This window comes from Enterococcus malodoratus ATCC 43197 (genome assembly GCF_000407185.1).
In the GTDB taxonomy this organism is placed as follows: domain Bacteria; phylum Bacillota; class Bacilli; order Lactobacillales; family Enterococcaceae; genus Enterococcus_A; species Enterococcus_A malodoratus.
Genome location: NZ_KE136484.1, coordinates 1 through 57,671, shown reverse-complemented (window position 1 = coordinate 57,671; position 57,671 = coordinate 1). Strand labels below are relative to the sequence as shown.

Sequence of the window (57,671 nt, the reverse complement as noted above, 5' to 3'; positions counted from 1 at the left end):
CAACGGTGAAAAAGGCCGCAGCATGCGGAATTTCTTTTATATTTTTTATCCCGTACACATCGCGATTTTTGCTGTGATCAGCTTTTTGCTTCAACGCTGAACTTGACCTTGTTCGTAAAAAGCTTTACAATGCTTTTTGTGAATAAATCGTACAGATAACACGCAATGCGTGTCGAGAGAGAGGCGGTTTCTATTAATTTAGAAACCTTCCTCTCTCTTTTTTTGCCAATTCCACTTTTCTCAGTTTATAGCATTAGCAATCGGTACAAAAATTTTTTATCGGTTTAGGTACCGAGCGTTTTGGTGAAATGGCATGCATGACGAAGATAAAGCTATTTGTCTGTTTTTTTGAAAAACAGCTGTAGGTTCTATTCCTTAATCTACTGATTTGGTGCGAATCGATCTTCTAAAATAAAGTTATCTGTGGAAATAAAGTGAGGTTATATTATATGAAAGAAAAGAAAATCCATTTGTTGTTAGCTGTTCTTGCCACTGGGATTATGTCCTTCGCCGGTGTTCTGATTGAAACTGCGATGAACGTAACCTTCCCTACTTTGATCAATCAATTCGGAATATCCACCGGTATGGTGCAATGGGTCACGACCATTTATCTCTTAGTGATCTCCATTATGGTGCCCTTCTCCAATTATTTATTGAAAAATTTTTCGATTCGTAAATTATTTATCGTCGCAAATCTCTTTTTCATCGCAGGTTTAGTGATTGATTTATGGTCGCCCTCCTTCAGCATCTTATTATTTGGCCGTTTATTGCAAGGAGTCAGCACAGGGATCGCTTTGCCGCTGATGTTTCATATTATTCTAAATTTCACACCTATGCACAAACGCGGCACAATGATGGGAGTCGGCACTTTAACGACTTCGATCGCCCCGGCAATTGGACCGACTTACGGCGGAATTATGACCGCTAGTCTCTCTTGGCATGCAATCTTTCTATTCTTATTGCCAGTATTAGCCATTTCATTAGTGATCGGCCTCTATGCCATTCCGGAAATGCCGGTTAAAAAAACCGGCGCTTTGGATATCGTAAGCTTACTCGGCGTTGCGTTGCTCTTCAGCGGATTGTTACTTTTCTTAAATCAAATAGGCAGTTTATTAGGGCTGCTTTCATTAGCTGTCGGCATTGTTGGCTTCCTGATTTTTTATCGTCAAGCCACTCGCGGAAAAAATCCTTTGGTACGAATTGCAGTTTTGAAAAATAAAGTCTTTGTTTTATTCTTGTGCGGCTTTTTAGTTTGTCAGTTTTTACTTTTAGGTATTTCTTTTGTCTTGCCTAACTTTATTCAAATCGTTTTAGGAAAAGACGCGTTTATTGCTGGTCTTGTAATGATGCCCGGAGCAGCTGTCGGCGCAATCCTAGCTCCCATTTCTGGCCGCGTCTTAGATACATTCGGTTCAAAAAAACCGATTCTGCTTGGATTAAGCTTCGCAACCATTGGCTGGATTGCCTTAACCTTGTTATTACGCTCACCGATTTTGCTTGGATTTGTCGCTGGACATGTCTTTTATATGATCGGCATCGGCTTTGCCTACAGCAATTTAATGACTACTGGTATGAACTTGCTTTCAGAGGAGGAATACGGTGACGGCAACACCCTGTTCAATACTCTACAACAATTCTCTGGCGCAATTGCCACAGCGATCGTTGCTACGATCATCAACTTGGCACAGCAATCGCAGTCTGATTTTATCGCGGCTACTGTTACCGGCTCACAGATTTCGCTGCTTGTTCTACTGGCTCTACTTGTAGCAGTATTTATCGCTAGTCTGATTCATTTCCGCAAAGAGCCTAAATTGGGTTAATGTTAAGAAAAAGGGCAAAAATTCATAGCTTCGTCGCTGGTTTTCACAGCCCATCCTGAAAACTGAAACTATAGTAAGTTTGGAGGTAGCGAGAATGTCATTAGGAACTAACTTTTTCAATGCTCGAAAGAAACAAGGCCTATCGCAAGAAGATGTGGCGGAAAAACTTGGTGTAAGCAGACAGACTATTTCAAAATGGGAACTCGACGAAACACTGCCCGATATCAACCAGTCAAAAAGGTTGGCGGCCCTGTACAAAATATCTTTAGATGATCTGATCGAATTTGATCCCGACCTAAACGATATAAAGGAAGTTATCGCGAAGACTAGTGAAGAAAAACAGCAGGAAATCGATTGGACCTCGGTCTGGTCAGAAAAATATCCGGTTTTAGCAACTTATCAAAAAGTGGTGCGTATCGATGATTATGTCCCAAAAATAACCGACATGCTGCTGCGTTAAAAAAAAGACTATGGATACAACGATCAAGATGCTTTTCTAGTTTTTAAAGATATCCTTGCCAAGACGTATAAATAAAGTAAAAAGCCGTGATTTTTGTGGTCACGGCTTTTGCTTGTCTAAATTTTTCTATTTTTCACATTCAGCAACATCATTCAATGAAATAGTTGCTTCACTTTTCTTCACTTGCATGACTAAGACGATCGCCAATAAAACGATTACTGCACCAAAAATTGGTGTGTAGGCAATCCCCATTTTTCCAGTTACTTGTGCGCCAACAGTTGATCCTAAAGTAATACCAATATTAAATGCTGCAATATTAAGTGCAGAGGCCAACGTAATATCTTGCGGCACATATTTTTCCGCCAATTGTACGACATACAATTGCAGCCCAGGTACATTCATGAAGGCGAACAACCCTAAGAGCATTGCCGCTATCAATCCCAAAATAGTATTTCCAATCAGAATCGTCGCAAATAAGAACACGAGCGCTGCCATCAATAGACCAAACATTTTAATCAACGAAGCCAATGGTTTTTCATTAGCGAAATGCCCTCCAACAGTATTACCAATGGCCACCATCACACCGTAAACGATCAAAATAATCACAACTGCGCTGGCTGAAAAACCAAAGCCCTCTAAAATCGGGGATAGATAAGTGTAAGCCGCGAATGTTCCGCCATACCCAAAAGCAGTGATCAAGAAAGACATCACTAATGGCTTATTGGTAAATATCCGAGCAAAACCCTTCAAGTCAACCTTACCAGGAATTGGCAAATGACGAGGAACCAAGAAACTGCTGGCAATCAGACCTAGTAATCCAACGACAGCGATAAAAATGAAGGACATGTTCCAAGATGTTTGCTGACCAATAAATGTTCCCAGCGGCACACCCGTTACTGTCGCTACAGTTAAACCAGTAAACATGATGGCGATCGCACTTGCACGTCGTGAAGGTTCTACGACATCAGCTGCGATAACCGTTGATACCGACATAAAGATTCCATGAGCCAACGCTGCTAAAATACGACCCAGCAATAAAATCATAAAGGTTGGCGCAAAAGCTGCCAGCAAATTTCCACCAATGAACAATGCCATGATACCAAGCATCAAATTTCGACGATTCCATTTTCCTGTTAAAACAGTCAGCAATGGCGCGCCGATCGTAACTCCTAACGCATATAAAGAAACAGTCAAGCCCGCTTGAGCCAATGTAACGTTGAAGCTTTTGACGATCATCGGTAAAAGTCCAACGCTGATAAATTCAGTCGACCCAATCGCAAAGGCGTTGATTGCGAGAGCCAGTAAAGTTAAGTTTGGTGATATTTTCTTTTCCATGTTGTTCCTCCAAAAAAAGTATTTGTAACCTACGAGAAGATACTATATACTGTTGATGACCTTTTGATAAGTACCCACTTTTTTGTACTATAGGTACCTTTTAGTAACTTTTGGATCATATCAATGTTTTTAGGAGGAATTTTTTTTGGAGAATCGTGCATATATGATTGGTGTCGAAGCAACAATGGATGTTATCGGCGGAAAATGGAAACCCATTATTCTTTGTAACCTTCGTCATGGACCAATGCGTCCCAGTGATTTGAAACGCGGAATTACAGGGATCAGCCAAAAAATGCTGACACAACAGCTGCGGGAATTAGAAGACGACAATATCATTGATCGCAAAGTCTATCAGCAAGTCCCACCGAAAGTCGAATATTCATTAAGCGACTACGGCCGCAGTCTTTCAGATATTTTAGATAGTCTATGCAGTTGGGGCGAGCAGCATGTCTCCCACTTACAAGAACAGGGACAAGATATTTGTTTGAAAGCAAACTAAAAAGAAGTTGAGACATTGAAGTGCGAATAGTTAGATTTTTGATCTAACTATTCGCACTCGCTTTACATGCCCAACTTCTTTTTTATTTGATCACGATATCATCTGTCATTTTTGCCCAATGATTAGTTGGTCCATGTCCATGACCGACGAAAATTGGTTGACTGATCGCTGCTTGGATAAATTTCTTTCCAATAATGATCGCCTCTTTTAATTCCACCCCTTTGGCTAATTCAGCCGCTATGCACGCCGAAAAAGTATCCCCCGTTCCATGTGTATTAGTTGTAACAACTCTTGGAGCACTCATCCAAAAACTTTCTCCCGATGCCAATAAGACAAAGTCCGCTGCCTCTTCGTTTTGGCTATGTCCGCCTTTAACGACGACATTTTTTGTTCCTAAGTCTTGTAATTTTTTGGCTGCATCAATCATTTCCTGGTCTGTAACGATCCGCTGTCCAATGATCACTTCTGCCTCTGGCAAATTAGGTGTAACGATCGTGGCTAACGGCAACAATTGTTCATTGATGGTTTTCACGGCATCACTTTGCAGCAAGTGATGGCCGCCCTTTGCCACCATTACTGGGTCAACAACTAACGGGCCAAAGTCGACTTCTTTTAGCTTCTTAACCACTGTTTCTACCCGTTCCACGTCTGCCAGCATCCCAGTCTTTGCAGCTCCAATCGCAAAATCCGCTGCTAATGAATCAAGCTGTTCTTCAATAAAGGCACTTGGAATCGCCATGCTATCTTGCACACCATAGGTATTTTGCGACGTCAGTGCCACGATAATACTCATGCCAAAAGCTTTTCGAGCTTGGAAGGTTTTTAAATCTGCTTGGATTCCTGCTCCGCCACCGGAATCAGAGCCGGCGATCGTTACGACTTGAGGTGTTGCATTGATCATTTTTGTTCCTCCAATACTTCTTCGATTTTTTGTTTTAAATGGCGAACCTTTTCCCCGACATCCTTCGCCCGCATGATCTCACTAACGATCGAAACACCTGCGATGCCCGTTCCGCAAAAATCGATCAAATTGTCTTCTTTAATCCCGCCGATCGCAACACTTGGAATCCTTACAGCCTCATTGATAGCTTTCAAGGTTTCAATCGAAGTCAATGCAGTATCCTTGGTTTTCGTTGGAAAAATTGCTCCGATACCCAAATAATCTGCACCCGCTTCTTCGGCTTCCAATCCTCGTTCCACGGTCTTTGCTGAAACGCCCAATATTTTTTCTGGGCCGATCATAGCTCGGACGATCTCTACCGGCAGTTCATCATCTCCGATATGGACACCTGCCGCATCAACTGCCAAACAAATATCCACTCGGTCATTGATGATCAATGGTATATGATACCGATCCGTGATTGCTTTTACCTGTAAAGCCAAATCATAAAATTTTCCTGTCACTAATTCTTTTTCTCGTAATTGAACAAGTGTCACACCATTTTTACAAGCCGCATCAATCACCGATAAAAATTCTGCCTCGTTAAAATCATAGCGTCCAGTCACAAGATATAACGTTAAGTCCATTGTTTTTCCCATCCCTTCAACGCAGTCCACCAATTTTTTTCCATCAGAATCGACAGTTGGTTCAACGTTTCCTGACGGAATGCGGCCAAGCCAATCAGGTCTCCTGCTTGCTCTCCGCAAAGATTAAAATAGCTGACCGCCGTAACAGCTGCATCTGCCGCACTCACTCCACTCCCTAACAGAGCCGCGATCAATGCTCCAACGATATCGCCTGTTCCAGTAAAACGATCTAATGCGGGCACCCCGTTCTTCAAACACCAAATACGCTTTTGATCAACGATAATATCTTGACTGCCAGTGGCTAAAAAAATCGTATTTGGATAGGTCGTTGTTAATTTCTGCATTGCTTCCGATAGCTCTTCTATAGCTGTCTCACTTTGATCTAATACACTGCCGTCTACTCCTCGAGCATAGCTCGGCAATCCGCAAAAATTCCGCAACTCAGAAATATTTCCCTTCACCACAGTTGGTCGTTCTGCGACCAGCCAGCGCCCAACCTGATCGCGTACCTGGCTAACACCGTATCCAACGAGATCAATAACTGTAGGCTTTTGTAGTTTTTTGGCTAGTTTACTAGCGGCTACCAAACTTTTTTGCCGTTCTTCCGACAAATGACCAAGATTCAACAGCAAACTATCTGTCTGCTGAAACAACTCTTTGAACTCTCTTGTATCTGAGGCCATGATCGGCTTTGCGCCAACATACAGCAGGGCATTCGCCAGTGTTTCGCAAGTCACCTCATTCGTTATACAATGAACCAATGGCGCATTCTCTAACGGAAATACTTTTGAAAAATTCGTTTTGATCATCCAAACATCCTCTCACTCAAAAATAAGCGCTGCCAACGTTTAAAAATCGTCGTCTCCTGCAGCTTCACCAACACAACAAAGGCAATTGCCGAACCGATCAAAGCCGCACCGATAAATCTTGGGGTGTAAATCAACCAATACAAATCACTTTGACTCCCGGTGAACCAGACCATCACAGGATACGACAGCAGTGAGCCGATAATTCCTGTGCCCACAATTTCACCTATCATCGACCAGACCAGCCTTTTTCCCAAACGATAAAATAGGCCCGCAAAAAATGCCCCAAATACTGCACCGGTTAAAGCTAACGGCGGAATGCCTAACATCGTCATCCGAATCAAAGCACAAACGAATGCCATCGCAGTTCCATAGATTGGCCCCAACAATACTCCAGCGATAATATTCATGACACTGGACATCGGTGCCATCCCTTCGATTCGCATTAGTGGTGACAGAACAACATCCAACGCAATCATTAAAGCCAGTAATGTTAATTTGTGGATTTTATTTTTCTCCACGACAAATATCCTCCCTTTATTAGAGAAATGCGCAACAGACATCCAAAATTAGTTAACGTAAATTTGAATGATCTTTATCCGCATACCTTTTCACTAATCCATGCTGCAAAAATAAATCACTTCGCCATAACCTGATTAAAATGAAATCGGCAAAAAAGAGTGTCTGAAAAGACAGAAAAACCCAACCAAAATAAACTGGTCGGGTACGATTAGTTAACTAGCTACATTTCCCTGCGACAGTCTTAACTGCATCAGGTTCAATGGGTATAATCTCAGCTAAACAGCACCCCAAATGTTTCTCTTCAATTGCTTGGAGTATAACATACTTTTTTTAATTCAACTAGCGTATACGGAGAAAACAAACACGGATTATTTTGCTGGATCACTTCTTTGTGTTAGAAAATTTTCAAACATCCTTTATACTTAGAGAAAATAGAGAGGATGTTTTTATGTCTAAACCAGATTTTTCAGCGATCCATCATGTCGCAATCATTGTTTCTGACTATCAAAAAGCGAAGCACTTCTATGTTACTGTACTCGGTTTGCCGATCATTCGCGAAAATTTCCGTCCGGAACGTCAAGACTACAAACTAGATTTACAGTTAAACGATGCGGAACTAGAAATCTTTGCTGTACAAAATCCGCCAAAGCGTCCCAGTTTTCCTGAAGCAGCCGGTTTGCGCCACTTGGCATTTAAAACAGAGGATATCGAAGCCACCATCGCTTATTTAAACAGCCACGGAATCGACTGCGAGCCTTTGAGAACCGATGATTTCACAGGCGAGAGGATGACTTTTTTCTTTGATCCGGATGGTCTTCCGCTAGAATTGCATGAATAATAGCAAAAACATCCCTTTCTAGAGCAAAATCATCTACTCTAGAAAGGGACATTTAACTACTACTGAAATTTTTATACTTCTTCCACAGGATATTTAATCGCATTTTTCTTTAATTTTTCACTAATGATCTCATCAATATCAAAATCCAAATTATCCGCCATCATATAAGAATAGATCAGTACATCGGCCAATTCTTCTTTTAAACGTTCCGTTTGCATGCGCGCTTCTTCAGAATCCTTCCACTGGAAAAGTTCTAACAGCTCTGCTGATTCCAAACAAATCGATAAAGCAAGATCTTTTTCGTTATGAAACGGACGCCAGTTTCGTTCATCACGAAATTGATTGATTTTTTCCATGCTATTCATACATCAACCTTCTTTCGCTACTATTCTACCATAGAAACAAAGTTGCGATTTTTTTCAAGCTCATTGATCATTTCTTGAATCCAACGTGTACTTTGTCTTGTCAGAAAAGGATCGATTACAACTACTGGATAGTCCGCCGGCAGTCCTTCTGCGGACCCCGTCGTAATCAAGCAGTCATAATGCCTCAACTCATTATGTAATTGGAAAGTGCCGCCAGATAATTTTTCAAAATTGACGATCATTAAATTCCCATAGATCGTATCAGAAATTTGCTTTGCTAAAAAGCTTTCTTCTGTTGGTGTTAAATCAGATAACAGCAGAATCTTCAGCAAAGGTTCCTGGCTAGCCAACCATCTCATACTCTGTTCTTCTGTCGTGATCAATAAGTAAGTATAGTTTCGTACAAAGTCTTCTTCCTGATACATTTCGTATTTATCAACAAACCTCTGTACCAAAGCCTTCACTTTTTCCAGCCCGCAGTTATAAACTTTTGAAACCTCGGACAAAAAAACAGTTCGATTACGCCGCAACAAGCACACGTAACTCCCTTGTGGATTGTAAAGGTAGAAATCATTTGATAGGACAGTTGCCAAATTGATTTTACTTTGTCTATCCAAATGATAACCCAGCATTTCATTATATTTTTCCACTAGTTCATAATGGCGGGTAAATAGTTGCTGGTATTTTTCATTGTCTTTCATTGCAAGTTCCCGATGGGGCGTACTGAATACGGTAGAATCAGAAAAGATCAACCATAGACCATCACGTACTATTTCCGGCGTTAAAACAAGGTCTGTCGCCTCTCTGACAGCCTGCTTCAATGCCTTAAAAGATAATTCCATCGGCAATCGAAATCCTACCGTTCGTAATTCCTGTTTAGGATACTTATGCCCATTTTTAATTCGCCAAATACTAATATAAAAATTGTAGACTAAACGTTTTTGAAAGATATATTTTTCATGAATCTGATTGATTTTAACCAAATCCTGCACATATCGTTCAATGATGTGATAATGCTTGGCGGGCAATTTAGGCAAGGTACTTTCAAAGGCATTTTGCCGTTCGCTATAAAAGCGAAAATAAAAATTGCGAATCTCTCCCTCGTCACCTTCCACCCGCAACGGGCGGTAGCACAACTCCATCCCTGCTTGAGTCAATGTCTTTTCGATTTTCTTTAAATAGCGTTGCGTATTTGATGAACTGAGATACAGCTTTTTAGCCAATGCCGTGATGTTTTCGCATTCCTCATACAATAGTTCTTCAATGATTTGAAATTCAGGATTGGTAGTTAAAATATTGGCATACAGATTTCCCAGACTGACTTTTTTATCAATAACTAAACGATAGAGACCTTTTGTCTTCTTAATTTGAAATTTCGTATGGCCTTCATTAATCAATTCGATATCATTCAATAAAATTGGTAATGAGCAATTCAGTTTGCTCATTAATTGATCGCTCGACCAACCATCACGACGATAATATAGTTGTTCTAATAGCGCTAATCGTCGTTTGTTGCTTGTCCCTAAAACTGCACGAAAGTCCATGACCATTCCCCTCTCAAAAGAACGCCTTCGCTTAAAACTATCTACTCTTTCCCCTTTAACCGACGACACATCCGAAAACAAGTTTTGGTATTATATTAAAGAACGCTGGATCAATGATTAATAACCTCATTCTGTGCTATTTCCTCAACATTAATTCAATTTTTAATTATAAGAAATGCCAAACACTTGTAATCTTTTTTTGTTGTTAACAAATAATAATATAAAAAAATGATAATGGCAATTTTTGTTAAAAACATTCAAAATACACAATTCTAAAATTACTTTTTTTTAATTTAAGGAAAAAAAACGGAAAAAGCTCTTTAAAATCGCAAAAAAGAACAGAATTAAGCGATCTTTTGGCGTATATCCAAAGGAATAGGCCCACCCTTTAACAGAATTTATCAAAAATTTGTTTTCACCATTTTCCCAAATTTTTTCAAAAAATGAAAAAACAAGAACTAAATCAGTTCTTGCTTTTCATTTTCTAATTAATTTTCTGTTTGTTGTATATGACCACACTTAATGAATATACCTGTGATGGCAAGATACCGCCTTTTGAACTATTGGGTTGTTAATCTCTCGCTCACACCAAAGAGAGCTTTAGCCGCCTCAAATTCTTTATCTTCATCAATGACTGAAAAACGTTGGGTGCTTCAAATAAAAACACTCATTATCTTAAATGAGTGTTCGTTATTCTTTCTATTTCGAAAGGAGTCTAATTGACTAGACTCAAATAATAGTCTTGCCAAAATTTTTCAGTCACAACTTTTTCACCATCTTCAATGGTGAATTCCCCCGTCTCTGGTTCAATGATTCGGTCATCCGGCACATGATACAAACGTCGTTGCCCCTTAATGGGGAATGGCTTGATACAGCGAACATTCGCAAAAACCCATGCATACGAACCTTCGTCCAATTGTTTTACATCCACAAGATCTACAATACAGACAGCATGCCCTGATATACAGTCTGGCGTTTTAATAGCGGTCGAACAAATCAGTAATGGACCGCGATAGTGTGTAGACCACGAACGATACTCTTCTGTTTTTTTTCCTGAAAGAATTTCCATAACTGGCGCTGGATGGATTGAGATAGCTTTCAAAGCATTCGCCTCACTTTTGCATATTTACTATTATCTTATCACTTTATCTACGATCTAATAGAATTAAATTAACCGTTTACATATATTATCTTAAATTTTTTTTTGCAGAATTTTATCAAAGAGCGGCAGCCAAAATTCTTCATAAACGATTACATAGGTTGTAACCGCATGATTTTCAGCTCTAGAAGCTACCTTATAAAGAACATAAGCTGCGGTTTCTTTTGGGTAGCCGTAAATTCCTGCACTTAACACTGGAATTGCGAGGGTAGACAGCTCGTATTCACGAGCCAGTTGAAAGACTGCTTCATATGCAGAATACAGCAGCTCCTCTTCATTATGCTTGCCATCAATATAACGTGGTCCTACCGCATGGATCACATAAGTCGCTGACAGCTCGAATGCTGGAGTGATCACTGCCGTGCCTGTTGGTGTTCCACCAATCGCCGCCATTGCCTGCTTTAATTTAGGACCTGCGGCTTGGTTAAGAGCCCCATCCACACCTCCACCAGGAATCAGCGCCGAGTTCGCTGCATTGACGATTGCATCCACTTGAAAATCTAAACGGGAAATATCTCCTAGTGTTACTTTGATCATTGTTCTCCGCTCCTTTAACTAGTTTTATCTATTATAACAATAATCATATAGATCCTTCCTTGACCACTCTACCAGATACTGCTGACCTTCGTCAGTTTAGTAAAAAAAATTCAGCCGCAGCGACACTTCTAAGCGGCTGATTAAAAAAATAACCTATCGTTTTACAGATCTTCGCTATAATCTGAAAATTGGTTTATTCTTGAAAGAAGGACTTTAGTATGAAATTAATTATCTACGGATTATTGCTATTTTTAGCTTTTCGCTTATCCTTACACGCATTTTAATTCGAAAAGATCTCACGTTTAAAACTACTGAGCATCCCTGTTTATTCGATCCTCATGTTTTTCGCTACCATGAGGTGGACTTCGGAAAATTTCTTTACAGCGTTTATTTTGATTCTTGCTGCGGGCTTTATCGGCTGGTTTCAAACCATTAAATCAGAAATCAAGGTAACTGACGAACTCGATCGACACCAGCGTCCAGTGATACTCATCAAAAAAGGATTTCCTTATATTTTGGGCTGGATTGCGATCTTTATATTGGGGATCATGATGCATTTCTTTCACCATGCCTCTATTGCGATCGACGATATTTTCTCCGAATTCGCCCACGAGTTGTTGAAGGATATTGCTGTCTTCACTCGCTTCAGCAGTAAGGACAGCTGGTATGTTTGGGCTTTATCCGGTGTCTCCAGTATGACGTTTACTTTCTTTCTCGAGAAAAAAGAGGCTCGTCTGAAAGATATTTTACACCAAGGAACTAAAAATCAGCGGAAAAGAGCACATCCTGATAATCGCTAACACAAAAAAGGAGAGGGGACACTTCTGTAAGAAAGTGTCTCTTCTCCTTTTTTGCATCAATTTTTAACTAGGCAATTTCTTCATGTGCCCGTTTAAAATCATCCAATATCGCTCGAACCTCTGCTGTTGATTTCGTATTCATCAAACTTACTCGCAGATCATTTGCTCCGGGAAATCCTTTGACATAGATTTTGAAAAAACGATGCAGGCCGACAATCGAACGCGGAACTTGCTCCGCATATTTATCTTGCAGATCAAGCTGTAACCGTAATAGATCAATCAGTTCTTTAGGTGAATGTTCTTGCGGTTTCTTCTCAAAGGCATAAGGATTTTTAAAGATTCCGCGCCCGATCATTAACCCATCCACACCATATTTTTCTGCCAAATCTAAGCCCATCTGACGATCCAAGATATCCCCATTGATCGTTATCAACGTTTCTGGCGCGATTTCATCTCGCATTTTTACGATTTTTGGGATCAATTCCCAATGTGCCTCGACCTTACTCATTTCTTTTCGTGTGCGCATATGAACTGAAAGATTCGCGATGTTTTGCTTTAATAGATGGCTGATCCAGCCTTCCATCTCGTCCATCTCAGTAAAACCGATTCTAGTTTTCACACTGACAGGCAATCCGCCGGCTTTGGCCGCTTCGATCAGTTCCGCCGCTACCTCTGGACGTAAAATCAAGCCACTGCCTTTCCCCCGCTCTGCAACATTCGGTACAGGACAACCCATATTCAGATCGATTCCTTTGAAACCCATGTCTGCTAGCGCAATACTCATCTCGCGGAAAAATTCTGGCTTGTCGCCCCAGATATGTGCCACCATCGGCTGCTCATCCTCCGTGAACGCCAAACGCCCTCGAACACTCTCAATTCCCTCTGGATGACAAAAACTATCCGAATTCGTAAACTCCGTAAAGAAAACATCTGGTGCGCCAGCCTCTTTCACAACGTGACGAAATACCACATCTGTTACATCTTCCATTGGCGCCAGTATAAAAAAGGGCTTTGGCAGTTCTGCCCAAAAATTATTTATCATTATGTATATGTCCTCCCATCGCACGCTGCACGATCTCCGTTATCATTTCAAAACAACGTTATTATACTAAGGTTTGAGAGAAGAAGCAAAAAGCTAGTTTGAAGCATACCAGCAAATCAAAAATAAAAGCAAGGCCTCATTTAAACGAACAAAAAATGACGGCCTTGCTACTAATAGCTATTTCAAAATATCGATCAATTCTTTTTTCGCGGCGGCTGAAGCGGGTAAATAGCTAAAGCATACACCAATCAAAACGGAGGTACCAATCGAAATCAACACAGTCATCAGATCTGGTCGAACAGAAAACGGCAACGCAAAAGACGCTCCATAGGCGATCAAAATTCCTAAAATATAGCCAATTATGCCGCCGCTAATGGTCAAAACGATCCCTTCAAATAAAAATTGCAGTTTGATAGATCTCGCATTCGCGCCCAGTGCTCGACGAATCCCGATTTCTTTTGTTCGCTCAGAGACTGAAATATACATCATATTCATCACACCCACACCTGCGATAAATAATGAAATGGCCGCTACAGCACTAATGAACAGCGTTAGATTATCCAACATTGAACCTAGCTGCTTAATTTCTGAAGTTGGATCATAATTTTGATACTCTCCCTGCAGACGACTCTCACCATTCAGGTTGAGTTGTTTCACCACTTTGTTCATTGCTGCAGCGTCATTATTTTTAGCATTGAACGTGATCGCTAACACCGAATGATCTTCTTTCTTGCCTAAATAATGGGTATAGGTCTTTTTAGGAAAAAAGGCTAACGGTTCATAATTTTGAGGACTGATCGCTCCTGAAGTGTTCGCTGATACACCGACCACAGTAAAAACCTGCCCCTTTAAATCAAACCCCTGATTCAATGCCGCCTCTTTCGATCCAAAAATCTGTTTTGCTACTACTTCGTCAAGAACAACTACCTTATTAAGTCCATCATTATCAGCAGAATTAAGCTGACGCCCATTCAACAGAGATAAATCCGTTTTTTTCGTTGGTTGAACCGTCATAGTTAGTTTTGTATTTTTATCATAGAAATCAATCGATGGATTACTGTCTTTTTTCATCGCTTTATAATAAGATACAGTTTTAACTTCCGGCAGGTTAGCAACCATGTTTTTATCTGTTTGCGAGATACCGCTATCGTCTTTGACTAAATTGTCAAAATCATTGTATTTGATGTTGATGTATTTGGTTTGGCCAGATTCATCTGCTCCAGTCGTTTCTGACAAAATATTTCGCTTAAAGCCATTTCCTAAAGCAACGATCGTTATGACGGCGGCAATCCCAATAATAATGCCGACCATGGTTAAAAAACTACGCCGCTTATTCTTAAAAATCGAACGAAAGGCTGTTCGCCAGAGAATGTATTTTCTCATGACTGCAACACCTCCTCGATCATTTTTCCATCCCGAATTTTTAATAAACGATCACAGTAAACTACCGTTTCCGGATCATGCGTGACTAGTATGATCGTGACGCCCTCATCATTCAATTGTTTAAATAATTGCATAATTTCCTCGGTCGTATGCGTATCTAATGCTCCGGTAGGTTCATCAGCGATGATAAAACTCGGTTGATTGATCAATGCTCGAGCAATGGCCACTCGCTGCTGCTGTCCACCAGATAATTGTTTAGGTAATTGGTTCAACTTATCAGCTAAGCCCACCCTTGCCAAAGCTTCCGCTACTTTCTTTTGTGTCTCATTGTGTTTGGCACCATTATATAAAAGCGGCAGCTCGACATTTTCAGCCACGGTTAAAATTTCAATCAAACTAAAATTTTGAAAAACGAAGCCCACGGATCGGTTACGAATCACGGATAATTCTTCATCCTCAAAATTCGCTATTTCATGTCCGTTGAAAAGATAATCCCCTTCAAAATTACGATCAATGAATCCCAAGAGATTAATCAAAGTCGACTTTCCTGAACCGGAGGGGCCCATGATCGCCACGAACTCACCGGCATCAATGGAAAAACTAATATCGTCCAAAACATTTAACCGTGTTCCTCCAGTATCATAGTATTTATAAATATGCTCCAATTTAATCATTGGTATTCACCTGAATTTCCGCCCCGTCTTTTAAAGCATCATCGGGATTTTCGATAATTTTATCATTGTCCTTTAGTCCTTCTTGGACAACCTTGCGTCCATTGATATCCATCGTTTGAATTTTAGTCTTCTTCACTTTGCCATTTATATATTTAAAGACATATTGTTCCTTCGCCGTTTTCTTAACGGCAGAATCTGGAAGCAAGAGCTGTTTTTGCTGCAAAGTAATCAGTGTTGATAAATCATCGGTCCAAGGGAAATTTCCTTCTACTGTAAATTCATAAGAAGCAACATTACTGCTATCTCCGCTAGTTGGAAGCGCACTGGCAGCGATATCTTTGACCGTCCCTTCTACTTTTTTATTATTCCCAACCGTTGCTACTTGAACAGTCTGGCCAGACACGAGTTTGTCTAGATCATATTCTGTTACCACACCTTTGATCTGCTTGTTCTTACTAGAAACAGTGACTACCGGCACTTCCGGGGAACCTTTCCCTTTTTCATCCACGGAGGCAACCCCCTCAATTTCTGAACTTACCGTCATCGAAGCCTGCTTTTGCTGTCCGGCCAAAACATCCTTGGCTGATTGAACATCCTCGTACGCACCTTGCACTGCAAAACGAGATTGGCGCAGCTGATCATTGGCTGATTGCAGTTCCGTCTGCTGCTGCTTCAATTGTTCATTGAGTGCCGCTTTTTCCTCCTCTTCTTGTGCTCGTGCGATTTTCTGCTGTGTTTCATTGATCTGTTTCGTGACTGTTTGTACTTGGTTTTCTCCCGCCGTCACGGCAGCCTCAGCTTGAGTGGCGTCCAAAGAGCTTTTATTCACAGCATGCTGCTGTGTAATCGTCTCATTTTGTGCCGTGTCATTCTGATACTCGATCAATGGAGTCCCTACCGCAACTTCCGCGCCATTGCTTACGGGAATGCTTTTTATAGCTCCTTTACTCGTATCTAAAAAATAAAGTTGTCTCTTAATTGGTTCTACTTTCCCTTTCAACTGCAATGGATCTGCTGTTTTGACCGTATAAACATGATAAGGTGATTCTTCATTCTTGGAACTCAATATAAAAAATCCACAACCGGCTATAACTAAACCGGCGATTCCAGCAATCACAAACTTTGTCTTTTTCTTCATAATCTTCCCCCACATAAACTTTCTAGGCCTAGTCTACAAGGAAGATAAATTCTGAAACATCGAATCAGCTTAATTTAAACTAACAAAAAAGTAATACAAGAAAAAACGCTTCCAACTAAATAGCGAAACACGTAAACTTTCGTTATAAACCTAGAGTGATTTATGTTGAGATAAGTCGTTGAAAATGATTCGTTTACTAGACGTTTGAATAATCTTTCATGCTTATTTTATTAATCAGAATGACTAATAATCGATTAGTTTATAGCATCGCCTTTATAAATAATGGCAAATAATCGATTATTCTTACAATTTTAAATGTATTTTGTTTTAAAATTTAATTTCCGAATTAAAAAAGTTAAAAAAAAGGAAAAAATAATCGATCTTTTTTTGATAATGTATTTTTAAGATGATACCAAATAAAAATACGAAGAATTAGTTATCATTTATTGGATTAGTCGCTATATAGTACTTTTCTTACATGAGCTAATTTATTATTGGGAGCGATTATTATGACAAAGGTATTGATTATAACAAAGAATTTATTAGCGGAACAAGATTTACAAGCTGTTCTGCAACGTTCAAATGCAGAAGTATATTGCTCATATGATTTGATGTTGGATGCACAGCACTTTCCACAAGTGATCAGCTATTTCTCGGTGGTCATTTTTAGTGATACAATTTCCACTTTAGAGGTTTCAAAATATTATTCTACCTTCAAGCAAAATGGTCTTTTCATTTTAAGAAAGGGAAATCCTGAACATTTGAAACAGACAGAACTTTCCTATCTATTTGATGAAATCGATGATTGGATTGATCCGGTAACTTCAAATTTGGGAATCATTGAAAAAATCGCTAAATTGACGAGTAAACAATCGATATATCCTTCTAGTGAAAAAAGGACTAATTCAAAAATTGACATAAATTCAGAGACCTTCTTTTTTAGTCTCTCTTCTAATGAAAAGAAGTTACTCTACCATTTGTATCAATTTCAAAAAGATGGCGCGATCCTTTCCCGAGAAAAACTCTGTTCATTACTCTGGGAAACGCAAGTAACAAAATCAAACTTGTGTCAGCTTTCCAATTTAACGAATCGTATTAGAAAGAAACTTTCCACTTATAACTTTCCTGAGGGTGAATTGATCACCTCTTGGAATAAGGGATATTTTTTAGGCGATCTGTTATTTAATGAAGTGAAAAATTATCTCGATTAAACAGCGGTCGCTTTCATTCCAAACGAAAAACGGAAGCTGCTACTCTTTAATTACCAACAGCTTTAATTGTTGCACCTAAGTAATACAAAGAAAGACGACTTGCTCATTCTTTATTGACATTTTCCTGGATTTAATAGCGTAAGGAGACAATCAATTGATAGACAACTTTATAGAAAAAGATATTATACGTAGAGTTAAAATTACATATGTATTGTATGAATGCAGGCCGGTCAAGATTGGTGAGCTTGCAGAAAATATGAATGCTAGTTTTAATACTATTAAGAAAGATTGTCAAAAAATAGCTTCAAAATTGGAAGATGATATCGTTTCCTATTCAATTTCTCGATCTGAGTTGTCTTTTCATTTCAAACAAGACACAAGTTGTTATGAGTTGGTACGTAAGCTCTATGCGGACTCTCCTTTCTTAAAAGTTTGCTATCGATATCTTTTAGGAAAAAATAACTATACTGCCATTTCTGAAGAAGAATTTATTTCAGTGACAAAAGTATTTAATTTAAAAAAAAAGGCCGAAAGGTATTTTATACAAAGTTTAGGAACCAACTCCAAAGGCAAAGTAAACTTTGAGAATCATTTAAAATTACGCTATCTGTTTTTGACCATCTGGATGAGAGGAATCGGTACTAGCGAGTTAAATAATCAGCCGCTATTTTTAAAATCCGAACAAATAGCCCATGATCTGGGAGAACTTTTAAAAAACAGATTCAGCAAAAAAAGCCTGCTTTATTTACAATATGCCATTTTCTTGAGTATCAATAAAAAAGAGACTCTTGCGATAGATGATGAAACTATTATGTTTTTAAAAACAGGTATTATTTTTAATAGTATTAAAACTTGTTTCCTACAACATGATTTGGACATAGACGATGGAAATATTGCCTTCATTTCTTTAATCTATAAAAATTTGCCTTATAATCCAGATAGTTATCGGTTAATCGAAGTTGATTATCAATACTATAGAAACAGATTACTGAAAAGTTATCCTTCTGTTGTCCAACTAATCAGAAATTTTGAAGCGGCTTTTGAAATGAATCTATTAGGTGAAATTGAGTTTGAAAAACCATTAATGGATCTAGTTTATACGACCTCCTTAGGAATTAATGAATTTTTACTTAATCAATACTACTTTACAAACTGTAGCGATCGGTACATAAAAGAAAAAGTTAGCCAGACAATCAGGTTATGGTTGAAAGACAATTTTTTGTCCAATATAACGATGTCGGAATCCATCATTTTACAGTTCTGCCATTTAGTCATGCCCATCCTAAAAAAAGGTGAAAAAAAGAAAACGCCGATAATTCTTGTTGCTAAAGACGAATACTCTCATATGCTGTTTCGGAATAATATAAACAAGATCATTTCTGAGAATTATTTTTTTATCAATGACGAAATCTATTACTCCATTGACGAAATTCCAGAATTGTTTTTCAATATAAATTGCTTTATCGTCTGTGAACGCTGCCTTTTAGATCAAGAAAAAAAGTTCATCCTACCAATTTCTATCAACAATCTAACCAATGATCTAAAAGATATCTCTAACTATATTTTTTCCTGCGTATTAACAAAACAGTAAATATAGAGTTCTTAAAAGATGTATCCACTTCTATTTACTTTAGTTAGTGATCTTTCTTTCACTAGATACCTGATAAATTCGCAATACTTTTCCTTAAAATTTATAATTACGGATAAAAAAATAGAAAAAATGAACAAAAATAAGGCCTCAATCTCAAAAAATCGACATTGAGGCCTTATTAGCTGACAGTTGAGATTAACTTATGTAAAACAACTAAAACGATTGACAATGATGAATGACCGGCCTTGTTAATCTTCCTTATTAGAAATAGTTAGGTCTGTTGGTTTTTCAACATATTCTTTCAAGTTAGCAAATAACTGTTTTAATAATGGATTCTCATTGTGTCTGTTAATTGCCTCTTGGTTTTCCCAGTTCTCCACCATCACAAATTGATTTTTCTCTTCAATCGATTCGTACAGGTGATACTTTAGGCAGCCCTCTTCTAGTCTTGCAGATTGAATCAAGGGCAGTACATCCTTTAAGAAATCTTCTCTTTTTTCATTTTTAATATAAAAAGTTGCTTGAATAATTTTCATCATATTCTCCAATTTCTATTTGAAATCAGTAATTTTTTCTGCTGGTAGTCGAACAGATGTATACCCTGCTTCTGTTGCTTTTCCTACTGAAAGAATCATTACTGGAACATAGCGTTCTTTGTCTAACCCAAATGCTTCGGCCAATAAATCTTCTTCAAATCCACCAATTGGATTTGTTTCATAGCCATGCGCACGAGCAATTAACATAAACTGCATCGCTGCTAAACTAGAATCGATTTTTACCACATCATTCATTTGTTCTTTAGTAAAACTCTTGTAATAAGGAATAATCGCTTCCAATTGTTGATCTCTTACTTCTGGCGGCATTTTCCCTTCTGCTACTGCTTGATCATAAATTTCTTCTCCAAACTCATAGCACAGCATATCACCGAAAATCAATACCATTGCCGAGGATGTAGCATTCTGACGTGTATTAAAACGAATCAGCGGTTTTAATTTTGCTTTTTGTTCTTCACTTTCAACCACGACAAAACGCCAAGGCTGCATATTAACTGATGATGGAGCGGTCGTTGCTTCTTGAATCATTTCAAGCATTTCTTCATGAGAAATTTTAAAGGTTTCATCGTACTCACGGACAGATTTTCTGCCGAATGTAATTTCTGAAAAATCATTAGTTACAAATTCTTTTGACATGTTTTTTCCTCTTTTACTTTACTAATTTTGTTAACAATTCAAGCAATGTTTCCTCTTCTGTTTCACTTAGCGGCAACATTTCTTGTTTATCCAACTGACTATGTTCTTTTTCGCATTGCTCTAATTCTTTTGCTGCTTGATTCGTTATCCGCACAAAGACTTCTCGATTATTCTCTTTATTTCTTTCGCGAATCACATAATTTTTTTCTTCTAATATCTTTAGATGTCTAGTAACTGCAGCGCTATCTATCTTTAGTTCGTTTTGTAATATTGTTTGAGAACAGGGGCCGTTCTCCTTTAAGAACATCATTAATTCATATCGAGTAATACTAAAACCGGTTCTTTTTTCAAATTTCCTTGTCAGTTCCTGGTTGGCAAGTTTCAATTGATAAAAAAGCTTACTTATTTGTCTTAGATTCATTACATGCTCCTCTCTATATTTGACTGATCAACAGTTGACTAGTCAAATATAGAATATTTTTCTTTTTTTGGAAAGTGTTTTGCTCTGATTCAGCCTATAAAAAAGAAATTTCTTTTTTCGATTTTATTTTCTTTGGATTTTTAATGGCACATGAGTCAATTGCTCATTCAGTAAAAAATATGAAAAAAATTTTCTTTCGAAGTTATTTCCAAAAAAATTGCAACTCAGCTCCTCCAAAATGCAACAAAGGAAAATTCGGTGGAAAACCATTTTCCAGTCACATATGATGACTTTAAAGATAAAAAGAACGTTACGGAGGAGAAGAAAATGAAACAATCAATCAAAAAGAAAATCATCATCGGTGTAAGTATTTTATTAGGGATTATTTTAATCGCTGGAATTGGGGCCAGCTACTATTTTGGGAAGATGGTAACAGAAGGCTTGTTTTACCAAAACAAAGGAAATGATACAAAGAAAAATAGTTTAGTGCAGTTGAAGGAATGGGGCTATGATTTAGAGCAATTTAATGCAAAATACTCAGGAGAGACTTTTCACTTGGAGGCTGAAGATGGTAATACTTTTCCAGTAACCTCTTTCAGCACGGATGGCGATAAGGCTAAAGATACTGCAATTTTGATTCATGGCGCAGGTGGAGATAACATTTTTCTTTCCCCTTTAGCAGAAATTTACTTGGAAAATGGCTGGAACGTGTTGACCTTTGATATGCGCGGACATGGTGATAATGAAGATCCTTTGGTCACTTTTGGCTACTTAGAACGAATGGACGTACATGCGATCGTAGATTATGCAGAAAAAATAAATTTGGATAAACAAATTGTCGTTCACGGTCAGTCAATGGGCGGCGCAACTGCTGGGATGTATGCAGCGACTGAACATGCGGCGAAGCATGTGGATGCTGTAATTATGGATTCGCCAGTTTATAGTATGGAGGAAATGTTTGCCGGAGTTTGGCAAGGCATGGAAGATACTGAAGATATCCCATTCCCTTATGTTGTTGCTTGTGGGAACTTCTATATGAAGCTAAACTACGGCTTTACCTTTAAAGATGTTGAAATCACCGAACAACAAAAATATAATGAAATTAAAACACTTGTTATCAAAAGTGAGCAAGATGACGTATGCCTTCCTGAAAAGGTTACTTCTTTATATGAGAATGTTGCAGCAGAGGATAAGGAACTCGTTTCCATCAACGCTGAGCACATTAAAGGCATGCTCGACCAAAAAGAAGAGTACACAGCTGCTGTTATGCAATTTTTACAAAATAACTGATTGAATTGGAGCTGAACTATGCGGATCAAATTATTTCAAGAGGACGCTCTTGAAGAAGACCGAACAGAAATTTACTATCGTGAAATGACCGAGCAAATTGAGAAAGTCCGCCAATTGCTGGAGGATTCCGTCCCCCAGCTTTTTGGGTTAGAGGATGGTGAACAGGTACTTCTGTCACTAGAGGAAATCTTTTATATTGATACTGTCGATAAAAAGACCTTTGCGTACTTAAGGAAACAAGTTTACCAAATCCAAGGAAGCCTAACCTTTCTTGAATCCGCTTTGTCCAAACATGGTTTTTGCCGCATTAGTAAAGCCAATATCGTCAACATTCAGCAAATAGAAAGAGTGAAATCAGAAGCCAATATGCGGCTGAAAGTGGTTTTGAATAACCAGGAAGAACTTGTCATCAGTCGTTATTATCGCAAAATTTTTCAAAACTACTTAAAGAAAGTACGAGGTATTTTACATGACTAAAAATCGTTTAAAAGAAATGCTGACAGTGATTTGCGTCAGCTATACGATTATTTCCTTAGGAACGACCCTCTATGATCGCCTGTTTTACGATGGTCGTGATGATTTCTCCAGCCTACTGTTCAAATTTATCTGCACCACTATTGCAGTGAGCATCTTGTACACGCATCCGTTGTTGGAACGCTTGTCACCGTTGTCGATGATTGTTTTGCAATATGTTGGAGCGATGCTGCTGGTATTTTTGACTATTTGGATTAGCAGCTTTTTTGAAGAATTACACGAGAACAGCTACTTCGGTGCTTTCTCTTCCTTTACAATTATCTACATCATTGGCGCAATCGCTTATTATGTCGGACTGCATATTGATGTTCGTAAACAGAATCGATTACTGGAAGAAATTCAGACGAGCCAGAATAATTCGATACGATGAAATAAATTAAAACAAAAAAATATTTCAACTAGAGAAGCTGCGTATCCACTTAATTTTTTATTTAAGTGAATATGCAGCTTTTTTTTAGATTTCCCCCTGCTGACTTTGCCTTTAAGCCACTTATCAGAATCAATAGTGGGGAATTGGTGGGAATTTCCGAAAAAAAAAGACACTCCCAAAAATTGGAAAGTGTCTTGAATGTCGATATATAAAATATATTAACGTTTTGAGAACTGTGAAGCTTTACGGGCTTTTTTAAGACCTGGTTTTTTACGTTCAACCATACGTGAATCACGAGTAAGTAATCCAGCGCGTTTTAATGGTGCACGGAAATCAGGATCTACTTCTAATAAAGCGCGTGAGATACCATGACGGATAGCGCCGGCTTGACCTGCGTAACCTCCGCCATCAACGTTTACAAATACATCATATGAACCTGTTGTTTCAGTAACGCCAAATGGTTGGTTGATTACTAAACGTAAGTCAGCATGTGGGATGTATTCTGCAACGTCTTTTTTATTTACAGTAATTTTACCAGTTCCTGGTACTAAACGTACGCGAGCAACTGCATTTTTACGACGGCCTGTGCCGCTATATTGAACTTGTGCCAATGAATTTCCCTCCTATTTAAATTAAGTTTGTGATGTCTAAAACTTCTGGTTGCTGTGCTGCATGTGGATGTTCTGCTCCACCGTAAACGTGAAGTTTCATGCCTTGAGCGCGACCTAAAGTGTTTTTAGGAAGCATACCTTTAACAGAAGTTTCGATCAAACGGCGAGAATTTTTAGCACGCAATTCGCCTGCTGAGACTGATTTCAATCCACCAGGGAAGTTTGAGTGACGGTAATAAATCTTGTCAGCTGCTTTGTTACCTGTTAATTTGATTTGATCCGCATTGATTACAATTACAAAATCACCAGTATCTACATGTGGTGTGAATGTTGGTTTATTTTTACCGCGTAGTACAGATGCAACTACAGTTGAAAGACGTCCTAAAGGAACATCAGTCGCGTCTACTACGTACCATTTACGTTCTACTTCGTTTGGCTTAGCCATATATGTTGTACGCACGTTTTTTTTCCTCCAATTTCAATTTCGAATGTTTGACAAACACTTGAGTTTCCGGGGCTCTCATGGGGCAAACAATACCATTTACCATAATACTTGCAAAGCCTTGCCATGTCAATGTTTTTCTCTTTGAAAACGCAAAATATTTTCATTTCTCTTTGTTCCTTCTACTATTCATAATAGTTTGTCTTATACATCTTAAAATGAATAAAGACACGTAAATTCAAAATTATTTTGCATAAATATTTAAAAAGTGCTTGCTTTTTGTATTTTACGGTGCTAATATGACTTCAACACATTAATTAGAATTTAATGAAAAAGCGATAAGGGAGCAATCAGGATGAAAGAAAAAGTGATTTTAGCATACTCAGGTGGATTAGATACTTCAGTCTCAATTAAATGGCTTGTCGATGAAGGCTACGACGTGATTGCATGTTGTTTAGATATCGGAGAAGGTCGCGACACCGAATTTATTAAAAATAAAGCATTACAAGTTGGCGCATCAGAATCTTATGCTATCGACGCTCGTGAAGAGTTCTCACAAGATTTCGTATTGGTCGCATTGCAAGGCAATACCTACTATGAAAATTCTTACCCATTGGTTTCTGCTTTGTCTCGCCCACTTATCTCGAAGAAACTGGTTGAGCTCGCTCACAAAACTGGAGCGACTACGATCGCCCACGGATGTACCGGAAAAGGAAATGACCAAGTTCGGTTTGAAGTTTCCATCGCTGCCCTTGATCCGAATTTGAAGATCATTGCGCCAGTCCGTGAATGGAAATGGTCGCGTGAAGAAGAAATCAATTATGCGGCTGAAAAAGGGGTGCCGATCCCGGCGGACTTAGACAATCCCTATTCGATTGACCAAAACTTATGGGGCCGTGCTTGTGAATGCGGCGTATTAGAAGATCCTTGGGCTACTCCGCCTGCTGGAGCCTACGCTATTACCGCAGAATTAGAAGAAACACCAGATAAGCCAACCATCGTTGAAATTACCTTTGAAAAAGGTGTACCAACTGCATTAGATGGTGAAGAATTATCTTTAGCTACTTTAATCATGAAACTGAATACGATCGCCGGCGTACACGGTATCGGCAGAATCGATCACATTGAAAATCGTCTAGTTGGTATCAAGTCGCGTGAAGTTTATGAATGTCCAGGTGCGGAAGTCTTGATGAAAGCACATAAAGAATTAGAAGATTTGACCTTTGTTCGTGAGATGGCTCATTTCAAACCAGTCATTGAACAACAATTATGCCAAATGATCTATGACGGTCTATGGTTCAATCCGACGATGGATGCTTTGATCGCTTTCTTGAAGCAATCACAAGAAGTCGTAAACGGCGTATTGCGTGTGAAATTATTCAAGGGCAATGTGATCGTAGAAGGACGTAAATCTGACAACAGCTTATACAACGAAAACTTGGCGACTTATACGTCTGCCGATACATTCGATCAAGATGCAGCGATCGGCTTCATCAAACTTTGGGGCTTGCCAACGAAGGTAAACGCTGAGGTCCAAGCTGAGAAGAAACAACCAAGCATTTAATGAAAGTGCAAGAGAAACCAGATGTGAGGCGGCTTTTACTTGCCGGTAAATAAGGCCGTCCGGTTTCACATCTTGCCATTGCTCTAGGTGAGTTTCTTTTCCTGTCAGGAAATAAGGAAACCAGCAATGTTTTCATCCTGAGGTATCTGAAAAGATGCCTCCTCCCTAAAATCAAAGCTGCGCAGGCTCGTTCAGCTCTCGAAAATTCTCATAAAGAGTTAGTCTGCATGCTAGAGAAAAAGAAAGACTATGATTATCCGTTATAGTCAAGAAAAGACCGTTGCGACGGTCTTTTTTGTTAAAAATCTATAGATAAAAGCGAGGATAAAACGATGGCAAAATTATGGGGCGGACGTTTTGATGGAAAAAATGAAGCATGGATTGATGCATTCGGTGCCTCGATTCCCTTTGATCAGCAACTAGCTGTACAAGATATCACCGGCAGTTTAGCACATGTCAAAATGCTTGGTGAAACAGGCATTATCACAAAAGAAGAAGCGCAGCAGATCACTGTTGGTCTAAATATATTGGCTGAAAAGGCTGCGAAGGATGAATTAACCTTTACTATTGAAAATGAAGACATTCATTTGAACTTAGAAAAAATGCTTCACGACGAGATCGGACCCGTCGCCGGAAAACTCCATACTGCCCGCAGCCGAAATGATCAAGTCGCTACCGATATGCATTTATATTTGAAGGAACATTTAAATGAAATTATTGAGAAGGTTCAGCATTTTCGCGCGGTCTTAGTCAATAAGGCCGAAGAACATGTTGAAACAATCATGCCCGGCTATACGCACCTGCAGCATGCGCAGCCAATTTCTTTTGGGCATCACTTGATGGCCTATTACGGCATGCTGACGCGTGATCAGTCTCGCCTTGAGGAAAGTATGAAGCGCGTGGACATTTCACCGCTAGGCTGTGCTGCTTTGGCGGGTACGACTTTCCCGATTGATCGTCAGATGACCGCGGACAAGCTGGGTTTTGCGGATCTTTATATGAACAGTCTCGATGGAGTCAGCGACCGCGATTTCATTCTTGAATTTTTAAGCAACAGTTCGATCTTGATGATGCATCTTTCCCGTTTTTGCGAAGAGATCATTCTCTGGTGCAGCCATGAATTCAAATTTGTCGAGCTGACAGATACTTTTTCGACGGGCAGCTCGATCATGCCGCAAAAGAAAAATCCTGACATGGCGGAATTGATCCGTGGTAAATCAGGACGTGTCTTTGGTGACTTAGTTGGCCTTCTAACGGTCATAAAGGGGCTGCCGCTGGCTTATAACAAAGACCTGCAAGAAGACAAAGAGGGAATGTTTGATACCGTCCACACTGTCGCTACGAGCTTAGACATCATGGCCGGCATGATTGATACTATGAAGGTGCACACACAGACGATGCATGATGCGACTGAAAAAGACTTTTCAAATGCAACTGAGTTGGCCGACTATTTGGCCGCAAAAGGGATTCCTTTCCGTCAAGCACACGAAATTGTCGGAAAGCTGGTATTGGCCTGCACTCAAAAAGGTATTTATTTGCAAGACGTCCCACTAGAAGAATATCAAGCGATCAATTCAATCATCGAAGAAGATATCTATGATACATTGGCCTCCAAAACAGCGGTAATTCGCCGGCACTCATTAGGCGGTACCGGTTTCGACCAAGTCAAAAAGCAAATTCAATTGGCGAAGACAGCTTTATAAGACGAAAAAAACGACTACCCATCGCGGGTAGTCGTTTTCTTATACATTGGTATAAACAGAAGTCGCAGTTTCTTTTAATACTGCATTCAATTCTTCGATATTCCGCTTTCCTTGATCGGATAACCAGTCGATCGCTGATGCTTCGCCCTCTTTCACAAACGACTCCACACCGTTTGCCCAAGTTGCCCGGCCGCATAAGACTCCGTTAAAGCTAGAGCCTGATTGCTTCGCAAAGCGTAGGGTTTCTTGGAATAGTTCAGCACTAACACCTGCACTTAAGAAAATGAATGGCAAATCCGTTGCTTCGGACTGTTCTTTGAAGTAGGCCGCTGCCTCTGATTGACTGTAGCCGATCTCTTGACCATATCCTTCAACAAAGTTCATATTTACTGGCACTTCTACTTTTAAAACATCGACTTGGTAACGTTCCTTTGAAAATTCCCGCATCGCTTCAATCACTTTTCGTGGTTTCACCTTTGCATAATCCAATGAAGTCGTATCCGTAATTTCCGCATCATAGGAAACAATCTCTAAGAAGAACGGAATATCTTCCGCCGTACATTCTGATCCGATGCGTTCCATATACGCTCGTTTTTGCTCATTGATTTCATCAGGCTCATCGACATCATAATATAGTAGAAACTTGCAGGCGTCGGCTCCAGATTCTTTCAACCGTTTAACTGACCAAACATTCAGTACATCTGGCAAACGACCAGGTGTTGTTGCATCATAACCCGTTTTTTCGTAAGCCAGCAACAGACCGCAATCGTTGTCGCGAACCTCTGCGGCTGGAAGACCATATTCCGGATCTAACAAGATTGCGGAGGCATATGGCGTCAACTGCTGAGAGACCAATTCTTTGAACTTGATTACATCCTCTGTGGTTGCTTCCTTGTATTTGCCGATCATTTTTTTCAACGCACCACGTTGATCAATAGCTAAAGCACCAATAATCCCCTCGTCATTCGTCATTTGTTTTAAATAAGCCTTTTTCCCTGCACTGATTGTCTTCATTCATTCTCACCTATTTTTTCATTTAGTAGTGTTGCGATTTCCGTTTTTGTTTGGGCTGTCTTTAATTTTTCCGTTACTTCATTTCTCATCAACAACCGTGCGACCGCTGATAGTAATTTCAAGTGTGTTGTGCCCGCCTCTGAATCCGGGATAAACAGCGCAATCACAAAATTGATTGATTGACCGTCCAAGCTGTTCCATTCAATCCCTTCAGCCAGCGTTACAATGATGATACTCGGTTCACTGATTGACTGATCCTTTGCATGAGGAATCGCAAAGCCATCCATCATGCCGGTGGTCCCTTCATTTTCTCGTTCAACAAGTTTTTGATAGACCTGCTGTTCATCCTCTGAGATCGCTAAACCTTTTGCTTGCCTAGCTAAAAATTCAAAGACTTCTTCTTGCGTGGTCATTGTTTGATTTAAAAAGATTTTTTCTTCTTGAATAATTCCCATTCTTGATCCCTCGCTATTCTGTGATTACCGATTTATCTGCTTGTTCGGCGTTCGCTTTCTTTTCTTTCGCAGCAACACTGCTCTTTTGGATAAAGCCTAAAATTACGCCGCCGACGATCGAACCAATCAGAATCGAAAACACCCATTGGAGTTTACCAGTCACGACTGGCAGCACTAGGAATCCGCCATGAGGAGCAGGTACTTGTACACCAAACATATATGTTAAGACCGCTGCGATCGACGAACCTAGCATCATTGTTGGCAGTACGCGAATTGGATCTTTTGCTGCGAATGGAATCGCACCTTCAGTAATATGTGTCGAGCCCAAAATAAAGTTAACCAATCCAGCATTGCGGTCATTCGTATCGAAATATTTTCCAAAGAACAATGTCGCAAACCCTGTAATCAACGGCGGCGCGATACACGCTGCTGAAACACCGGCCATGAAGGTTGTATTGCCTTGCGCCAATAACGCCGTGCCCGTTACATAAGCTGCCTTATTGATTGGTCCGCCCATGTCAAAGGCACACATACATCCCACTACTACACCAAGAATCAACGGATTCGAATTTTCAAATCCCGCTAAGAAGCTCATCATTCCTTCGTTAACTGCTTTCATTGGCCCCGCCAATAAAGACATAACGATCCCAATAACCGCTACACCAATGACTGGATATAAGAAGATTGCCTTCAAGCCATCCAGCTGTTTTGGTAAAACATCTAAGATTTTTTGCAAGAATAAAATGAAGTATCCAGCTAAGAATCCGGCTAAAATTCCGCCTAAGAATCCAGTACCGCCATTCATCGCGACAATCCCGCCGACAAAACCAACGACTAATCCCGGCCGTTTTGCGATTCCTTCAGCAATGTATGCGGCCAACACGGGAACCATCATGCCCATTGCTGCATCACCGACTGCTTTTAGCATTGCGGCTGTAGCGTTATACTGCGCATTATCGGGATCAAATGAATAAATCCCCCAAACGGCAAAGGAAATGGCAATCAACACCCCGCCTGCAACTACAAAAGGCAGCATGTGCGAAACGCCGTTCATCAGATTTTTATAAATACTGCGACCAAAACTAGTATTACTCCCTGTTTCCTGTTCTAAAGCATCCACGGCATCATTCTCTGCTGCAATCGAACCTTTTCCAGCCAATGCATCATCAATCAAGCGCTCCGCATCCTTGATCCCCGTACTAACGGAAACATCGATAATTCGTTTTCCCGCGAAGCGTTCCGGATGAACATCTTTATCTGCGGCAATAATCACGGCATCTGCATTTTTGATCTCTTCCGCTGTTAACTCATTCTCAACACCGATTTGCCCATGCGTTTCGACTTTGATCGTGACCCCTTTTTTCTTAGCCGCCTGTTCCAGAGCCTCTTGAGCCATGTATGTGTGTGCAATTCCTGTCGGACAGCCTGTTGCTGCTATTAATTGATAATTCCCCATGTTTTTACCCTCTCTTCTTTGATTTCAATTTCTTTGCTTAACTCATCCACATCCGAAAAATCAGTCAGTCCTTTGCGAAAAGCCGTTGAGCTTCCTGCCGCTAAACTCTTTCGCAACGTATCTTCCAGCGGCTGATCTGTCAAATACCCCGCTAGAAATGTTCCCAACAACGTGTCTCCGGCACAAGCTGTGTTGACTACTTTCCCTTTTGGCGAATTTCCTCGAATAATTTTATTTTGTGTGAAAAAAATGGCTCCTTCTCCACCAAGAGATAACAACACATTTTGCGCGCCTGCTGCTAATAACTGCTGCCCATAAAATAAATAGGCTTCTTCTGTATCGATCACTTGTCCAAACCAAGACTCCAATTCCTCTTCATTCGGCTTTAGCAAAAACGGTTGATAAGGCAAACAATCCATCACTTCCTGATAACTGCTGTCAATGATCAAGTGAACATCTCGCTCATGGCAGATGCGGCTGATTTCAACAAGTATCTTTGGCTCCACTCCTCTTGGCAAACTCCCTGAGATACAGAGATGATCCCCCGCTTGCAACCCCTTAATCTGTTCTAAAAAGGCTTGAACCTTTTCCATCGGTATTTCCGGTCCTTGATTGACTAGCTTGTATTCCTCCTGTGTCTGATTAACTTGCGTGAATACATTGATACGAGTCATCCCTGGAACCTCAATAAAATCTGTAGAAATCACTTTTTCGTGCAAGTAATCCTCGATATAATTTCCTGTAAAACCCGCCCGAAATCCTAATGCTGTGGTGGCGACGCCCAGCATCTTTAATATGAGTGAGACATTCACTCCTTTTCCATTTGCTTGGATATCATCATCCTTCGTTCGATTTACAGTAAAAGGATTCATTGTGTCGGTTTCAATAAATAGATCAATCGCTAAATTCATAGTGCATGTATAGATAGACATGAGTGATGACCTCCTTGTCTTTATTATGGGGCATGACTCACCGAAAAGGTTTTCACATTCCGGTCAATTTCCTGAAAAGCTTTACATCTTTTTACGAAACGTGATACTTTTTAACTAGTGATATGTTGAAAGAAGGTTATTGAGACCATGGAACATAAGTTAAGCGACACTGAACAATACCTCTGGGATTTTATTGAAAGCCATATTCTTGAGATTCCTAATTACTCCATCGTCAAACTTAGCGAGCAAGCCAATGTTTCGACAGCAACGATCGTCCGCACGATGAAAAAGAAGGGGTACGAAGGATTCACCGCCTTTAAGCACCATTTAAAGGAGCAAGAGAATAAAAATATTAATTTTTCTTCATTAGATAAGGTCGATAAAGGAATTCGGCGAGCGATTCTAAAAAATGAACAAGAGGTCGTTCGTACGATCAACATGATGGAGATCGGCAATATTGAAGATGCGATCCAAAAGATCAAGTTCGCGGAACGAGTGATTATTTTTGCGCGGGGTTTTTCAGAGATGATCGGACAGGAAATGATGGTGAAGTTTCAATTGACTGGTAAAAACTGTCAGATGCATACCGATCCAGAGATCATTAAAAATATCAGTCGTAAGCTCAATAAGCGCGACATCGTGATCTTTATTTCTCTAAACGGCGAAACCAAAGAACTCGTCGTCGCAGCTAAAAATTGCTACGACGCGGAAATCGGTTCAATTTTGCTGACGGCAAATAACTCTTCCAGCTTGATGAATTATTGTGAGATCGCTTTGGTTGGTTTCAAATCCGAAGGTTCTTACTTTCCTGATTATGAGGTTCGTTCGCGATTGCCGTTGCAGATCATTGCACGAATTTTACTTGATTCCTATGCTTTACGGGTCACTGATAATTGAAAATAGCTTATTCACTAAAGAGGAAATATGACTTTTAGGTACAAACAGTCTGTATAGACAACCTTCCTCCAGATAGAAAAGAAAAAGGAGTGAATCGATGAATCAAAAACTAAAAGAAAATATTTCAGAGTCTTTGTCGGCCGTTCTGCCGATCACAATTACCGTTCTAGCCGTTAGTGTTTTTTTGGTCCCTATGGAAATAGGAACCTTCGCGATGTTTTTAATGGGAGCTGTTATGCTGATCATTGGCATGGGGTTCTTCCAATTAGGTGCAGAGATGTCCATGACACCCCTTGGTGAAGGAATGGGTATTCAGCTTTCAAAAAGTAAAAAAATAGGTATACTGGCCTTCAGTGTTTTCATTATCGGAGCTGTTATTACTATTGCAGAGCCTGATCTGCAAGTATTGGCAGATCAAATGCCTGCTATTCCCAGTAATTTATTGGTTTGGACTGTAGCCGTTGGGGTCGGTATTTGTTTAACGATCGCCGTTTTACGAATCTTGTTCAAAATCAATCTATCCCTCATACTGACGGTGCTATACTCTGTTGTCATCTTACTCTCCTTTCTAACACCCAATGATTTCGTGCCTGTAGCTTTCGACTCAGGAGGGGCTACTACTGGACCAATTACTGTGCCGTTCATCCTGGCTTTAGGGGTCGGGCTTGCATCCGTTCGTAGCGATAAGCACGCCTCCGACGACAGCTTTGGTTTAGTAGCGATTTCCAGTATCGGCCCTATTTTAGCGGTGTTGCTGTTAGGTATTTTCTTTCAGCCCACAGATGCTGCTTATACGCCGACAGAATTTCTTAATGTAAGCACCACCCAAGATGTCATGCGTGAGTTCATGCTGGAACTGCCTCATTTTGCTAAAGAGGTTTTCATCTCTATGCTGCCGATCGCGTTCTTATTTTTTGTTTTTCAGCTTATCAGTCGTCGTTACCATCACAGACAATACATCCGAATGATCGTCGGCCTTATTTATACCTATATTGGACTCGTACTCTTTCTAACTGGTGTAAGTATCGGATTTGCGCCGGTCGGAAGCCTGCTTGGCGGAGAACTGGCCGCAAGTAAATATAAGTGGCTGTTGATTCCAATTGGGATGTTGATCGGCTATTTTATCGTAAAAGCCGAACCGGCTATTCAAGTGTTGAATCATCAAGTCGAAAACGTCACTGGCGGATCGATTTCAGCCTCTGCCATGAACTTGTGTCTTTCCATTGGAGTCGCAGTCAGTGTTGGGCTTGCTATGATGCGTTCTATTACTGGCGTTAGTATTTATTGGATCATAATCCCTGGCTATCTTATCGCGCTGCTCCTTTCCAGATTCGTTCCTAAAATATTTATCGGGATCGCCTTTGACTCCGGCGGTGTTGCTAGCGGACCGATGACCAGCACGTTTCTGCTTCCTCTTTGTATCGGAGTCAGTGAAGCGTTAGATGGAAATATCATGGCCGATGCTTTCGGTGTAGTCGCGCTTGTTGCATTGACGCCGTTGATTGCTATTCAGATCATGGGGATCGTTTATAAGTGGCAAGAAAATAAGGCTGCTCAAGAAGCTGATTTGGCTATAGAAGAACTTAATGAAATTGAAGAATGGGAGGACACTGAAGAGGATGCATAATAAACCGGCAGTTCGAATGTTGATATTGATTATAGACCACAAAGATAAGAAAAAAGCCCATGCCATTTTTGATGCTCAAAATACACCGGTCCAATATTTGTGTATGGGCGAAGGGACCGCTACCAATGAAGTCATGGACTATTTAGGTTTAGGCTCCTCAGAAAAAGCGATCTTTGTCTGTCCTGTATTAAAGAAATGTGTACCAGATTTATTCGCGGCCTTGGGCGAAGGCTTAGGCCTTCATAAACCAAACAGAGGGTGTGCTTTTACTTTCCCCATTTCTGGAGCGAGCACCTATGTCATGAAACTTTTAGATTCAGAAATGCATGAAAAAATCCAAAAACACATGGAGAGAGAGGAAAAGCAGATGATCCAAGATGCTAAATACAGTTTACTAATGGTGACGATCAACCAAGGGTTCAGTGAAGAAGTCATGATTGCTGCCACTGCTGCTGGCGCGGCTGGCGGTACTGTTGTCCACGCGCGTCGCCTAGACTCGCAAGAAACCATGAAAAAATGGGGCATCAGTATTCAGCCTGAAAAAGAAATGGTTTATATTTTAGTAGAACAAGACAAAAAAATGGCAATCATGAAAGCCATTGGCGAACAATGCGGTCTGCTTAGTGAAGCACAAGGGATTTTGATTTCCATTCCGGTCGATGGCGTCATTGGTTTAAGTACTGATATTCCTCAATAACAAGAAAAAAGAGGCACACATCATTAAAGATGTGCGCCTCTTTTCAATTGAATTAAGCATCAATTTCTGGAGCTTTTCCTAGGTGTGCTTGGATCATCCAAATGCGTTTTTCAGTCGCTGTTTTGAATTCGATGAAGATATCTTGTGTTGGATCATCGCCTTCTTCACCAGTTACGTCGATTCCTTTTTGGTAAAGGTCTGCTAAATAGCGGTAGCCTTCAACAAGCGTAGCTAAGCGTTCTTCCATTGTACGATCCCAACGTCCGATTTCGTCTGGGATTTTTGTTTGGTCAGCCATTTCACGTAATGTTGAGTAAGGTGAACCGTCTAAAGTAATTAAGCGTTCTGAAATTTCGTCCAATTGATCGTTCACGTCATCCATGAAATCATCCATCATTGGGTGTAATGTCAAGAAACCAGGGCCGCGCATATACCAATGTGTTTGGTGAATGACCATGGACATTTGACTCAAGTCTGCAACTAGTTGGTTCAATACTTCTTTTGTTTTTTCGAATTTCATTCCTACATACCTCCTAATTTATACTCCATTAAAAGCATAATACAATTATGGCAAAAGCACAAAGAAAATGCTGGGAAATTGCCTCTTTTTCGTATCTTATTGAAAAAGGGAGGTGAACACGATCATACATTTCATTTTTGGCACAGTCATCGGATCTTTCTTGGCTGTCGTTTGCACCCGTATACCTTGAAACGAATCTATACTTTATCCACCTTCTCATTGTGATCATTGCAAGCATAAGCTCCGCCCTATCGAAATGATTCCATTATTTTCAGCATTACGTCAAAATTTTCATTGCACTTACTGTCGGCAAAAATTCTCTACACGGAGTTTCTGGTTGGAGCTGTTTTGCGGTCTGCTCTTTTTAATCTTTTTACAGAATTTTACTTGGATCAAGCTTTGGCAGTTATTTTGGGTGTTGAGTTCATTGGTTTTAGCCATAATCGATTGGGATTTTTTAATTGTAGAAATGTCTATCTTTTGGTCAACCGGAATTATTTTATTGATTAGCGGAACTTTTCTATTCCAACTCTCTTGGACTCAACCGCTGATTATATGTGCTTTGTTCTACCTTAGCCAAAAAATACTCCCAAACAGCTTAGGTTTGGGAGATCTTTGGATAATTGGATTATGGAGTTTCTTTTTATCTAGTTACGAACTTTTACAAGTCTTATTTATTGCCTCGTTCAGTGGTCTGACTTTTTTCGGCTGTCAGGCCTTGCGCAAAAAGATACCCGAGCAGCTACCTTTTGTACCTTTTTTATTTGTTGGGCTTTTATTTATACTTTTAAAAGATCGTTAGGCATTCCAATGTTGACGAATAAAGCCTTTACGTCCGGATCCTTCGCTATACGCGTTGTAATGGTCCGGATTTTTTCGATAAAAATCTTGGTGGTAATCTTCTGCAGGATAAAAGGCTTGTGCTGGTTCAATCGTAGTAACGATCGGATCTTTGAAACGACCACTATTTTGCAAACGTTCCTTCGATGCTTCCGCCGTTTCTTTTTGTTCTGGAGAAGAATAAAAAATCACTGGACGATACGAATCCCCACGATCGGCAAATTGTCCAAAAGCATCGGTAGGATCTGTTTGCTGCCAATAAATCTCAACTAACTGCTGATATGAGATAACCATCGGGTCAAAAGTAATTTCTACAGCTTCCGTATGACCTGTTGTACCGCTGCCGACCTCTTCATAAGTTGGATTGGGTACATGTCCGCCAGTGTACCCGGAAACAACGCTTTTAATACCAGGCATTTGATCAAAGGGTTTCACCATACACCAGAAACATCCGCCGGCAAATATTGCTTTTTCTTCTGTCATCTTATACTCCCCCTTGTGCTTTCATCATAACCATTTTTTGAAAAATTGAAACGATTCTGCTCAACTCCTTCCTAAAAAAAAAGAAAGCGGACCATTTCAGGTCGCGCTCTCTTGCCATTCATTATTCCTAATAATTATCGGGATCAATTGGATAAATAATTTTTCCATACCCAGTATAATCATAATGTGTGCCTGCACTGATCTTATCTACATCACTATCATCAAAGAAGAGTTGATTGTCATCCTCCTCATCCAGATTCGGCAATTTCTTTTTCGTAGGCAACTCCAGTTGTTTCTTCAAGATGTTCTGTTCTTCCAATAGATTTTTTAAGCCTAATACTTGGAAGTAAATATCATTGATCATCTCACCTTGGCCTTCAACTTGCGTCTGTTTGATATTTTCTGCAGCCGGTGTGTAATCTTTTGCCACTGTCAGCATTTCGCTCCAGCTCAAGTCTGTCCGCACGTAATCTTCTACTGCATGCAAATATTTTTTATACTTCGTCACTGAATTAACCGAAAGCATTTTATGAACAATTTTTGATAAAATTTCTCGCTGCCGCGCCTGCCGCCCCACGTCACCTTTTGGATCCTCGTGACGCATTCGAACGTATTCCAAGGCATGTCTGCCATCTAAGACCTGTTTGCCCTTCTTCACATGTACACCATCTAAAGTAAAATCGATTTTATTGTCTACCTCGATTCCGCCAACAGCATCAACTAAGGTTTTTAACCCTTTCATATTGATCTCAACATAATGATCAATGGGAATATCCATCATTTTTTGAACAGTCTCAATCGCCATCTTAGTACCGCCTAACGAATACGCGGCGTTTAATTTATCATAATAAGTATCACCTTTTGCGACATAATTATCATCATCACCCTTATAACCGACAATCTGTGTATAGATATCTCGGTCTAGACTAGTCATCAATGTCTGTTTCTTCTTAGGATTGATGGTCACAACCATCATGGAATCTGAACGACCTTGGTACGTTCTCCCCTTGTCCCCCGTGTCTGTGCCCATTAATAAAATTGAGAAAGGTTCTTCACTTTTCAAATCAACTGCATCTGAACGGCTGCTTTTATAGTTGACCTTTTTGGTCATTTTACTGATTGCCTGATCAACATCATTATTTACTTTTAATAAGTAGGCGGTTGCACCACCGACAAGTATCACGATTATTCCCACGACAATCAAGATGATTTTCTTTGTTCTGCTCATGTAGCACCTCAAAAATTTTACATAGCTGTATGGTTTCCGTCATTTTCTCATAAATCGTCTCATTACAATAGTATTTGTTTATTGCTCTAAACGAAATTTAATATCTGATCAAAGTGATCGCTGTCATTTTGTCAGATACCTTCTTATAATAGCGCGAAAATAAAAAGACCACAAGATTCTTTTGAATCTTGTGGTCTTTCTAATGAGCTTTACAAAGCCTTCAAATCTAGTTTAATGGATTGTTCAAAGCATCTTCGGCAGCCATTTGCGCTTCAATATCAGAGATACTGTACACATTTTCGCTTGCCACAACGACTTCTTTAGGTTCCATATTGCGGTAAGTTGCCATACCTGTACCAGCAGGGATGATCTTACCGATGATAACATTTTCTTTCAATCCAAGTAGCGGATCTTTCTTACCGCGAATTGCAGCATCCGTCAAGACACGAGTTGTTTCTTGGAATGATGCAGCAGATAAGAAGCTGTTTGTTTCCAATGAAGCTTTGGTAATACCAAGCAAGACTGGACGAGATGTCGCAGGCGTACCGCCGGCAACCAGCGTATTGTAGTTTTGATCTTTAAAGTCAGCAATATCCAGCAATGTACCTGGCAAGATATCTGTATCGCCTGGGTCCATAACGCGGACTTTACGCAACATTTGACGAACCATTACTTCAATATGTTTATCGCCGATTTCAACCCCTTGCATCCGGTAAACGCGTTGTACTTCACGTAGCAAGTAAGTTTCAACTGAAATCACATCACGCACTTGCAACAAGTGTTTAGGATCGATTGAACCTTCTGTCAAGCGTTCGCCACGGTGAATCAAATCACCTTCAGCGACTTTCATACGGGCAGTATAAGGAACTGTATAGGTACGAGTATCTGTTTCACCCTTAACAGTAACTTCTTTCGAACGAGTCGCAGCGTCTTCAGCGATTTCTACAACTTCACCAGTAACCTCAGTGATAACAGCCAAACCTTTAGGATTACGTGCTTCGAAGATTTCTTGGACACGAGGAAGACCTTGTGTGATATCATCTCCGGCAACCCCACCGGTATGGAATGTACGCATGGTTAACTGAGTACCTGGTTCACCGATTGATTGAGCAGCGATAGTACCAACTGCCTCACCAACTTCAACATCATCGCCAGTTGCCAAGTTACGGCCGTAACAATGTTTACATACACCATGTTTGGTATTACATGTAAAGACTGAGCGAATCGTTAATTTTTCTACGCCGGCGTCAATAAGACGTTTTGCATCAGCTTCACTGATCAGCGCATCAGCAGGTAAAAGAACTTCGCCTGTTTCAGGATGTTTAACAGCTTTTTGTGTATAACGTCCAACTAGACGTTCTTCTAATGATTCGATGATTTCATTGCCTTCACGGATCGCAGAAATTTCCAACCCGCGATCAGTTCCACAATCTTCTTCACGAACGATAACATCTTGGGCAACGTCAACCAAACGACGAGTCAAGTAACCTGAATCGGCTGTCTTCAAGGCGGTATCGGTCATCCCTTTACGAGCCCCGTGAGTCGAGATAAACATTTCCAAGACAGATAGACCTTCACGGAAGTTTGAGATGATCGGCAATTCCATGATTTGTCCATTCGGAGCGGCCATCAGTCCACGCATACCAGCAAGCTGAGTAAAGTTGGAGATGTTACCACGGGCTCCAGAATCAGACATCATGAAGATTGGGTTCTTAGCATCCAATGATTCCATTAGTCGTTGTTGGATTTCATCTTTTGCTGCATTCCAAACGGCGATAACTCGTTCATAACGTTCATCATCAGTGATCAAACCACGACGGAATTGTTTCGTGATCGTGCCGACTTGTTTGTGGGCATTGTCGATGATTTCTTGTTTTTCTGCCAGTGCCATGATATCCGCGATACCAACGGTCATACCAGCCATTGTTGAATGTTTGTATCCTAAGTCTTTCATACGGTCAAGCATCATTGATGTATCAGTGACTTTGAAACGTTTGAAGACTTCAGCGATAATGTTCCCAAGATTTTTCTTCTTGAATGGCAAGATAATTTCTTGTTCTTTGATCGCTGCAGGAATATCGACACCTTTTTCAACAAAATATTTATCAGGTGTGTATTGCGTTAAGTTGAAATCAGTTGGTTCGTTCAAATAAGGGAATTCTTGCGGCATGATCTCGTTGAAAATAATTTTCCCAACAGTCGTGATCAGCATACGCTCTTTTTGTTCTTCAGTGAATGGTTTGTCGCCTAACGTATTAGGGTCAACAGCCACACGTGAATGCAAATGGACATACCCATTGCGCCATGCTAACACAGCTTCATTCATGTCACGGAAGATCATTCCTTCGCCTTCACGGCCTTCTTCTTCCATAGTCAGGTAATAGTTACCTAAGACCATATCTTGAGAAGGCGTAACAACTGGTTTACCATCTTTAGGGTTCAAGATATGTGTTGCGGCAAGCATCAACATACGAGCTTCAGCTTGTGCTTCTTCTCCTAATGGTAAATGGACAGCCATTTGGTCTCCATCGAAATCGGCATTATAGGCTTCACATACTAGTGGATGAAGACGGATTGCACGACCTTCAACTAAGATTGGCTCGAATGCTTGGATACCTAATCTATGCAATGTAGGTGCCCGGTTAAGTAAAACAGGATGTTCTCTGATGACTTCTTCTAAGACATCCCAAACAACGTCTTCTTGACGTTCGATTTTACGTTTTGCATTTTTGATATTTGAAGCAATTTCGCGTTGAACCAATTCTTTCATTACGAAAGGTTTGAATAATTCGATCGCCATTTCTTTCGGCAGACCACATTGATACATCTTCAAGAAAGGTCCAACAACGATAACTGAACGAGCAGAGTAATCGACACGTTTACCCAGCAAGTTTTGACGGAAACGACCTTGTTTCCCTTTCAACATGTGAGATAGAGATTTCAATGGGCGGTTACCTGGTCCGGTTACTGGACGGCCGCGACGACCATTATCAATCAAAGCATCAACTGCTTCTTGCAGCATCCGTTTCTCATTTTGAACAATAATATTTGGTGCATTCAAGTCTAACAAACGTTTCAAGCGGTTGTTACGATTGATTACGCGACGATATAGGTCATTCAAGTCGGAAGTCGCAAAACGACCACCTTCTAGTTGAACCATTGGACGTAGATCTGGCGGGATGACAGGGATAACATCCATGACCATCCAACCTGGAAGATTTCCAGATGAACGGAATGCTTCCAGAACATCTAAACGACGAATCGCACGTGTCCGTTTTTGACCTTGAGCTGTTTTCAACTCTTCTTTTAATTCTGCTGACTCACCATCTAGATCGACTTTATCTAGTAATTGTTTGATCGCTTCAGCACCCATTGCTGCATGAAATTCTTGACCATATTGATCACGTTTTTCACGGTATTCACGTTCAGTCAATAATTGTTTTTTCTCTAGGCTTGTATTACCTGGATCGATTACGACATAAGATGCAAAGTAGATGATTTCTTCTAACGCACGAGGACTCATATCTAATACAAGACCCATCCGAGAAGGAATTCCTTTGAAATACCAGATATGTGTTACAGGCGCTGCTAATTCGATGTGACCCATCCGTTCACGACGAACTTTCGAACGGGTAACTTCAACACCACAACGGTCGCAGACAATTCCTTTATAACGAATCCGTTTGTATTTTCCACAGGCACATTCCCAGTCTTTGGTTGGCCCAAAAATTCTTTCATCGAATAACCCTTCACGTTCAGGTTTCAATGTACGATAGTTAATGGTTTCCGGTTTTTTTACTTCACCGTAAGACCAGCTTCTGATTTTTTCAGGAGAAGCCAAACCTATTTGCATACTTTCGAATTTATTTACATCGATCAAAAGGGTTTCCCTCCATTTCATTTTATCGTAAGTCAGCTAGGAGTTAGCTGACTTACATATGGCAAGTGTGACTCTTATAAGTCTTCGGCAGTTTCGATTTCTTGGATCAAATCAGATTTTTGCTCAGCTTTTTCAGCAGCTGCTTGTTCTTCAACTTGTTTTGCAGATTGTTGTTGTTCTGCATATTTCGTCAAAGCGTCAACTGTGATCAAGTCATCATCGTCATCGTCCATGTCTCGCAACTCGATTTCTTTGTCATTAATATCTAAGACTTGCATATCTAAACCAAGAGCTTGTAATTCTTTCACTAATACGCGGAAAGACTCAGGCACACCTGGTTTTGGAATAGGTTCACCTTTGACGATGGCTTCGTAAGTTTTCACACGACCAACCACATCATCTGATTTGTAAGTCAAGATTTCTTGTAAAGTATAAGCTGCACCATACGCTTCTAGTGCCCAAACTTCCATTTCCCCGAAACGTTGTCCACCAAATTGAGCTTTACCACCCAATGGTTGCTGCGTAACAAGAGAGTAAGGTCCGATTGAACGAGCATGCAATTTATCATCGACCATGTGGGCCAATTTAATCATGTACATAACACCAACAGAAATACGATTATCAAATGGTTCCCCTGTACGTCCGTCGTAAAGAACAGTCTTAGCGTCTGCCGCCATACGAGCTTCACGAACAGTTTCCCAAACATCGCTATCTTGCGCGCCATCAAAAACTGGTGTTGCAACATGGATACCTAGTTGCCGAGCTGCCATACCTAAGTGTAATTCCAATACTTGCCCAATGTTCATCCGAGATGGTACCCCTAGTGGATTCAACATGATATCAACTGGTGTGCCGTCTGGTAAGAATGGCATATCTTCTTCCGGCATAATCCGAGAAACGACCCCTTTGTTTCCGTGACGGCCGGCCATTTTGTCTCCTTCATGAATCTTACGTTTTTGCACGATATATACGCGCACTAACATATTCACACCTGGAGATAATTCGTCGCCTGCTTCACGAGTAAAGATCTTCACATCATGAACGATTCCGCCGCCACCGTGAGGAACACGTAAAGACGTATCGCGAACTTCGCGGGCTTTTTCTCCGAAGATTGCGTGTAACAAGCGTTCTTCAGCAGATAGTTCAGTTACCCCTTTAGGAGTGACTTTACCAACTAATAAATCCCCGTCATGAACTTCGGCACCAATGCGGATAATTCCCATTTCGTCTAAGTTCTTCAATGCGTCTTCCCCAACGTTAGGGATCTCGCGAGTGATTTCTTCAGGTCCTAATTTCGTATCACGTGCTTCTGATTCGTATTCTTCAATATGAATCGAAGTGTAGACATCATCTTTCACCAAGCGACGGCTCATGATGATGGCATCTTCATAGTTATACCCTTCCCAAGTCATGAAGGCCACGACAACGTTTTGACCTAAAGCCAATTCGCCGTTTTCCATTGAAGGTCCGTCAGCTAAGATATCGCCAACATCTACTTTTTCACCTAATCCAACTAATGGACGTTGATTGTAGCTTGTTCCTGAGTTTGAACGGCGGAACTTAGTGATATCGTATTTATCTAATGCGCCATTGTCGCGACGTACACGTACTTCGTGAGCATCAACGAATTCAACAACACCTTCGTTTTTACATAGCAAAGCGGCACCTGAGTCATGCGCTGCTTTGTATTCCATACCAGTACCAACCCATGGAGAACGTGGTTGAATCAACGGTACTGCTTGACGCTGCATGTTGGCACCCATCAAGGCACGGTTGGAGTCATCATTTTCCAAGAAAGGAATACAAGCTGTCGCAACTGCAACTACTTGCTTAGGTGATACGTCCATGTAATCAACTTTATCGATCGTTACTTCCAAGTTTTCAGAAGTGGCACGAGCCATAACGACTTCTTCAACGAATGTTCCGTCATCATTTAACTTACTGTTCGCTTGGGCAACAACGTAATGGTCTTCAATATCTGCTGTTAAGTAATCAATTTTATCTGTTACACGGCCAGTTGAACGATCGACCCGGCGGTAAGGTGTTTCAATGAAGCCAAACTTATTGACTTTCGCATAAGAAGCCAAACTGTTGATCAGCCCGATATTGGGACCTTCGGGTGTTTCAATCGGACACATACGGCCATAGTGAGAATAGTGAACGTCTCGAACTTCATAACCTGCACGGTCACGAGTCAAACCACCAGGCCCTAAGGCAGATAGACGACGTTTGTGCGTCAATTCCCCTAGTGGATTGGTTTGGTCCATGAACTGTGACAACTGAGAAGAACCGAAGAATTCTTTGATACTGGCAACAACTGGACGAATGTTGATCAATTGTTGCGGCGTCAATGTTTCTTGGTCTTGAATTGACATACGTTCGCGAACAACACGTTCCATACGAGCTAACCCGATACGGAATTGATTTTGTAATAATTCACCGACTGAACGGATACGGCGATTTCCTAAATGGTCGATGTCATCGACATTGCCGATACCTTCCATCAAGTTCAAGAAATAGCTCATTGAGGCAATAATATCGCCTGGTCGAACTGTCCGTACAGAAGAATCAGGATAAGCATTCCCGATTACAGTTACTTCACGTTCTGGATCTTTTGGTGAAAATACTTTAATTACTTGAACCGTCATTGGATCCGTCACAACAGCATCTTCAGATGGATAGTAAGTGACCGAGTTCAAACCATTTTCCAAGTGAGAGCCAAGTGTCTCTTCCATCACTTGATGAGTAAGAACGGTTCCTTTTTCGACGATGATTTCACCTGTTTCAGGATCGATCAACGTTTCAGCTAAGGTCAAGTTCAATAGACGTGTTTTAAGGTCCAATTTTTTATTTACTTTGTAACGACCAACATTTGCTAAGTCGTAACGTTTTGGATCGAAGAAACGGGCGGTTAACAAACTACGAGAGCTGTCTGCCGTTTTTGGTTCGCCGGGACGTAAACGTTCGTATACATCTTTCAAACCTTCTTCAGTACGAGAGTCACTTGGGTTTTTGTGCAAGTCTTTCTCGATCGTGTTGCGTAATGATTCGCTTTCTCCAAAGATTTCAAAAATCGTATCATCAGAGCCAAATCCTAATGCACGAACTAACGTGGTCAAAGGAATTTTACGTGTACGGTCGATACGTACATAAGAAATGTCTTTCGCATCTGTTTCCATTTCTAACCATGCGCCACGGTTAGGGATGACTGTTGAGCCAAATCCTTCTTTTCCGTTTTTATCCACTTTTCCGTGGAAATAAACGCCTGGAGAACGAACTAATTGGGAAACGATAACCCGTTCAGCTCCATTAATGATGAACGTTCCTTGTTCTGTCATTAATGGGAAATCGCCAAAGAATACTTCTTGGGATTTGATTTCGCCGGTTTCGCGATTTACTAGACGTAATACAACATGTAATGGTGCAGAATAGTTTGCATCGTGTGAACGAGCCTCTGCTACCGTGTATTTAGGTTCTTTCAATTCATAGTCAACAAATTCAAGTGACAAGTTTCCATTAAAATCTTCAATTGGCAAAATGTCTTCAAACATTTCTCGTAAGCCCTCATCTAAGAACCATTGATAAGAATCTGTTTGAATTTCGATCAAATTCGGTAATTCCAACACTTCACTGATTTGTGCGAAGCTTCTACGTTCTCGGTGTTTTCCGTATTTCACTACGTGTCCAGCCAAGTTCTTCACCCCTCTTAAAAGTTTGAAAACCGATCCGAAGATAAATTACATTTATATTACAGAGATTAAATTACTGTAACACCCGACATTTTTTGCGGCTTTTAGGCAAAAAAAAACCAAAAATAGAACGTTCTCTTGAAAATATTCGCGAGCTTCTACTTTTGTTTCCCTATTTAAAAGCCGGAACGGACAATATTTCGTTCCTGCCTTTTATCAGTTCAGATAGTTTTAGCAACTTATTATGATACACGACGATCATATAAAAGTCAATAGCCTTCTTGCTTAAAACCGCACTCCGCAAACTTTTCTTAAAACTTTCAGTAAGAATCAATTAAGTCAATTCTTTTTACATTTTTGAATATTCAGAATATTCTTCGTTTTATTATTGACATCTCATTTTTCTTAACGTATACTAATCTACATCTTAACAAGTTGGAGGTTGTTCTCATGCTGAACAAACAAAACTCACAACTGAATAACCGCTATTACTTTAGCTATTTTAGATAGGTTTGTATTCATCACGATGGATACAAACAACTTAAGTGTTTTTTGTATCTATGATGGCTAGAGCATTTCGACGTACCAACGGCCGCATAGAGAAATCTAAGTGGCTGAAGAATCATACTATTTTTGTATTCGTATCACCCACTTAGAGTTTCGTCAATTCTAAGCGGGTGATTTTTTTATGAAAAAGGGAGAGAAAATTATGAAAAAAACAGTATTAGCAGGAATTGGTTTGGTAAGTTTATTGATGTTAGGTGCTTGCGGCAGCAAAGAAGCTGACAGCAGCGATGACACAAAAAAAGTAGGTGTCCTACAGTTAGTTGAACATCCCTCTTTGGATAATGCTTATGAAGGTTTCAAAGAAGGTTTAGCGGAGGGCGGCTATAAAGAAGACGATAACCTGAAAATCGACTATCAAAATGCGCAAAACAATCAAGACAATCTTAAAAGTATGAGTGAAAAACTAGTGAAGGATGAGCCTGATCTATTGCTAGGAGTTGCTACCCCAGCCGCTCAATCTTTATTAAATGTAACGACTGAAATACCTATCACGGTTACTGCCGTTACTGATTTAGAAGAAGCAAAATTAGTTAAAAGCGACAAAAAACCTGGTGGAAATGTCACAGGGACAACCGATATGGTACCGATTGATAAACAAATCGATCTATTATTATCGATCGTTCCTGATGCTAAATCAATCGGAATCATGTATAACGCCGGTGAAGCCAACTCAAAAATCCAAGCCGATCTTGCTGAAAAGGCGTTGAAAAAAGCCGGTGTTGAAGTTAAAACGAAAACTGCTAACACAACGAACGATGTTCAACAAGTCACAGAATCACTAGCTAATGAAACGGACGGAATCTACGTCCCGACAGATAATACTTTCGCCAGTGCAGCAGCCGTAATCGGCGATGTAGTAAAAGAAAAGAAAATCCCATTGGTCGCAGGTTCAACAGAACAAATAGATGGTGGTGGATTGGCAACTGTGGGGATCGACTACAAATCACTTGGTAAACAAACAGGTAAAATGGCTGCCAAAATTTTGGATGGTGATGCAAAACCTGAAGATACACCTGTTGAATCAGCTGACACACTAAAATTAGTTGTTAATAAAGATATGGCGGAGGCCTTAGGAATTGATCCAGATAGTATTAAAGAACCAAAATAAAGAAATTATTTAGAACAGCACCACAGAGAAAGAAGGAAGAATCATGAATGTTATCACTCTGTTATTATCAGCGACGTCACAAGGTATGCTCTGGTCATTATTGGCCATTGGAGTTTACATGACTTTTCGAATTTTAGATATTGCCGATCTGACCGCCGAGGGAAGCTTTCCTTTGGGCGGCGGGATCGCGGCGATTGGCATCGTTAATGGTATACATCCAGTCCTCGCGACTTTGTTAGCCTTTGGCGGGGGAATGTTAGCTGGTCTCGTTACCGGTATCCTGAATACAAAATTTAAAATTCCTGCACTGCTTGCTGGGATCATTACCATGACCGGTCTATACTCCATTACTTCTCGGGTAATGGGGGCACCTAATATTGCTTTACTAGGAGAAAGCACTATTTTCACAGCTGCACAAGACATGGGATTAACTAAGAATAATGCCGTTATTCTAGTTGGTCTATTGATTGTCCTGCTGGTTATCTTACTGCTAGTTCTATTTTTCAGAACTGAGATCGGATTAGCCGTTCGAGCAACCGGTGACAACCCAGATATGAGTGAGGCAAATGGGATCAAAACAGAAAATATGAAATTAGTAGGTTATATGATCTCGAATGGCAGCATCGCACTTTCAGGCGCTCTATTAGCACAAAATAACGGCTTTGCCGATTTGAACGCAGGTGTGGGGACGATTGTTATTGGGTTGGCCTCGATTATCATCGCAGAAGTTCTGCTTCATAATAAGCCGATCCTTATCCGTTTGATTACGATTGTGGCCGGAGCAATTATTTACCGCTTCATTCTGGCCTTGGTATTCGAAATGAATGTCGAGCCGACCGATTCTAAATTGGCTTCAGCAATTGTCTTAGTTATTTGTTTATCCTTACCGCAAATTCGTTCAAAATTCACCTTAAAAACAAAAAAGAAAGGGGCAGATACAGATGCAACCAGTCTTAAGAATCAATAATCTTCATCAATATTTTGAGCGCGGAACAGTTAATGAAAATCATGTATTGCGCGGAATCAACCTAAGTCTTGCCCCAGGAGAATTTGTTACAATCATCGGTGGAAATGGTGCAGGTAAATCGACCTTATTGAATAGTGTCGCCGGTACTTTGCCGATCGAAGAAGGTAAAATGTTTTTGAATGAAGAAGACATTACAAAACAATCTGTTACACGTCGTTCAAAAAAAATCAGCCGTGTCTTCCAAGATCCTAAGATGGGGACCGCTGTCCGTTTATCTGTAGAAGAAAATTTGGCACTAGCGATGAAGCGTGGACACAAGCGTGGTTTCTCCCTAGGTGTAAAAAGTAAAGATCGTAGTTTCTTCCAAGAACAATTAGCAATGCTGAATCTGAATTTGGAAAATCGATTAGATGCGGAAATTGGTTTGCTTTCTGGTGGACAACGTCAAGCGATCACATTACTAATGGCGACATTGCAACGCCCAGATCTAATTTTACTTGATGAACATACAGCAGCACTCGATCCGAAGACTTCGCTAACGGTTATGGAGTTGACCGAACGCTTGATCCGCGAACAAGAACTGACAGCATTCATGGTCACACATAATATGGAAGATGCCATTCGTTACGGCAATCGCATCATTATGTTGCACCAGGGACAAATTGCATTAGATCTTAATCAAGCAGAAAAGAAAAATTTGACGGTACCAAAATTGATGGAACTTTTTCATCAAAACTCGGGTGTCGAACTCAAAGACGATGCCTTGTTACTAAGCTGATTTTAAGTGTTAATCACCTTCCTTCTCGCAGGCTACTTTTATGTAGCCTGTTTTTTTGTTACACTGAAAAAGAAAAAATAAGATATCGACTCAACTAAATTATAAGTAACAGGAACATAATTGTTCCTTCATGAAGCTAGATATCCTAAAAATCAAGGAGGCCTTTCTTTGGCTACAAAAGAAAAAGTTTTGGCACACTTAAAAGCAACCGAAAACATTCTATCCGGAGAAGCCTTAGCCCAAGAGTTAGGGGTGTCTCGTACCGCTATCTGGAAAGCGATCAAAGAATTAGAAAAAAAAGGCTATCAGATCCAACATTTAGCGAATGGCTATCGCTACCGTCCTTCTGATATTTTAGATGAGAAAGAAATTCAGGAACATATCCAGCATCCCATTGATGTAACCGTATTAGAAACATCTGCTTCAACTATGAAAGATGCCCAGCTTGCTGTATTAGAAGGCAAAAAAACACCGCTATTGATTGTGGCTGACATGCAAGAAGCACCACGAGGTCGTTTCAATCGACCATTTTTTGCCGCAAAACAACAAGGCATCTATATGAGTTTGTTACTGGAACCTAAAGAACAGTTACAAGAATTACCGCAATATACAATTTTGATGGCTGTCGCCGTCGCAGAAGCAATCGATGAATTATTGGGTGTGGATAGTCAGATTAAATGGGTCAATGATATTTACTTGAATCAGAAAAAAGTAGCTGGTATTTTGTCAGAAGCAATGACCGACGTCGAATCCAATTCATTAAACTATATCATCATCGGTATGGGAATTAACTTCTCCATTCCACAAGAAAACTATCCTGCCGAATTACAAGAAAAGGCGACTTCGTTATTCTCTGATCGTGCAGCGACAACTACACGAAACCAATTGATCAGCAATATTTGGAATCGCTTCTTTGCTTTATTAGCCGATCAACGAACCTTTCTTGATACCTATCGAAAGAAATCATTCGTTTTAGGCAAGAAAATTACGTTCACACGTAAAAACCAATCCTATCTTGGAACAGCCATCGCCATCACTGAAACAGGTGAGTTAGTGGTCGATTTAGGCAGCGAAAAGGTCACTCTCTCTTCAGGGGAAATCAGTTTAAGTTCAATTCAATAAACATAAAAAAAGATGTGCCAAATGCGGCACATCTTTTTTTATTACTATCGCATTGTTACAAATTCCTCGCTGCCAGTTGGGTGGATTGCAACAGTATCATCGAAGTCTTTTTTAGTTGCACCCATTTTAATTGCTACTGCAAATCCCTGCAACATTTCGTCAACACCAACACCAATAGCGTGTAACCCAATAATTTTTTCTTCTTCCCCTAGACAAATCAATTTCATATCACATTTTTGACGATAGTCGCTTAACGCAAAATACATCGGTGTGAAACGAGAATGATAGATTTTGATTTGATCTTTTCCATAACGTTCAATCGCAGTTTCTTCAGATAAACCGATCGTCGCGATGGTTGGATGCGTAAAGATTACTGTAGGTACATTTTCATAATCTAAAAATTCTTCTGACTTGCCATTAAAAATGCGTTCTGACAAATGGCGCCCCGCCGCAATGGCTACAGGAGTCAAATCAATTTTGCCGATTACATCACCTACCGCATAAATACCGTCACTTGTAGTATTTTGGAATTTATCTACAATCACAAATCCCTTTTCGTTTAAGGTCACCGCAGTATTTTCCAAGCCTAATTTATCGGTATTCGGTACTCGTCCGCCAGCGAATAAGATTTTATCTCCTGTTAAAGTATTCCCATTTTCAAAATAGACCGTATATGTTCCGTCTGTATTATGTTTGATCTCTTTCGCTACATGATGATCGTAAAGCTTCATCTTATTTTCACGATAGATCTCCACTAAATTGTCCGCCAACATATGATCGAAAGTCCGTAGTGGACGTCCATGGCGAAAAGCCCAATGAACCTGAGTTCCCATCCCCTGCAAGACGCCGCTCAATTCTGCTGCAATATACCCTGCGCCAAGAACAACTACTTCTTTCGGCTGTTCGGTTAATTCAAAAAACCCGTTAGAATCAATAGCGAACTCACCACCAGGAATCGTCATCTGACTCGGACGACCTCCCGTTGCGATCAAAATATTTGGTGCAGTATATTCTTCACTGTTCACACTAACAACATGATCTGACTTAAATGTCGCATAACCTTCGATACGTTCTACATTATTACTCTCAAGTCCTCGATAATATGCACCATGTAAAAAATCAATATATTTTTCACGTCGTGCAACTAGTTCTTTAAAATCAAACTTTTCAATATTTGCTTGAACGCCATAACTCGGTGCATCTCGTTCAATCATCTCTAGCATACTGCTAGCTTGCCACATTACCTTTTTGGGAACACAGCCAACATTCACACACGTTCCACCGATTTTATTTCCCTCAATTAATAAAACCTTTGCTCCGTGCATACCGGCGCGATTAGCTGAAGCGATCCCGCCACTTCCTCCGCCAACGACGATGTAATCAAATTCTTTCATTCATCTGCCTCCTAGTTCTTACTAATGAGTATCTATTTTAACTACGCATATCATCCTATTAAATCCGCAAGTAACACTAAAATTCTCAATCTCAATACTTTTATTCTAATACATTCCGGCAAAAAAGAATCACTTTTTGCCCTGCCAGTTCAAAATTAAGTATATTTGGATTCTCTTCACCCATCATTATTCTAAAGTTTTCTTCCATCGGCCGTATTAAACGAATCGTTACACTCGCGGACTCAACCTTAGGCATAATGAATATCGGGCAAAAAAAGACTAAGAAATTCTCAGTCTTTTTTCTTTCGAATCATATCTCCAGGTTGAACGGGTTGAGCAACCGGCATCGTTAAAACCATCATTGGATTCGGCGCGCGGTCAATTGATTCACCTTCATCATTTTTCATCTCAGTAATCGTTTGGTCAAAATGATGGAAATTAGGTCCATAAAATTCAATCTCATCGCCGATTGAAAAATGGTTCCGCTGACGAACGGTCGCGATTCCGCTAGCTTCGTCATAACTTAAAACTTCCCCGATAAATTTATAGACAGGAATTTTTCGGCGCGGTCCAAATAATTGTTCATTTTCTGTCGGTACATGATAATAAAAGCCGGTCGCTAATTCTCGTTGCGCGACTTTCCATAACTCGTCAATCCACTCTTGTTTGCAGACATAATTTTCTGGATCAGCAATATAGCTGTCAACCGCAGCCTTATAGACATTTGATACGGTCGAAACATAATGAATGGATTTCATCCGTCCTTCGATCTTCAAGCTGTCGACACCATTCTCAATCAAATCTGGAATGTGTTCAATCATAGACATGTCCACAGCGCTCATAGAAAATTCTTCCGTCACATCTCCATTTTCGGTCATTGAACGATGTTCTTGCGCAAACGGCATATCGAACAATTCATACTTCCAGCGACATGATTGTGAACACCCACCACGGTTTGCATCCCGCATTGACATGTGATTCGATAAAGTACAACGACCTGAATAAGAAATACACATCGCACCATGAATGAACGCTTCAATTTGAATATCTGTATTGCGGCGAATTTCCGCTAATTCTTCCATTGAAACTTCACGAGCTAGAACAACCCGTTCCAAACCCTCATTTTGCCAAAATTTCAATGTCTCCGCATTTGTTGCTGAGGCTTGTGTAGATAAGTGGATTTCCAATCCTGGTGCCTCTGTCGCGCAAATCTCAATCAATGCTGGGTCAGAAATGATCACTGCGGAGATTCCGATATCTCTTAATTTCTTAAAAAAATCTCCCGCACCCTTTTCATTGCCCTCATGTGTCACCATATTGGCAGCTACATAAACTTTCGCACCGTATTCGTTGGCAAAAGCTACACCTTCTTCCATCTCTTCAAATGAAAAATTTCCAGCTCTGGAACGTAGTCCATAAGCATCCCCACCAATATATACTGCATCCGCACCGTAATGAATCGCGGTTTTTAATTTTTCCAGTGTCCCGGCTGGTGCTAAAACCTCTGGCCGTTTTAATTTTCTTTCTGTCATGTTGCTGCTCCTATTTAATCGCTGTTGGGTCTAAATGGTAAAAACCGGTGTCCATTCCTCGACCAGCAGGATGGTATTTTTTTATTTCTTTTTGCGCATCAACCGCCGTCGCTTCATCCCAAGAATTCGTTTCTAGCGCAGCTTTTGCTGATACAAAGATTTTTGCAATGGCTACAAAATTCGCACCTGGCGTAAACAAACCATCTAATTTCCATGTTTGATACCCCGTTTGATTCAATTCAGCTACTTCACTAATCAAATTTAAATCATTATCAGCAAAGATATGAGTTCCATGTTGATCTTCATAAATCGAATAATGAGTTTCTGCTTTTTTCGGTTCAGAAATAAAAAGACCACGCTCTTTTGAAGTATTTTCCGTTTGCTTTGTATAATTGAAATAATTATCTAACAACGGCCTTTTTGATTGATGGATACATGTTGCACCGTATACTAATACTTCCACTGGTACATCGACGTGCTCTCTCAAACGCTGCATTTCCTCAAAGGGAACTTCACGAGCTAAGACTGCGCCAACCGCGCCTTTCTTTTGCCAAAAATTAATTTGTCGTGCATTGGTCACTAAGGTTTCCGCATCATAAATGTACGGCAAATCATATTCTTGCAATAAATAAATTACACCAGTATCACCGACAACTACATGATCTGGTTTAACTTCCGCTAAAAAAGCCAAGTATTCTGGAATTTTTTTCATCTTATCCGGATGCATAATTCCATTGATTGCGACATTCACTTTTTTCCCTTGATCATGTGCCAATTTAATTAGCGCTCTTTGTTCCTCACGCGAGAAAGAGTACGGCAATCGCAACCCAAAATCCTCTTCCCCTATGTATAAAGTATCTACGCCAGCAGCTAGTAACTCTTCGGCCTGCCCCATTGACTCTGCCGTCGTGATTAATTCGATCATAGTATGTCCCCCTAGTTCATGATGATAAGAACTCATTCAGTCAAAAAAATAAACTCTCGATGTAGATCAGATAAATAAAAATTTCCAACACCAAAGTAAGTTTACTTCTTCATCTATTGTAAAAATGAAACTAACAAACTTAGGTTAGCATCGTTTTAGACTTTCCCATACTATCATAAGCTTCTAAAAGATTCCAACCGAGTATACATAAAAAAGAGGATGACATAAGCGTGCCATCCTCTGATTCATTAAACCTTTTCTGGTATTTTTTCTTCTTTAGTATTCTTCACAGTTAATGTGATCTTACCTTTGCTGGCCCCAATTGTTACTGCATCTCCCAGTTGGATCTGACCAGACAACAGCGCTTCAGCTAGTCGATCTTCAATTTCTTTTTGTAGTGCTCGACGAATTGGTCTTGCACCATATTCTGGATCGAAACCAACTTTCCCGATTACATCATATGCCGCTGCGGTAATTCTCACTTTGATCTCATGCTCTTTCATACGATCTAGAACAGAACGACTCATAATTTTTACGATCTCGTGAATCTGCTCTTGATCCAATGACTTGAATACCACCGTTTCATCAATACGGTTAATAAATTCTGGTCGGAAAGCTTTTTTCAATTCTTCAAGAATTCGTTTTTCCATGGCCGCATGATCTTTCGTAATATCTTTTACATTAAATCCAACATTTTTTTCTTCGCGAATCTCAGTTGCTCCAATATTTGAAGTCATAATCAAGATGGTATTACGAAAATCCACTTTTCGACCTTTAGAGTCTGTCAAATGACCATCATCTAACACTTGAAGTAAAATATTGAAAACATCCGGATGAGCTTTCTCCACTTCGTCCAATAGAATTACTGAGTAAGGTTTTTGACGAATTTTTTCCGTCAACTGTCCGCCTTCTTCGTAACCGACATAGCCTGGAGGAGAACCGATTAAACGGCTGGTACTATATTTTTCCATGTATTCAGACATATCTACTCGGATCAAAGCCTCTTCGCTACCAAACATTGCTTCAGCTAAAGCTTTAGCCAACTCCGTTTTTCCGACACCTGTTGGGCCCAAGAACATAAATGAGCCAATTGGGCGATTTGGATCTTTCAATCCGCTGCGAGCTCGACGAATTGCTCGAGAAATTGCTGTGACCGCTTCTTCTTGTCCGACTACTCGTTTATGCAATACTTTTTCCAAATCCAATAAACGTTGACTTTCCTTTTTCTCTAATTGTTGCAAAGGAACTCCAGTCCATTGAGAGACAACAGATGCTACATCTTCATCAGTTACTTGATCAATATAGCCATTTTCTTGCTTAGCAGCTTTAACTTTTGCTTGTTCTAGCGTTTCAGATAACTGTTTTTCACGTAAACGAAAACGTGCTGCCGATTCAAAATCTTGATTTTGAATAGCCTTTTCTTTATCAGCTACTAATTCCTGTACCTCATCTTCTAATTCTGATAACTCAGAAACTTCATCAGTCGAATCCAAACGTACTTTAGCGGAAGACTCATCCATCAGGTCAATCGCTTTATCGGGTAATTGTCTAGAATTAATGTAACGAACGGATAATGAGACTGCAGCATGCAAAGCTTCATCGGTAATTTCTACACCATGATGTTCTTCATAACGTGGGCGCAAACCTTTCAAGATTTCTTCCGCTTCTTCAGGTGTTGGTTCTTCTACTTGCACCCGAGCAAAACGACGTTCTAGAGCAGAATCTTTTTCAATATACTTTTGATATTCATCTAACGTTGTCGCGCCAATTGTTTGTAGCTCGCCACGAGCCAATGCAGGTTTTAAAATATTCGAGGCATCAATCGCACCTTCAGCCCCACCAGCTCCAATCAGAGTGTGCAACTCATCAATAAATAAGATAATTTGACCATCATGATAAATTTCATCGATCACTTTTTTCAAGCGATCTTCAAATTCACCGCGATATTTTGTACCAGCAACTAGTGCTCCCATATCCAACATCATCAGACGTTTTCCACGCATGTCAGTTGGTACATCACCAGAAATGATCCGTTGCGCCAAACCTTCAACTATAGCTGTTTTACCAACACCTGGTTCTCCAACCAGCACCGGATTATTTTTTGTCCGACGACTCAAAATTTGAACAACGCGCCGAACCTCACTATCTCGACCCACTACAGGATCTAACCTTTTTTCTCGAGCTAATTTCGTTAGGTCACGAGCTAGACCATCCAAAGTCGGCGTTCCTTGTGAATTGCTTTGAACTGCCTTTGCAGGAGCTTTTCGACGACTGCCCGTTCCTTGGCTTGCATTTGATGTCTCGTTTACGCCCATTTTCTTCAATAAAAGTTGGCGCATCTTAGGCAGACTTAAACCTAAATTCACTAAAATGTGCGAAGCCAAGATTTCATCGTCGCGTAACAAACCTAATAAGATATGTTCCGTTCCAACTAATTTTGCATTAAAACGTTTCGCTTCATCATCCGCAAAAATCAAGATTTGTTTTGCTCTTGGAGAATAGGGAAGATAGCCGCCTTCAGGATAAGATTTCACTGAGCCGTAACCAGTCATATGTTCAATCTCTTCACGAATATCATTTTCACTTGAATTCATCTGACGTAGTGTCTTACCCGCAATCCCTTGCTGTTCAATTACTAACGCTAACAATAGATGCTCAGAACCAACCGAGCGATGTTTAAAATACTTAGCCTCTTGTTGCGCAATAGCTAATACTGCCTTTGCACGTTCTGTGTAAAGCTGATCCATATCCCTCACTCCTTTTTCTCATAACTTAGACGTTCCAAGAACCCATGAAGAATTCTCGCACGTAGTCTATTTTCAATTTGACTGATACCAAGAACATTTTTTGATACCGCACTTAACATTAAATTACCTTCATTTTCTGTAATAATTTCCTCTTCAAATAATTTCTGAATTATCCCAAAAGCATTTGCTTCCGATATTTCGCTGCCAAAAGAGTCCATTAATTGTTCCAAAAAGTAATGCTGATCAGAAATCTTAACTTTACTAATTCGAATATAGCCGCCGCCACCTCGTTTACTCTCGACCAAATAACCTCGTTGAAAAGTAAAACGCGTATTAATCACATAATTTATTTGTGAAGGCACACAGTTAAATAACTGTGCCATCTCAGCTCTTCGAATTTCGATTATTTCACTATTCTCTAAAATATCCTTCAAGTAAGATTCGATCAAATCAGAGGTATTTCTACTCATAATATCTCCTCCTATTGACTATTCCTGACCATAATTATAGCGAATTTAGAGCGTGAAATAAAGAAGAAAGCCTTTCTTTAAATTAAGATAAAAAAAAAGAAGGTTTTCACCTTCTTTTTAATCGGGAAGACAGGATTCGAACCTGCGACACCTTGGTCCCAAACCAAGTACTCTACCAAGCTGAGCTACTTCCCGGAAAATAAAAAAAATATGCACCCGAGAGGACTCGAACCTCTAACCCCTTGATTCGTAGTCAAGTACTCTATCCAATTGAGCTACGGGTGCGTATGTTGTTTTAATGCCGAGGACCGGAATCGAACCGGTACGGTGATCACTCACCGCAGGATTTTAAGTCCTGTGCGTCTGCCAGTTCCGCCACCCCGGCGTTTCTCCCTGGTCTTCAGGAAAGCGGAAAACGGGGTTCGAACCCGCGACCCCCACCTTGGCAAGGTGGTGCTCTACCACTGAGCTATTTCCGCACGATGCCGGCTAAAGGACTTGAACCCTCGACCCTCTGATTACAAATCAGATGCTCTACCAACTGAGCTAAGCCGGCAACAAAAACAAAAAAATAGAAATGCGGGTGAAGGGACTTGAACCCCCACGCCGTAAGGCGCTAGATCCTAAATCTAGTGCGTCTGCCAATTCCGCCACACCCGCATATACTTATGAGCCGTACTGGGCTCGAACCAGTGACCCTCTGATTAAAAGTCAGATGCTCTACCAACTGAGCTAACGGCTCAAATGGGGGTTAACGGGTTCGAACCGCTGACCCTCTGCTTGTAAGGCAGATGCTCTCCCAGCTGAGCTAAACCCCCATAAGTTCGCGTGGCGACGTCCTAATCTCACAAGGGGCAACCCCTCACTACAATCGGCGCTAAGAAGCTTAACTTCTGTGTTCGACATGGGAACAGGTGTATCCTTCCCGCTATCGCCACCACACTAGTAATCTTTTGAGTAAACTTCA

The 57,671-nt window shown here is 40.3% G+C and carries 52 protein-coding genes, 8 tRNA genes, 1 rRNA gene, 1 pseudogene and 1 riboswitch (1 of these 63 running past the window's edge); of the genes and pseudogenes, 21 read left to right on the top strand and 41 right to left on the bottom strand.

Features of this window, described 5'->3' with window-relative positions:
- From I585_RS21040 to I585_RS22785, 3 genes are all read left to right on the top strand, one after another.
- Window positions 1-100, top strand: the final stretch of a protein-coding gene (locus I585_RS21040) for a TraX family protein (protein WP_010741347.1). It extends 692 nt beyond the left edge of the window; only the last 100 of its 792 coding nucleotides appear in the window; the start codon falls outside the window, past its left edge; its stop codon occupies window positions 98-100.
- Between the two features lie 349 nt (window positions 101-449).
- Window positions 450-1,820 carry an MFS transporter gene (locus I585_RS21035; RefSeq protein ID WP_010741348.1) on the top strand — a complete coding sequence of 457 codons (1,371 nt, stop codon included), beginning with the start codon at window positions 450-452 and terminating at the stop codon, window positions 1,818-1,820.
- 94 nt (window positions 1,821-1,914) lie between these two features.
- A complete protein-coding gene (locus tag I585_RS22785; RefSeq protein ID WP_010741349.1) occupies window positions 1,915-2,280 on the top strand; it encodes a helix-turn-helix transcriptional regulator in 366 nt (121 codons plus the stop codon).
- A 126-nt stretch (window positions 2,281-2,406) separates the two neighbouring features.
- Here I585_RS22785 and I585_RS21025 read toward each other — a convergent pair whose 3' ends face one another.
- Window positions 2,407-3,615 carry an MFS transporter gene (locus I585_RS21025; protein WP_010741350.1) on the bottom strand — a complete coding sequence of 403 codons (1,209 nt, stop codon included), beginning with the start codon at window positions 3,613-3,615 and terminating at the stop codon, window positions 2,407-2,409.
- 145 nt (window positions 3,616-3,760) lie between these two features.
- Between I585_RS21025 and I585_RS21020 the strand changes: the two genes are divergently transcribed.
- A complete protein-coding gene (locus I585_RS21020) occupies window positions 3,761-4,114 on the top strand; it encodes a winged helix-turn-helix transcriptional regulator (RefSeq protein WP_010741351.1) in 354 nt (117 codons plus the stop codon).
- An 82-nt stretch (window positions 4,115-4,196) separates the two neighbouring features.
- Here the strand turns inward: I585_RS21020 and thiD are convergent, their stop codons facing one another.
- The 4 genes from thiD to thiW are packed head-to-tail and all read right to left on the bottom strand — an operon-like array spanning window position 4,197 to window position 6,968.
- Window positions 4,197-5,015, bottom strand: coding sequence for a bifunctional hydroxymethylpyrimidine kinase/phosphomethylpyrimidine kinase (gene thiD, locus I585_RS21015; RefSeq protein WP_010741352.1), 819 nt, complete (start codon window positions 5,013-5,015; stop codon window positions 4,197-4,199).
- Window positions 5,012-5,641: a thiamine phosphate synthase gene (thiE, locus tag I585_RS21010; protein WP_010741353.1), complete on the bottom strand. Its 630-nt coding sequence runs from the start codon at window positions 5,639-5,641 to the stop codon at window positions 5,012-5,014. The genes thiD and thiE overlap by 4 nt, the downstream gene beginning before the upstream one ends.
- Complete coding sequence (gene thiM / locus I585_RS21005; protein ID WP_010741354.1) at window positions 5,632-6,450, bottom strand: hydroxyethylthiazole kinase; 819 nt, start codon at window positions 6,448-6,450, stop codon at window positions 5,632-5,634. The genes thiE and thiM overlap by 10 nt, the downstream gene beginning before the upstream one ends.
- Complete coding sequence (thiW, locus tag I585_RS21000; RefSeq protein ID WP_010741355.1) at window positions 6,447-6,968, bottom strand: energy coupling factor transporter S component ThiW; 522 nt, start codon at window positions 6,966-6,968, stop codon at window positions 6,447-6,449. The genes thiM and thiW overlap by 4 nt, the downstream gene beginning before the upstream one ends.
- Before the next feature lie 211 nt (window positions 6,969-7,179).
- Window positions 7,180-7,269, bottom strand: a riboswitch (TPP riboswitch).
- A gap of 148 nt (window positions 7,270-7,417) precedes the next feature.
- Here thiW and gloA2 point away from each other — a divergent pair.
- Window positions 7,418-7,807 (top strand): SMU1112c/YaeR family gloxylase I-like metalloprotein, encoded by a 390-nt coding sequence (gloA2, locus tag I585_RS20995; RefSeq protein WP_010741356.1) that lies wholly within the window; start codon window positions 7,418-7,420, stop codon window positions 7,805-7,807.
- Between the two features lie 71 nt (window positions 7,808-7,878).
- Here the strand turns inward: gloA2 and I585_RS20990 are convergent, their stop codons facing one another.
- From I585_RS20990 to I585_RS20975, 4 genes are all read right to left on the bottom strand, one after another.
- On the bottom strand, window positions 7,879-8,172 hold the full coding sequence (locus tag I585_RS20990; RefSeq protein ID WP_010741357.1) for a nucleotide pyrophosphohydrolase: 294 nt from the start codon (window positions 8,170-8,172) through the stop codon (window positions 7,879-7,881).
- A 20-nt stretch (window positions 8,173-8,192) separates the two neighbouring features.
- The gene (locus tag I585_RS20985) at window positions 8,193-9,716 is read right to left on the bottom strand and encodes an AcpB/EbpR/MafR family transcriptional regulator (RefSeq protein ID WP_010741358.1); all 1,524 of its coding nucleotides are present in this window, start codon (window positions 9,714-9,716) and stop codon (window positions 8,193-8,195) included.
- Between the two features lie 715 nt (window positions 9,717-10,431).
- Window positions 10,432-10,818, bottom strand: a complete 387-nt coding sequence (locus I585_RS20980) for an ASCH domain-containing protein (RefSeq protein WP_010741359.1) — start codon at window positions 10,816-10,818, stop codon at window positions 10,432-10,434.
- Window positions 10,819-10,908: 90 nt separating this feature from the next.
- Entirely contained in the window at window positions 10,909-11,412 is a 504-nt protein-coding gene (locus tag I585_RS20975; protein ID WP_010741360.1) for a macro domain-containing protein, read from the bottom strand.
- Window positions 11,413-11,765: 353 nt separating this feature from the next.
- Between I585_RS20975 and I585_RS20970 the strand changes: the two genes are divergently transcribed.
- Window positions 11,766-12,212, top strand: coding sequence for a hypothetical protein (locus I585_RS20970; protein ID WP_143142522.1), 447 nt, complete (start codon window positions 11,766-11,768; stop codon window positions 12,210-12,212).
- 67 nt (window positions 12,213-12,279) lie between these two features.
- Here the strand turns inward: I585_RS20970 and I585_RS20965 are convergent, their stop codons facing one another.
- From I585_RS20965 to I585_RS20950, 4 genes and pseudogenes are all read right to left on the bottom strand, one after another.
- A complete protein-coding gene (locus I585_RS20965; RefSeq protein WP_010741361.1) occupies window positions 12,280-13,254 on the bottom strand; it encodes a tRNA dihydrouridine synthase in 975 nt (324 codons plus the stop codon).
- Window positions 13,255-13,431: 177 nt separating this feature from the next.
- A complete protein-coding gene (locus I585_RS20960; RefSeq protein WP_010741362.1) occupies window positions 13,432-14,637 on the bottom strand; it encodes an ABC transporter permease in 1,206 nt (401 codons plus the stop codon).
- A pseudogene (locus tag I585_RS20955) lies at window positions 14,634-15,242 on the bottom strand (ABC transporter ATP-binding protein); the annotation flags it as partial. The gene I585_RS20960 and the pseudogene I585_RS20955, both read right to left, overlap by 4 nt.
- A 61-nt stretch (window positions 15,243-15,303) precedes the next feature.
- The gene (locus tag I585_RS20950; RefSeq protein WP_010741364.1) at window positions 15,304-16,449 is read right to left on the bottom strand and encodes an efflux RND transporter periplasmic adaptor subunit; all 1,146 of its coding nucleotides are present in this window, start codon (window positions 16,447-16,449) and stop codon (window positions 15,304-15,306) included.
- A gap of 509 nt (window positions 16,450-16,958) precedes the next feature.
- Here I585_RS20950 and I585_RS20945 point away from each other — a divergent pair.
- Both I585_RS20945 and I585_RS20940 read left to right on the top strand, forming a co-directional pair.
- The gene (locus tag I585_RS20945) at window positions 16,959-17,660 is read left to right on the top strand and encodes a helix-turn-helix domain-containing protein (protein ID WP_010741365.1); all 702 of its coding nucleotides are present in this window, start codon (window positions 16,959-16,961) and stop codon (window positions 17,658-17,660) included.
- A 154-nt stretch (window positions 17,661-17,814) separates the two neighbouring features.
- Complete coding sequence (locus I585_RS20940) at window positions 17,815-19,251, top strand: hypothetical protein (RefSeq protein WP_010741366.1); 1,437 nt, start codon at window positions 17,815-17,817, stop codon at window positions 19,249-19,251.
- Window positions 19,252-19,499: 248 nt separating this feature from the next.
- Here I585_RS20940 and I585_RS20935 read toward each other — a convergent pair whose 3' ends face one another.
- From I585_RS20935 to I585_RS20925, 3 genes are read right to left on the bottom strand one after another with little or no spacing between them, the layout of a single operon-like run.
- A complete protein-coding gene (locus I585_RS20935) occupies window positions 19,500-19,787 on the bottom strand; it encodes a putative quinol monooxygenase (RefSeq protein WP_010741367.1) in 288 nt (95 codons plus the stop codon).
- Window positions 19,788-19,802: 15 nt separating this feature from the next.
- Window positions 19,803-20,441: a nitroreductase family protein gene (locus tag I585_RS20930; RefSeq protein WP_010741368.1), complete on the bottom strand. Its 639-nt coding sequence runs from the start codon at window positions 20,439-20,441 to the stop codon at window positions 19,803-19,805.
- 13 nt (window positions 20,442-20,454) lie between these two features.
- Complete coding sequence (locus tag I585_RS20925; RefSeq protein ID WP_010741369.1) at window positions 20,455-20,862, bottom strand: MarR family winged helix-turn-helix transcriptional regulator; 408 nt, start codon at window positions 20,860-20,862, stop codon at window positions 20,455-20,457.
- A 327-nt stretch (window positions 20,863-21,189) separates the two neighbouring features.
- On the opposite strand from I585_RS20925, the gene I585_RS20920 reads away from it, so the two are divergent.
- The 3 genes from I585_RS20920 to I585_RS23580 are packed head-to-tail and all read left to right on the top strand — an operon-like array spanning window position 21,190 to window position 23,056.
- Window positions 21,190-22,152, top strand: a complete 963-nt coding sequence (locus I585_RS20920; RefSeq protein ID WP_010741370.1) for an alpha/beta hydrolase — start codon at window positions 21,190-21,192, stop codon at window positions 22,150-22,152.
- 18 nt (window positions 22,153-22,170) lie between these two features.
- Window positions 22,171-22,629 (top strand): LytTR family DNA-binding domain-containing protein, encoded by a 459-nt coding sequence (locus I585_RS20915; RefSeq protein WP_010741371.1) that lies wholly within the window; start codon window positions 22,171-22,173, stop codon window positions 22,627-22,629.
- Window positions 22,622-23,056, top strand: coding sequence for a DUF6608 family protein (locus I585_RS23580; protein ID WP_010741372.1), 435 nt, complete (start codon window positions 22,622-22,624; stop codon window positions 23,054-23,056). The genes I585_RS20915 and I585_RS23580 overlap by 8 nt, the downstream gene beginning before the upstream one ends.
- Before the next feature lie 218 nt (window positions 23,057-23,274).
- On the opposite strand, the gene rpsI is transcribed toward I585_RS23580, so the two are convergent.
- Window positions 23,275-23,667, bottom strand: a complete 393-nt coding sequence (rpsI, locus tag I585_RS20905; RefSeq protein WP_010741373.1) for a 30S ribosomal protein S9 — start codon at window positions 23,665-23,667, stop codon at window positions 23,275-23,277.
- A 16-nt stretch (window positions 23,668-23,683) separates the two neighbouring features.
- Entirely contained in the window at window positions 23,684-24,112 is a 429-nt protein-coding gene (rplM, locus tag I585_RS20900; RefSeq protein ID WP_034709665.1) for a 50S ribosomal protein L13, read from the bottom strand.
- Between the two features lie 352 nt (window positions 24,113-24,464).
- On the opposite strand from rplM, the gene I585_RS20895 reads away from it, so the two are divergent.
- Both I585_RS20895 and argH read left to right on the top strand, forming a co-directional pair.
- Window positions 24,465-25,673: an argininosuccinate synthase gene (locus I585_RS20895; RefSeq protein WP_010741375.1), complete on the top strand. Its 1,209-nt coding sequence runs from the start codon at window positions 24,465-24,467 to the stop codon at window positions 25,671-25,673.
- A 332-nt stretch (window positions 25,674-26,005) separates the two neighbouring features.
- Window positions 26,006-27,376 (top strand): argininosuccinate lyase, encoded by a 1,371-nt coding sequence (gene argH, locus I585_RS20890; protein WP_010741376.1) that lies wholly within the window; start codon window positions 26,006-26,008, stop codon window positions 27,374-27,376.
- Between the two features lie 39 nt (window positions 27,377-27,415).
- On the opposite strand, the gene lacD is transcribed toward argH, so the two are convergent.
- Genes lacD through pfkB form a run of 4 tightly spaced genes read right to left on the bottom strand, consistent with a single transcriptional unit; the run spans window position 27,416 to window position 31,233 of the window.
- Entirely contained in the window at window positions 27,416-28,390 is a 975-nt protein-coding gene (lacD, locus tag I585_RS20885) for a tagatose-bisphosphate aldolase (RefSeq protein WP_010741377.1), read from the bottom strand.
- A complete protein-coding gene (locus I585_RS20880) occupies window positions 28,387-28,845 on the bottom strand; it encodes a fructose PTS transporter subunit IIA (RefSeq protein ID WP_010741378.1) in 459 nt (152 codons plus the stop codon). Before I585_RS20880 ends, lacD begins: the two co-directional genes overlap by 4 nt.
- Window positions 28,846-28,858: 13 nt before the next feature.
- On the bottom strand, window positions 28,859-30,301 hold the full coding sequence (locus I585_RS20875; RefSeq protein WP_010741379.1) for a PTS fructose transporter subunit IIC: 1,443 nt from the start codon (window positions 30,299-30,301) through the stop codon (window positions 28,859-28,861).
- Window positions 30,283-31,233, bottom strand: a complete 951-nt coding sequence (gene pfkB / locus I585_RS20870) for a 1-phosphofructokinase (RefSeq protein WP_010741380.1) — start codon at window positions 31,231-31,233, stop codon at window positions 30,283-30,285. Before pfkB ends, I585_RS20875 begins: the two co-directional genes overlap by 19 nt.
- Window positions 31,234-31,380: 147 nt before the next feature.
- Here pfkB and I585_RS20865 point away from each other — a divergent pair, with 147 nt between their 5' ends.
- The 3 genes from I585_RS20865 (at window position 31,381) to I585_RS20855 (ending at window position 34,454) form a co-directional block, all read left to right on the top strand.
- Window positions 31,381-32,130, top strand: coding sequence for a MurR/RpiR family transcriptional regulator (locus I585_RS20865; RefSeq protein WP_010741381.1), 750 nt, complete (start codon window positions 31,381-31,383; stop codon window positions 32,128-32,130).
- A 97-nt stretch (window positions 32,131-32,227) separates the two neighbouring features.
- A complete protein-coding gene (locus I585_RS20860) occupies window positions 32,228-33,757 on the top strand; it encodes a DUF1538 domain-containing protein (RefSeq protein WP_010741382.1) in 1,530 nt (509 codons plus the stop codon).
- Window positions 33,750-34,454: a hypothetical protein gene (locus tag I585_RS20855; RefSeq protein WP_010741383.1), complete on the top strand. Its 705-nt coding sequence runs from the start codon at window positions 33,750-33,752 to the stop codon at window positions 34,452-34,454. Before I585_RS20860 ends, I585_RS20855 begins: the two co-directional genes overlap by 8 nt.
- 52 nt (window positions 34,455-34,506) lie before the next feature.
- On the opposite strand, the gene I585_RS20850 is transcribed toward I585_RS20855, so the two are convergent.
- A complete protein-coding gene (locus I585_RS20850; RefSeq protein ID WP_010741384.1) occupies window positions 34,507-34,974 on the bottom strand; it encodes a Dps family protein in 468 nt (155 codons plus the stop codon).
- A gap of 199 nt (window positions 34,975-35,173) precedes the next feature.
- Here I585_RS20850 and I585_RS20845 point away from each other — a divergent pair, with 199 nt between their 5' ends.
- Window positions 35,174-35,776 carry a prepilin peptidase gene (locus I585_RS20845; protein ID WP_081631766.1) on the top strand — a complete coding sequence of 201 codons (603 nt, stop codon included), beginning with the start codon at window positions 35,174-35,176 and terminating at the stop codon, window positions 35,774-35,776.
- Here the strand turns inward: I585_RS20845 and msrA are convergent.
- The 4 genes from msrA to rpoB form a co-directional block, all read right to left on the bottom strand.
- Entirely contained in the window at window positions 35,773-36,297 is a 525-nt protein-coding gene (gene msrA / locus I585_RS20840; protein WP_010741386.1) for a peptide-methionine (S)-S-oxide reductase MsrA, read from the bottom strand. The genes I585_RS20845 and msrA overlap by 4 nt on opposite strands.
- A gap of 127 nt (window positions 36,298-36,424) precedes the next feature.
- Window positions 36,425-37,525 (bottom strand): LCP family protein, encoded by a 1,101-nt coding sequence (locus I585_RS20835; protein ID WP_010741387.1) that lies wholly within the window; start codon window positions 37,523-37,525, stop codon window positions 36,425-36,427.
- A gap of 226 nt (window positions 37,526-37,751) precedes the next feature.
- Entirely contained in the window at window positions 37,752-41,405 is a 3,654-nt protein-coding gene (gene rpoC / locus I585_RS20830) for a DNA-directed RNA polymerase subunit beta' (RefSeq protein ID WP_010741388.1), read from the bottom strand.
- Between the two features lie 74 nt (window positions 41,406-41,479).
- Window positions 41,480-45,106, bottom strand: coding sequence for a DNA-directed RNA polymerase subunit beta (gene rpoB, locus I585_RS20825; RefSeq protein ID WP_071879449.1), 3,627 nt, complete (start codon window positions 45,104-45,106; stop codon window positions 41,480-41,482).
- Window positions 45,107-45,803: 697 nt separating this feature from the next.
- Here rpoB and I585_RS20820 point away from each other — a divergent pair.
- The 4 genes from I585_RS20820 (at window position 45,804) to I585_RS20805 (ending at window position 49,636) form a co-directional block, all read left to right on the top strand.
- Window positions 45,804-46,769 carry an ABC transporter substrate-binding protein gene (locus I585_RS20820; RefSeq protein WP_010741390.1) on the top strand — a complete coding sequence of 322 codons (966 nt, stop codon included), beginning with the start codon at window positions 45,804-45,806 and terminating at the stop codon, window positions 46,767-46,769.
- Window positions 46,770-46,812: 43 nt separating this feature from the next.
- Window positions 46,813-47,736, top strand: coding sequence for an ABC transporter permease (locus I585_RS20815; RefSeq protein WP_010741391.1), 924 nt, complete (start codon window positions 46,813-46,815; stop codon window positions 47,734-47,736).
- Window positions 47,711-48,514: an ABC transporter ATP-binding protein gene (locus I585_RS20810; protein WP_010741392.1), complete on the top strand. Its 804-nt coding sequence runs from the start codon at window positions 47,711-47,713 to the stop codon at window positions 48,512-48,514. The genes I585_RS20815 and I585_RS20810 overlap by 26 nt, the downstream gene beginning before the upstream one ends.
- Before the next feature lie 168 nt (window positions 48,515-48,682).
- Window positions 48,683-49,636 carry a biotin--[acetyl-CoA-carboxylase] ligase gene (locus I585_RS20805; protein ID WP_010741393.1) on the top strand — a complete coding sequence of 318 codons (954 nt, stop codon included), beginning with the start codon at window positions 48,683-48,685 and terminating at the stop codon, window positions 49,634-49,636.
- Between the two features lie 44 nt (window positions 49,637-49,680).
- Here the strand turns inward: I585_RS20805 and gor are convergent, their stop codons facing one another.
- The 14 genes from gor to rrf all read right to left on the bottom strand — a co-directional run bounded on the left by gor (window position 49,681) and on the right by rrf (window position 57,646).
- On the bottom strand, window positions 49,681-51,030 hold the full coding sequence (gene gor / locus I585_RS20800; RefSeq protein WP_010741394.1) for a glutathione-disulfide reductase: 1,350 nt from the start codon (window positions 51,028-51,030) through the stop codon (window positions 49,681-49,683).
- 290 nt (window positions 51,031-51,320) lie between these two features.
- Window positions 51,321-52,562, bottom strand: coding sequence for a peptidase U32 family protein (locus I585_RS20795; protein ID WP_010741395.1), 1,242 nt, complete (start codon window positions 52,560-52,562; stop codon window positions 51,321-51,323).
- Window positions 52,563-52,572: 10 nt separating this feature from the next.
- Window positions 52,573-53,487, bottom strand: coding sequence for a peptidase U32 family protein (locus I585_RS20790; protein WP_010741396.1), 915 nt, complete (start codon window positions 53,485-53,487; stop codon window positions 52,573-52,575).
- Between the two features lie 248 nt (window positions 53,488-53,735).
- Window positions 53,736-56,234 (bottom strand): ATP-dependent Clp protease ATP-binding subunit, encoded by a 2,499-nt coding sequence (locus I585_RS20785; RefSeq protein WP_010741397.1) that lies wholly within the window; start codon window positions 56,232-56,234, stop codon window positions 53,736-53,738.
- Window positions 56,235-56,239: 5 nt separating this feature from the next.
- Window positions 56,240-56,707 carry a CtsR family transcriptional regulator gene (locus I585_RS20780; protein WP_269208789.1) on the bottom strand — a complete coding sequence of 156 codons (468 nt, stop codon included), beginning with the start codon at window positions 56,705-56,707 and terminating at the stop codon, window positions 56,240-56,242.
- A 118-nt stretch (window positions 56,708-56,825) separates the two neighbouring features.
- A tRNA-Pro gene (locus I585_RS20775) sits at window positions 56,826-56,899 on the bottom strand.
- A gap of 16 nt (window positions 56,900-56,915) precedes the next feature.
- Window positions 56,916-56,989: transfer RNA gene (locus I585_RS20770), tRNA-Arg, on the bottom strand.
- Between the two features lie 14 nt (window positions 56,990-57,003).
- Window positions 57,004-57,089: transfer RNA gene (locus I585_RS20765), tRNA-Leu, on the bottom strand.
- 22 nt (window positions 57,090-57,111) lie between these two features.
- Window positions 57,112-57,183, bottom strand: a tRNA-Gly gene (locus I585_RS20760).
- A 4-nt stretch (window positions 57,184-57,187) separates the two neighbouring features.
- Window positions 57,188-57,260 (bottom strand) — tRNA-Thr (locus I585_RS20755).
- A 22-nt stretch (window positions 57,261-57,282) separates the two neighbouring features.
- Window positions 57,283-57,364, bottom strand: a tRNA-Leu gene (locus I585_RS20750).
- Between the two features lie 9 nt (window positions 57,365-57,373).
- Window positions 57,374-57,446 (bottom strand) — tRNA-Lys (locus I585_RS20745).
- Between the two features lie 3 nt (window positions 57,447-57,449).
- Window positions 57,450-57,522 (bottom strand) — tRNA-Val (locus I585_RS20740).
- Between the two features lie 8 nt (window positions 57,523-57,530).
- Window positions 57,531-57,646: ribosomal RNA gene (gene rrf, locus I585_RS20735) — 5S ribosomal RNA — on the bottom strand.
- Between the last annotated feature and the right edge of the window lie 25 nt (window positions 57,647-57,671).

What these genes read in the sequence shown, in the direction of transcription:
- I585_RS20795 (WP_010741395.1), bottom strand. Translation starts at nt 52,562, where the DNA reads ATGACAGAAAGAAAATTAAAACGGCCAGAGGTTTTAGCACCAGCCGGG.
- msrA (WP_010741386.1), bottom strand. Translation starts at nt 36,297, where the DNA reads ATGACAGAAGAAAAAGCAATATTTGCCGGCGGATGTTTCTGGTGTATG.
- thiE (WP_010741353.1), bottom strand. Translation starts at nt 5,641, where the DNA reads ATGGACTTAACGTTATATCTTGTGACTGGACGCTATGATTTTAACGAG.
- thiM (WP_010741354.1), bottom strand. Translation starts at nt 6,450, where the DNA reads ATGATCAAAACGAATTTTTCAAAAGTATTTCCGTTAGAGAATGCGCCA.
- I585_RS21025 (WP_010741350.1), bottom strand. Translation starts at nt 3,615, where the DNA reads ATGGAAAAGAAAATATCACCAAACTTAACTTTACTGGCTCTCGCAATC.
- I585_RS20920 (WP_010741370.1), top strand. Translation starts at nt 21,190, where the DNA reads ATGAAACAATCAATCAAAAAGAAAATCATCATCGGTGTAAGTATTTTA.
- I585_RS20865 (WP_010741381.1), top strand. Translation starts at nt 31,381, where the DNA reads ATGGAACATAAGTTAAGCGACACTGAACAATACCTCTGGGATTTTATT.
- pfkB (WP_010741380.1), bottom strand. Translation starts at nt 31,233, where the DNA reads ATGTCTATCTATACATGCACTATGAATTTAGCGATTGATCTATTTATT.
- I585_RS20895 (WP_010741375.1), top strand. Translation starts at nt 24,465, where the DNA reads ATGAAAGAAAAAGTGATTTTAGCATACTCAGGTGGATTAGATACTTCA.
- I585_RS20975 (WP_010741360.1), bottom strand. Translation starts at nt 11,412, where the DNA reads ATGATCAAAGTAACACTAGGAGATATTTCCCGTTTAGATTTTCAAGTG.
- I585_RS20875 (WP_010741379.1), bottom strand. Translation starts at nt 30,301, where the DNA reads ATGGGGAATTATCAATTAATAGCAGCAACAGGCTGTCCGACAGGAATT.
- I585_RS20935 (WP_010741367.1), bottom strand. Translation starts at nt 19,787, where the DNA reads ATGAAAATTATTCAAGCAACTTTTTATATTAAAAATGAAAAAAGAGAA.
- I585_RS21035 (WP_010741348.1), top strand. Translation starts at nt 450, where the DNA reads ATGAAAGAAAAGAAAATCCATTTGTTGTTAGCTGTTCTTGCCACTGGG.
- I585_RS20925 (WP_010741369.1), bottom strand. Translation starts at nt 20,862, where the DNA reads ATGAATCTAAGACAAATAAGTAAGCTTTTTTATCAATTGAAACTTGCC.
- I585_RS20990 (WP_010741357.1), bottom strand. Translation starts at nt 8,172, where the DNA reads ATGAATAGCATGGAAAAAATCAATCAATTTCGTGATGAACGAAACTGG.
- I585_RS20835 (WP_010741387.1), bottom strand. Translation starts at nt 37,525, where the DNA reads ATGAGCAGAACAAAGAAAATCATCTTGATTGTCGTGGGAATAATCGTG.
- I585_RS20960 (WP_010741362.1), bottom strand. Translation starts at nt 14,637, where the DNA reads ATGAGAAAATACATTCTCTGGCGAACAGCCTTTCGTTCGATTTTTAAG.
- argH (WP_010741376.1), top strand. Translation starts at nt 26,006, where the DNA reads ATGGCAAAATTATGGGGCGGACGTTTTGATGGAAAAAATGAAGCATGG.
- thiD (WP_010741352.1), bottom strand. Translation starts at nt 5,015, where the DNA reads ATGATCAATGCAACACCTCAAGTCGTAACGATCGCCGGCTCTGATTCC.
- I585_RS20970 (WP_143142522.1), top strand. Translation starts at nt 11,766, where the DNA reads ATGAGGTGGACTTCGGAAAATTTCTTTACAGCGTTTATTTTGATTCTT.
- I585_RS20820 (WP_010741390.1), top strand. Translation starts at nt 45,804, where the DNA reads ATGAAAAAAACAGTATTAGCAGGAATTGGTTTGGTAAGTTTATTGATG.
- I585_RS20860 (WP_010741382.1), top strand. Translation starts at nt 32,228, where the DNA reads ATGAATCAAAAACTAAAAGAAAATATTTCAGAGTCTTTGTCGGCCGTT.
- I585_RS20850 (WP_010741384.1), bottom strand. Translation starts at nt 34,974, where the DNA reads ATGAAATTCGAAAAAACAAAAGAAGTATTGAACCAACTAGTTGCAGAC.
- rplM (WP_034709665.1), bottom strand. Translation starts at nt 24,112, where the DNA reads ATGGCTAAGCCAAACGAAGTAGAACGTAAATGGTACGTAGTAGACGCG.
- gloA2 (WP_010741356.1), top strand. Translation starts at nt 7,418, where the DNA reads ATGTCTAAACCAGATTTTTCAGCGATCCATCATGTCGCAATCATTGTT.
- I585_RS20930 (WP_010741368.1), bottom strand. Translation starts at nt 20,441, where the DNA reads ATGTCAAAAGAATTTGTAACTAATGATTTTTCAGAAATTACATTCGGC.
- I585_RS20785 (WP_010741397.1), bottom strand. Translation starts at nt 56,234, where the DNA reads ATGGATCAGCTTTACACAGAACGTGCAAAGGCAGTATTAGCTATTGCG.
- I585_RS20965 (WP_010741361.1), bottom strand. Translation starts at nt 13,254, where the DNA reads ATGATAAATAATTTTTGGGCAGAACTGCCAAAGCCCTTTTTTATACTG.
- I585_RS20790 (WP_010741396.1), bottom strand. Translation starts at nt 53,487, where the DNA reads ATGATCGAATTAATCACGACGGCAGAGTCAATGGGGCAGGCCGAAGAG.
- I585_RS20985 (WP_010741358.1), bottom strand. Translation starts at nt 9,716, where the DNA reads ATGGACTTTCGTGCAGTTTTAGGGACAAGCAACAAACGACGATTAGCG.
- I585_RS23580 (WP_010741372.1), top strand. Translation starts at nt 22,622, where the DNA reads ATGACTAAAAATCGTTTAAAAGAAATGCTGACAGTGATTTGCGTCAGC.
- I585_RS20945 (WP_010741365.1), top strand. Translation starts at nt 16,959, where the DNA reads ATGACAAAGGTATTGATTATAACAAAGAATTTATTAGCGGAACAAGAT.
- I585_RS22785 (WP_010741349.1), top strand. Translation starts at nt 1,915, where the DNA reads ATGTCATTAGGAACTAACTTTTTCAATGCTCGAAAGAAACAAGGCCTA.
- I585_RS20810 (WP_010741392.1), top strand. Translation starts at nt 47,711, where the DNA reads ATGCAACCAGTCTTAAGAATCAATAATCTTCATCAATATTTTGAGCGC.
- I585_RS20950 (WP_010741364.1), bottom strand. Translation starts at nt 16,449, where the DNA reads ATGAAGAAAAAGACAAAGTTTGTGATTGCTGGAATCGCCGGTTTAGTT.
- lacD (WP_010741377.1), bottom strand. Translation starts at nt 28,390, where the DNA reads ATGAAGACAATCAGTGCAGGGAAAAAGGCTTATTTAAAACAAATGACG.
- I585_RS20880 (WP_010741378.1), bottom strand. Translation starts at nt 28,845, where the DNA reads ATGGGAATTATTCAAGAAGAAAAAATCTTTTTAAATCAAACAATGACC.
- I585_RS20855 (WP_010741383.1), top strand. Translation starts at nt 33,750, where the DNA reads ATGCATAATAAACCGGCAGTTCGAATGTTGATATTGATTATAGACCAC.
- I585_RS20915 (WP_010741371.1), top strand. Translation starts at nt 22,171, where the DNA reads ATGCGGATCAAATTATTTCAAGAGGACGCTCTTGAAGAAGACCGAACA.
- I585_RS20815 (WP_010741391.1), top strand. Translation starts at nt 46,813, where the DNA reads ATGAATGTTATCACTCTGTTATTATCAGCGACGTCACAAGGTATGCTC.
- gor (WP_010741394.1), bottom strand. Translation starts at nt 51,030, where the DNA reads ATGAAAGAATTTGATTACATCGTCGTTGGCGGAGGAAGTGGCGGGATC.